At 68.0% G+C, this 55,405-nt stretch carries 57 protein-coding genes and 6 pseudogenes; 37 read left to right on the forward strand and 26 right to left on the reverse strand.

Features of this window, described 5'->3' with window-relative positions:
- Window positions 1-183 precede the first annotated feature (183 nt).
- The gene (locus ACIRR9_RS50540) at window positions 184-1,602 is read right to left on the reverse strand and encodes a hypothetical protein (RefSeq protein WP_403767152.1); all 1,419 of its coding nucleotides are present in this window, start codon (window positions 1,600-1,602) and stop codon (window positions 184-186) included.
- Window positions 1,603-1,940: 338 nt separating this feature from the next.
- Between ACIRR9_RS50540 and ACIRR9_RS50545 the strand changes: the two genes are divergently transcribed.
- From ACIRR9_RS50545 to ACIRR9_RS50555, 3 genes are all read left to right on the forward strand, one after another.
- Complete coding sequence (locus ACIRR9_RS50545; protein ID WP_403767155.1) at window positions 1,941-2,135, forward strand: hypothetical protein; 195 nt, start codon at window positions 1,941-1,943, stop codon at window positions 2,133-2,135.
- A gap of 53 nt (window positions 2,136-2,188) precedes the next feature.
- On the forward strand, window positions 2,189-2,515 hold the full coding sequence (locus tag ACIRR9_RS50550) for a hypothetical protein (protein ID WP_403767158.1): 327 nt from the start codon (window positions 2,189-2,191) through the stop codon (window positions 2,513-2,515).
- A gap of 76 nt (window positions 2,516-2,591) precedes the next feature.
- A complete protein-coding gene (locus ACIRR9_RS50555) occupies window positions 2,592-3,569 on the forward strand; it encodes a transposase family protein (protein WP_403767161.1) in 978 nt (325 codons plus the stop codon).
- Window positions 3,570-3,767: 198 nt separating this feature from the next.
- On the opposite strand, the gene ACIRR9_RS50560 is transcribed toward ACIRR9_RS50555, so the two are convergent.
- A complete protein-coding gene (locus ACIRR9_RS50560) occupies window positions 3,768-4,598 on the reverse strand; it encodes a class I SAM-dependent methyltransferase (RefSeq protein WP_403767164.1) in 831 nt (276 codons plus the stop codon).
- A 61-nt stretch (window positions 4,599-4,659) separates the two neighbouring features.
- Here ACIRR9_RS50560 and ACIRR9_RS50565 point away from each other — a divergent pair, with 61 nt between their 5' ends.
- Window positions 4,660-5,259 carry a TetR/AcrR family transcriptional regulator gene (locus ACIRR9_RS50565; RefSeq protein WP_403767167.1) on the forward strand — a complete coding sequence of 200 codons (600 nt, stop codon included), beginning with the start codon at window positions 4,660-4,662 and terminating at the stop codon, window positions 5,257-5,259.
- A gap of 120 nt (window positions 5,260-5,379) precedes the next feature.
- Here ACIRR9_RS50565 and ACIRR9_RS50570 read toward each other — a convergent pair.
- Window positions 5,380-6,188 (reverse strand): IS5 family transposase gene (locus ACIRR9_RS50570; protein ID WP_403767170.1). Its coding sequence is split into 2 segments (ribosomal slippage): window positions 5,380-5,838 and window positions 5,841-6,188, totalling 807 coding nucleotides; the frame shifts between segments, so codons are not numbered across the junction.
- A gap of 48 nt (window positions 6,189-6,236) precedes the next feature.
- On the opposite strand from ACIRR9_RS50570, the gene ACIRR9_RS50575 reads away from it, so the two are divergent.
- The 8 genes and pseudogenes from ACIRR9_RS50575 to ACIRR9_RS50610 all read left to right on the forward strand — a co-directional run.
- A complete protein-coding gene (locus ACIRR9_RS50575; RefSeq protein ID WP_403767173.1) occupies window positions 6,237-6,926 on the forward strand; it encodes a site-specific integrase in 690 nt (229 codons plus the stop codon).
- A gap of 50 nt (window positions 6,927-6,976) precedes the next feature.
- Window positions 6,977-7,366 (forward strand): hypothetical protein, encoded by a 390-nt coding sequence (locus ACIRR9_RS50580; protein WP_403767175.1) that lies wholly within the window; start codon window positions 6,977-6,979, stop codon window positions 7,364-7,366.
- Window positions 7,359-9,317, forward strand: a complete 1,959-nt coding sequence (locus ACIRR9_RS50585) for an NACHT domain-containing protein (RefSeq protein WP_403767178.1) — start codon at window positions 7,359-7,361, stop codon at window positions 9,315-9,317. Before ACIRR9_RS50580 ends, ACIRR9_RS50585 begins: the two co-directional genes overlap by 8 nt.
- Before the next feature lie 70 nt (window positions 9,318-9,387).
- Complete coding sequence (locus ACIRR9_RS50590; RefSeq protein WP_403767181.1) at window positions 9,388-9,759, forward strand: tyrosine-type recombinase/integrase; 372 nt, start codon at window positions 9,388-9,390, stop codon at window positions 9,757-9,759.
- Window positions 9,760-9,763: 4 nt separating this feature from the next.
- Entirely contained in the window at window positions 9,764-10,099 is a 336-nt protein-coding gene (locus ACIRR9_RS50595) for a helix-turn-helix domain-containing protein (protein ID WP_403767184.1), read from the forward strand.
- Between the two features lie 176 nt (window positions 10,100-10,275).
- Window positions 10,276-12,687 (forward strand): tyrosine recombinase XerC, encoded by a 2,412-nt coding sequence (gene xerC / locus ACIRR9_RS50600; protein ID WP_403767187.1) that lies wholly within the window; start codon window positions 10,276-10,278, stop codon window positions 12,685-12,687.
- Window positions 12,688-12,797: 110 nt separating this feature from the next.
- Window positions 12,798-12,947: a hypothetical protein gene (locus ACIRR9_RS50605; protein ID WP_403767295.1), complete on the forward strand. Its 150-nt coding sequence runs from the start codon at window positions 12,798-12,800 to the stop codon at window positions 12,945-12,947.
- Window positions 12,896-13,087: pseudogene (locus ACIRR9_RS50610) on the forward strand (IS630 family transposase); the annotation flags it as partial. The gene ACIRR9_RS50605 and the pseudogene ACIRR9_RS50610, both read left to right, overlap by 52 nt.
- Window positions 13,088-13,302: 215 nt before the next feature.
- Here ACIRR9_RS50610 and ACIRR9_RS50615 read toward each other — a convergent pair.
- Window positions 13,303-13,566 (reverse strand): annotated as a pseudogene (locus tag ACIRR9_RS50615) (transposase); the annotation flags it as partial.
- Between the two features lie 62 nt (window positions 13,567-13,628).
- On the reverse strand, window positions 13,629-14,612 hold the full coding sequence (locus tag ACIRR9_RS50620) for an ArsR/SmtB family transcription factor (protein ID WP_403767189.1): 984 nt from the start codon (window positions 14,610-14,612) through the stop codon (window positions 13,629-13,631).
- A 141-nt stretch (window positions 14,613-14,753) separates the two neighbouring features.
- Here ACIRR9_RS50620 and ACIRR9_RS50625 point away from each other — a divergent pair, with 141 nt between their 5' ends.
- Window positions 14,754-15,203: a peptidase inhibitor family I36 protein gene (locus ACIRR9_RS50625; RefSeq protein ID WP_403767192.1), complete on the forward strand. Its 450-nt coding sequence runs from the start codon at window positions 14,754-14,756 to the stop codon at window positions 15,201-15,203.
- A gap of 162 nt (window positions 15,204-15,365) precedes the next feature.
- Here the strand turns inward: ACIRR9_RS50625 and ACIRR9_RS50630 are convergent, their stop codons facing one another.
- Together ACIRR9_RS50630 and ACIRR9_RS50635 are read right to left on the reverse strand one after the other, a co-directional pair.
- Window positions 15,366-16,262, reverse strand: a complete 897-nt coding sequence (locus ACIRR9_RS50630; RefSeq protein WP_403767193.1) for an IS982 family transposase — start codon at window positions 16,260-16,262, stop codon at window positions 15,366-15,368.
- 71 nt (window positions 16,263-16,333) lie between these two features.
- Window positions 16,334-16,852, reverse strand: coding sequence for a hypothetical protein (locus ACIRR9_RS50635; protein WP_403767196.1), 519 nt, complete (start codon window positions 16,850-16,852; stop codon window positions 16,334-16,336).
- 485 nt (window positions 16,853-17,337) lie between these two features.
- Between ACIRR9_RS50635 and ACIRR9_RS50640 the strand changes: the two genes are divergently transcribed.
- Window positions 17,338-17,541 (forward strand): hypothetical protein, encoded by a 204-nt coding sequence (locus ACIRR9_RS50640; protein WP_403767198.1) that lies wholly within the window; start codon window positions 17,338-17,340, stop codon window positions 17,539-17,541.
- Window positions 17,542-17,672: 131 nt separating this feature from the next.
- Here the strand turns inward: ACIRR9_RS50640 and ACIRR9_RS50645 are convergent, their stop codons facing one another.
- Both ACIRR9_RS50645 and ACIRR9_RS50650 read right to left on the reverse strand, forming a co-directional pair.
- On the reverse strand, window positions 17,673-18,065 hold the full coding sequence (locus tag ACIRR9_RS50645) for a hypothetical protein (protein ID WP_403767201.1): 393 nt from the start codon (window positions 18,063-18,065) through the stop codon (window positions 17,673-17,675).
- 525 nt (window positions 18,066-18,590) lie between these two features.
- Window positions 18,591-18,875, reverse strand: a complete 285-nt coding sequence (locus ACIRR9_RS50650; RefSeq protein WP_403767203.1) for a hypothetical protein — start codon at window positions 18,873-18,875, stop codon at window positions 18,591-18,593.
- A 330-nt stretch (window positions 18,876-19,205) separates the two neighbouring features.
- Between ACIRR9_RS50650 and ACIRR9_RS50655 the strand changes: the two genes are divergently transcribed.
- Window positions 19,206-20,291 (forward strand): endonuclease/exonuclease/phosphatase family protein, encoded by a 1,086-nt coding sequence (locus ACIRR9_RS50655; RefSeq protein WP_403767206.1) that lies wholly within the window; start codon window positions 19,206-19,208, stop codon window positions 20,289-20,291.
- A gap of 142 nt (window positions 20,292-20,433) precedes the next feature.
- Here ACIRR9_RS50655 and ACIRR9_RS50660 read toward each other — a convergent pair.
- A pseudogene (locus ACIRR9_RS50660) lies at window positions 20,434-20,598 on the reverse strand (transposase); the annotation flags it as partial.
- Window positions 20,599-20,719: 121 nt separating this feature from the next.
- Here ACIRR9_RS50660 and ACIRR9_RS50665 point away from each other — a divergent pair.
- Both ACIRR9_RS50665 and ACIRR9_RS50670 read left to right on the forward strand, forming a co-directional pair.
- Window positions 20,720-22,213 carry a transposase gene (locus ACIRR9_RS50665; RefSeq protein ID WP_403767209.1) on the forward strand — a complete coding sequence of 498 codons (1,494 nt, stop codon included), beginning with the start codon at window positions 20,720-20,722 and terminating at the stop codon, window positions 22,211-22,213.
- Between the two features lie 19 nt (window positions 22,214-22,232).
- Window positions 22,233-22,391, forward strand: a pseudogene (locus ACIRR9_RS50670) (transposase); the annotation flags it as partial.
- A 14-nt stretch (window positions 22,392-22,405) separates the two neighbouring features.
- On the opposite strand, the gene ACIRR9_RS50675 reads toward ACIRR9_RS50670, so the two are convergent.
- The gene (locus tag ACIRR9_RS50675; RefSeq protein ID WP_403767212.1) at window positions 22,406-22,681 is read right to left on the reverse strand and encodes a hypothetical protein; all 276 of its coding nucleotides are present in this window, start codon (window positions 22,679-22,681) and stop codon (window positions 22,406-22,408) included.
- A gap of 496 nt (window positions 22,682-23,177) precedes the next feature.
- On the opposite strand from ACIRR9_RS50675, the gene ACIRR9_RS50680 reads away from it, so the two are divergent.
- Window positions 23,178-23,516, forward strand: coding sequence for a resolvase (locus ACIRR9_RS50680; protein ID WP_403767216.1), 339 nt, complete (start codon window positions 23,178-23,180; stop codon window positions 23,514-23,516).
- Between the two features lie 126 nt (window positions 23,517-23,642).
- Here the strand turns inward: ACIRR9_RS50680 and ACIRR9_RS50685 are convergent, their stop codons facing one another.
- Window positions 23,643-24,632 (reverse strand): tetratricopeptide repeat protein, encoded by a 990-nt coding sequence (locus tag ACIRR9_RS50685; protein ID WP_403767218.1) that lies wholly within the window; start codon window positions 24,630-24,632, stop codon window positions 23,643-23,645.
- 495 nt (window positions 24,633-25,127) lie between these two features.
- Between ACIRR9_RS50685 and ACIRR9_RS50690 the strand changes: the two genes are divergently transcribed.
- The 3 genes from ACIRR9_RS50690 to ACIRR9_RS50700 all read left to right on the forward strand — a co-directional run bounded on the left by ACIRR9_RS50690 (window position 25,128) and on the right by ACIRR9_RS50700 (window position 27,520).
- Entirely contained in the window at window positions 25,128-26,240 is a 1,113-nt protein-coding gene (locus ACIRR9_RS50690) for an RICIN domain-containing protein (protein WP_403767221.1), read from the forward strand.
- A 322-nt stretch (window positions 26,241-26,562) separates the two neighbouring features.
- Window positions 26,563-27,036 carry an integrase gene (locus tag ACIRR9_RS50695; RefSeq protein WP_403767224.1) on the forward strand — a complete coding sequence of 158 codons (474 nt, stop codon included), beginning with the start codon at window positions 26,563-26,565 and terminating at the stop codon, window positions 27,034-27,036.
- Window positions 27,037-27,040: 4 nt separating this feature from the next.
- Window positions 27,041-27,520, forward strand: coding sequence for a hypothetical protein (locus ACIRR9_RS50700; RefSeq protein WP_403767226.1), 480 nt, complete (start codon window positions 27,041-27,043; stop codon window positions 27,518-27,520).
- A 51-nt stretch (window positions 27,521-27,571) separates the two neighbouring features.
- Here ACIRR9_RS50700 and ACIRR9_RS50705 read toward each other — a convergent pair whose 3' ends face one another.
- Window positions 27,572-28,540: a hypothetical protein gene (locus ACIRR9_RS50705; protein ID WP_403767298.1), complete on the reverse strand. Its 969-nt coding sequence runs from the start codon at window positions 28,538-28,540 to the stop codon at window positions 27,572-27,574.
- A 507-nt stretch (window positions 28,541-29,047) separates the two neighbouring features.
- Between ACIRR9_RS50705 and ACIRR9_RS50710 the strand changes: the two genes are divergently transcribed.
- From ACIRR9_RS50710 to ACIRR9_RS50720, 3 genes are all read left to right on the forward strand, one after another.
- Window positions 29,048-30,091, forward strand: coding sequence for a tyrosine-type recombinase/integrase (locus ACIRR9_RS50710; protein ID WP_403767229.1), 1,044 nt, complete (start codon window positions 29,048-29,050; stop codon window positions 30,089-30,091).
- A gap of 139 nt (window positions 30,092-30,230) precedes the next feature.
- Window positions 30,231-30,815: a hypothetical protein gene (locus ACIRR9_RS50715; protein ID WP_403767232.1), complete on the forward strand. Its 585-nt coding sequence runs from the start codon at window positions 30,231-30,233 to the stop codon at window positions 30,813-30,815.
- Window positions 30,746-31,009: a hypothetical protein gene (locus ACIRR9_RS50720; protein ID WP_403767300.1), complete on the forward strand. Its 264-nt coding sequence runs from the start codon at window positions 30,746-30,748 to the stop codon at window positions 31,007-31,009. The genes ACIRR9_RS50715 and ACIRR9_RS50720 overlap by 70 nt, the downstream gene beginning before the upstream one ends.
- On the opposite strand, the gene ACIRR9_RS50725 is transcribed toward ACIRR9_RS50720, so the two are convergent.
- The 4 genes from ACIRR9_RS50725 to ACIRR9_RS50740 form a co-directional block, all read right to left on the reverse strand.
- A complete protein-coding gene (locus ACIRR9_RS50725; protein ID WP_403767235.1) occupies window positions 31,004-31,474 on the reverse strand; it encodes a hypothetical protein in 471 nt (156 codons plus the stop codon). The two genes, ACIRR9_RS50720 and ACIRR9_RS50725, sit on opposite strands and share 6 nt — an antisense overlap.
- 154 nt (window positions 31,475-31,628) lie before the next feature.
- Window positions 31,629-31,775 (reverse strand): hypothetical protein, encoded by a 147-nt coding sequence (locus ACIRR9_RS50730; protein WP_403767302.1) that lies wholly within the window; start codon window positions 31,773-31,775, stop codon window positions 31,629-31,631.
- Window positions 31,715-33,112, reverse strand: a complete 1,398-nt coding sequence (locus ACIRR9_RS50735) for a hypothetical protein (RefSeq protein WP_403767310.1) — start codon at window positions 33,110-33,112, stop codon at window positions 31,715-31,717. The genes ACIRR9_RS50730 and ACIRR9_RS50735 overlap by 61 nt, the downstream gene beginning before the upstream one ends.
- Window positions 33,046-33,327, reverse strand: coding sequence for a hypothetical protein (locus ACIRR9_RS50740; RefSeq protein WP_403767238.1), 282 nt, complete (start codon window positions 33,325-33,327; stop codon window positions 33,046-33,048). Before ACIRR9_RS50740 ends, ACIRR9_RS50735 begins: the two co-directional genes overlap by 67 nt.
- Window positions 33,328-33,464: 137 nt before the next feature.
- Between ACIRR9_RS50740 and ACIRR9_RS50745 the strand changes: the two genes are divergently transcribed.
- Window positions 33,465-33,722 (forward strand): transposase, encoded by a 258-nt coding sequence (locus ACIRR9_RS50745; RefSeq protein WP_403767241.1) that lies wholly within the window; start codon window positions 33,465-33,467, stop codon window positions 33,720-33,722.
- Window positions 33,723-33,777: 55 nt separating this feature from the next.
- Window positions 33,778-35,076 (forward strand): transposase, encoded by a 1,299-nt coding sequence (locus ACIRR9_RS50750; protein ID WP_403767244.1) that lies wholly within the window; start codon window positions 33,778-33,780, stop codon window positions 35,074-35,076.
- A gap of 88 nt (window positions 35,077-35,164) precedes the next feature.
- Here ACIRR9_RS50750 and ACIRR9_RS50755 read toward each other — a convergent pair whose 3' ends face one another.
- A complete protein-coding gene (locus ACIRR9_RS50755; protein ID WP_403767247.1) occupies window positions 35,165-35,647 on the reverse strand; it encodes a hypothetical protein in 483 nt (160 codons plus the stop codon).
- 149 nt (window positions 35,648-35,796) lie between these two features.
- Here ACIRR9_RS50755 and ACIRR9_RS50760 point away from each other — a divergent pair, with 149 nt between their 5' ends.
- Genes ACIRR9_RS50760 through ACIRR9_RS50770 form a run of 3 tightly spaced genes read left to right on the forward strand, consistent with a single transcriptional unit; the run spans window position 35,797 to window position 39,568 of the window.
- Window positions 35,797-37,464, forward strand: coding sequence for a Mu transposase C-terminal domain-containing protein (locus ACIRR9_RS50760; RefSeq protein WP_403767250.1), 1,668 nt, complete (start codon window positions 35,797-35,799; stop codon window positions 37,462-37,464).
- Window positions 37,461-38,375 (forward strand): TniB family NTP-binding protein, encoded by a 915-nt coding sequence (locus tag ACIRR9_RS50765; RefSeq protein WP_403767253.1) that lies wholly within the window; start codon window positions 37,461-37,463, stop codon window positions 38,373-38,375. Before ACIRR9_RS50760 ends, ACIRR9_RS50765 begins: the two co-directional genes overlap by 4 nt.
- A complete protein-coding gene (locus ACIRR9_RS50770; protein WP_403767256.1) occupies window positions 38,372-39,568 on the forward strand; it encodes a TniQ family protein in 1,197 nt (398 codons plus the stop codon). Before ACIRR9_RS50765 ends, ACIRR9_RS50770 begins: the two co-directional genes overlap by 4 nt.
- Window positions 39,569-39,622: 54 nt before the next feature.
- Here ACIRR9_RS50770 and ACIRR9_RS50775 read toward each other — a convergent pair whose 3' ends face one another.
- The 3 genes from ACIRR9_RS50775 to ACIRR9_RS50785 are packed head-to-tail and all read right to left on the reverse strand — an operon-like array spanning window position 39,623 to window position 41,572.
- Complete coding sequence (locus ACIRR9_RS50775; protein ID WP_403767259.1) at window positions 39,623-40,255, reverse strand: ABC-2 transporter permease; 633 nt, start codon at window positions 40,253-40,255, stop codon at window positions 39,623-39,625.
- Window positions 40,252-41,136 (reverse strand): ABC transporter ATP-binding protein, encoded by an 885-nt coding sequence (locus ACIRR9_RS50780; RefSeq protein ID WP_403767262.1) that lies wholly within the window; start codon window positions 41,134-41,136, stop codon window positions 40,252-40,254. Before ACIRR9_RS50780 ends, ACIRR9_RS50775 begins: the two co-directional genes overlap by 4 nt.
- A 43-nt stretch (window positions 41,137-41,179) precedes the next feature.
- Window positions 41,180-41,572, reverse strand: coding sequence for a GntR family transcriptional regulator (locus ACIRR9_RS50785; protein WP_403767264.1), 393 nt, complete (start codon window positions 41,570-41,572; stop codon window positions 41,180-41,182).
- Window positions 41,573-41,822: 250 nt separating this feature from the next.
- On the opposite strand from ACIRR9_RS50785, the gene ACIRR9_RS50790 reads away from it, so the two are divergent.
- Window positions 41,823-42,488, forward strand: a complete 666-nt coding sequence (locus ACIRR9_RS50790; protein WP_403767267.1) for a recombinase family protein — start codon at window positions 41,823-41,825, stop codon at window positions 42,486-42,488.
- A gap of 597 nt (window positions 42,489-43,085) precedes the next feature.
- Here the strand turns inward: ACIRR9_RS50790 and ACIRR9_RS50795 are convergent.
- Window positions 43,086-43,673 (reverse strand): TetR/AcrR family transcriptional regulator, encoded by a 588-nt coding sequence (locus ACIRR9_RS50795; RefSeq protein ID WP_403767269.1) that lies wholly within the window; start codon window positions 43,671-43,673, stop codon window positions 43,086-43,088.
- A gap of 82 nt (window positions 43,674-43,755) precedes the next feature.
- Here ACIRR9_RS50795 and ACIRR9_RS50800 point away from each other — a divergent pair, with 82 nt between their 5' ends.
- Window positions 43,756-44,694, forward strand: a complete 939-nt coding sequence (locus tag ACIRR9_RS50800) for an NADP-dependent oxidoreductase (RefSeq protein ID WP_403767305.1) — start codon at window positions 43,756-43,758, stop codon at window positions 44,692-44,694.
- Between the two features lie 70 nt (window positions 44,695-44,764).
- Window positions 44,765-44,872, forward strand: a pseudogene (locus tag ACIRR9_RS50805) (cupin); the annotation flags it as partial.
- Window positions 44,873-45,127: 255 nt separating this feature from the next.
- Here ACIRR9_RS50805 and ACIRR9_RS50810 read toward each other — a convergent pair.
- Complete coding sequence (locus ACIRR9_RS50810; protein WP_403767272.1) at window positions 45,128-45,823, reverse strand: TetR/AcrR family transcriptional regulator; 696 nt, start codon at window positions 45,821-45,823, stop codon at window positions 45,128-45,130.
- 138 nt (window positions 45,824-45,961) lie between these two features.
- Here ACIRR9_RS50810 and ACIRR9_RS50815 point away from each other — a divergent pair, with 138 nt between their 5' ends.
- Window positions 45,962-47,344 (forward strand): serine hydrolase domain-containing protein, encoded by a 1,383-nt coding sequence (locus tag ACIRR9_RS50815; protein WP_403767275.1) that lies wholly within the window; start codon window positions 45,962-45,964, stop codon window positions 47,342-47,344.
- A gap of 54 nt (window positions 47,345-47,398) precedes the next feature.
- Here the strand turns inward: ACIRR9_RS50815 and ACIRR9_RS50820 are convergent.
- The 3 genes and pseudogenes from ACIRR9_RS50820 to ACIRR9_RS50830 form a co-directional block, all read right to left on the reverse strand.
- Window positions 47,399-48,263: pseudogene (locus ACIRR9_RS50820) on the reverse strand (transposase family protein).
- 128 nt (window positions 48,264-48,391) lie between these two features.
- A complete protein-coding gene (locus tag ACIRR9_RS50825) occupies window positions 48,392-48,751 on the reverse strand; it encodes a hypothetical protein (protein WP_403767278.1) in 360 nt (119 codons plus the stop codon).
- Between the two features lie 1,061 nt (window positions 48,752-49,812).
- A complete protein-coding gene (locus ACIRR9_RS50830; protein ID WP_403767280.1) occupies window positions 49,813-51,261 on the reverse strand; it encodes an amidohydrolase family protein in 1,449 nt (482 codons plus the stop codon).
- 273 nt (window positions 51,262-51,534) lie between these two features.
- On the opposite strand from ACIRR9_RS50830, the gene ACIRR9_RS50835 reads away from it, so the two are divergent.
- From ACIRR9_RS50835 to ACIRR9_RS50850, 4 genes are all read left to right on the forward strand, one after another.
- Window positions 51,535-52,362: an IclR family transcriptional regulator C-terminal domain-containing protein gene (locus ACIRR9_RS50835; RefSeq protein WP_403767283.1), complete on the forward strand. Its 828-nt coding sequence runs from the start codon at window positions 51,535-51,537 to the stop codon at window positions 52,360-52,362.
- A 72-nt stretch (window positions 52,363-52,434) separates the two neighbouring features.
- Window positions 52,435-53,625, forward strand: coding sequence for a CaiB/BaiF CoA transferase family protein (locus tag ACIRR9_RS50840; protein WP_403767307.1), 1,191 nt, complete (start codon window positions 52,435-52,437; stop codon window positions 53,623-53,625).
- The gene (locus ACIRR9_RS50845) at window positions 53,618-54,460 is read left to right on the forward strand and encodes a citryl-CoA lyase (protein ID WP_403767286.1); all 843 of its coding nucleotides are present in this window, start codon (window positions 53,618-53,620) and stop codon (window positions 54,458-54,460) included. Before ACIRR9_RS50840 ends, ACIRR9_RS50845 begins: the two co-directional genes overlap by 8 nt.
- 58 nt (window positions 54,461-54,518) lie before the next feature.
- Window positions 54,519-55,376, forward strand: a complete 858-nt coding sequence (locus ACIRR9_RS50850; RefSeq protein WP_403767289.1) for a dioxygenase — start codon at window positions 54,519-54,521, stop codon at window positions 55,374-55,376.
- The last annotated feature ends 29 nt before the right edge of the window (window positions 55,377-55,405 follow it).

Below are 55,405 nucleotides of genomic sequence, written 5' to 3' on the forward strand. Positions count from 1 at the left end.
GACCGCCCATACCCGACCCGATCACCACCACGTCGGCTTCCTCGTCCGACACCATCCGCAACCCCCAGTCATCCGTCCTCCGCGGGCTCAGATTGACCGAACGGGCTTGACGACGACTGGATGATCTGTGAAGGCCACCCGGAACCAGGTCCCGGACTCGTTCAATTCCCGTCCACTGCGACGTCATAGCTTTGCGCCGAGCGTGAGGGGGCGGAGCCGTGTCGTTCTCGCTGAATTCGTCCGCAAACCCTCCACGGTCCCCGCGGTGGCACCTCCGGTTCGTCGACCGACGTGTCCGGACACTTCCGTCGGTCGACGTCGCGCCGACGGACCTGTCCCGCAAGCGCGGTTCGAAGAAGTGGTCGTCTGCCGGACCAGCCGCTCCAAGACGATCCTGGTGTCTGCGGGGTCGCCGAAGCCGAACTCCTCGCGCTGGACGGGGCGGCGGGTGTCCGGGATTCCCTCGCCCGGCGTGATCAGCCGCAACAGGATGCCGCGGGCAAGCTCTGCCTGCGCTGGGTTCAGGCTGGCGTGGACGTCCTCGGCTGTACGGGCGATGGCGCCGTGGAGGCCGCCGGCCCCCTCATACGCGGCCTTGGAGAGGGCGCGGCCTTTGCGGCGGTGCCAGGTCTCCAGCAGGGCGTGGGACATCAACGGCAGCGCGCCGGGCTCGCCTTCCACCTCATCGAGAATGGACGCCGTCAGCGCCCGTTCCACGATCACGCCGACGCTCTGGGCGGGTTTGATGATGGCTTCGCGTAATTCGTTGCGGGTCATCGGCCCGACCAGCACGGTGCTGTTCTGCAGTGCCTTGGTCAAGGCGGGGTGTTCGGCGCAGCGGCCGAGGACGTCGGCGCGCACGGCGATGACGACGCGTAGCTGGCTGGCGGGGTCGGTGGCGGCCAGGAGGCGGTCGATGAACTGGTCGCGTTCGGCCGGGTCGTGGCAGAGGGTGTAGAGCTCTTCGAACTGGTCGACGATCAGCCAGGTGTCGCCCTCGGCGTCCTTCGGTTCGAAGCGCTGCTCGTGAGTGCGCAGGGGATGCGCACCGGGGGTCAGGACGCGCAGGGCCGCGGGAGGAGGCGTGGTCATTGCCGGAGTACGCAGTCGGGGGATGAGGCCGGCGCGTAGCAGCGAGGACTTGCCGCTGCCCGACGGACCGAACACGGCTGTGAACCGGCGGGAGCGGGTCAGTTCGAGCATGCGGTCGGTGAGCTGGTCGCGGCCGAAGAACAGATCGGCGTCGGCGGGTTCGAAGCGGGCCAGTCCCCGGTACGGCGGCTCGGCATCCTTGTCCTGCGGGCGAAGTTCGGCCGCGGTCTCATAGGCCGCCTCGCGCCAGCGTTCCTCCCACTGGGTCGCATCACCGTCGCAGGCACGCACGTACGCCAGGGCGACCGGCAGAGTCGGCAGCCGCTCACCCCCAGCCGCTTGCGACAGGGTGCTTGCCCCCTGCCCGGTGCGCTGCGCCATCACCCGGTACGGCGGCCTGCCGGCCTCCGCGCGCAGCTTCCGTAACTCGGCAGCGAACCGCTGCACCGGTCCCTGACTCGGATCGAGTGAGCTCTCCGGACGCCCCGGCATCGACAGCACCCCCACCACTCGCCCGCCTCCCCCGTGGACGCGGCGCGACGGCCCGTCACGCTACGCACGCCCGTGACTGGAGGGCAACCAAAGGCGCCTTCTTTGGTCAGCGCCGCAATGCCATACCCGTGACCTGCGGTGCAGCCATTGATCAGGGTGGCAAGACCGGCTGCCCATCCAATTCCGGAACCGTTGAACTCGGTGATGTGCCGCCCTGCAGCGGCGCCGGTGCGGGGAGCAGCCGTCGCCTCACGGGGGTGGGCGACGGCGCCCCGCACTGGAAAGAACGCCGAGCCGGCCAGTCGTTCTCCGTGCTCGGTGTCCAGGCATCTCATCAGCAATGAGAGGGACGAAACATGAACACACACAAGCGGGCCACTCTGTACGCGGCGGCTGCCGCACTGGCTGGAGGCCTCGCAGTGGCGGCGCCCGCCCAGGCGGCAACCGTCGCCCACCCCGCGGCCGGCACGACGGTCCAGCAGCGCACCGCCGTTCACCCCGACGGCTTCGAGCCGGGCTCCGTCGTCACCCGCGGCAACTGTAACGAGTAGCCGCACGATAGGTCTTCGGCCGCTCTTGCCCTTTCGGTAGTGGCGGCTTGATCATGGCGGACATGTTCGCTACGGGTTCGGCCTGGTTCGGCCTCGCTGTGGGGGTCGGGCTTCTTCTCGAGGCCACAGCGTTCTTCGCGCTGCGCCACCGGCCGGGCCGCGTGAAGCGGCGGGCGGGCGACCGGCAGTTGCCGATGCTGCTGTGTATGGGAGTCATGCTCACCACCAACAGCGCAGCACGGCTGCGTGGGTGGACCGGGAACGGGATGACCGTGGCGTTCCTGATCGGAATGGCTGCCGCAGCCGCGACCATTGTTTTCGCAGTACGGTCGCTCGCGGCCCGCGCTTCGCGGAGGGGGACCACACCGCCGCCGCGGTGAGTCCCGACGGCTGGTTGCACCCGGCAGACCCGCCCCGGTATCCGGACACGAAGAACCGCGCGGGATCATTCGGTTTGTGAAGACCGGATGGGCCCGCGCGGCCTGCTCTGATTCTGCCCTGTGCGGGATCTCGAAGGGACACCTGGGTGCCCTTGTCGCCGAGCTGGCCGAGCCGTGGCAGGCCCGACGCGAGTCCGAGCTGGGCGAGCGGCGCGGTCACGGTCGGCTGCGGGCGGCCGGTGCGGGACCGGACCACCAACTGGCGTTCGTCGACCGGGTGCTGGTCACGCTGGTGGCGTTGCGTTGGGCGCTGTCGCACCGGGTGCCGGCGGTGCTGTTCGCGACCTCGGCCTCCACGATCGGCCGGGCGGTCGGCGAGATCCGTCCGCTGCTGGCCGCGCGCGGGTTCGCCGTCCCGAACCGGCCCGCCGTGCGGTTGCGGACTCTGGCCGACGTGTTCGCCTACGCCAAGGCCGAAGGCGTCACGCTGCGGATCGACGGCACCGAGGTGCAGGTCAGACGGCCGAAGGCAAACCGTCCCGGCCGTAAGGCGTTCGTGTCCGGCAAGAAGCGGCAGAACACCGGGAAGGCCACAATGATCAGCGACGGGCAGGGGCGGGAGCTGTGGCTCGGTGCGATCCGCCCGGGGCGGATGCACGACGTGACCCAGATACGCACCGAGGGCACCGAAGAACAACTCCGGCTGCACCCGACGGTGAAAGTCGAGGTTGACTCCGGCTACCTCGGACTGGTCCGAGATTTCCCCGGCCAGGTCAGCGGCTCGCCGAAGAAGCCCAGTCAGGACGCCGGACCTTCGCAGCGCAACGCCTACGACCACGCCCGCCGCCGCCAATCCTCCGACCGGATCATGGTCGAGCACGCCATCGCCGAGCCGAAGCGGTGGCGGCCACTGCAACGCTGGATCGGCCGCCGCGACGACCTGCCCGAAGTCATAGCCGCCATCGGATCCCTGGTCTCCGACCGGTCCGCCACACGACCAAGCGCTCGCAAGCCGAGCACCGAGCTTGTCCTCGTCCGCCGACCGGCCTGCTGAAATCCCGAGCCGAAACGCCAGGCAGGCACGCTCCAATCCCCATCGTGCGGCTACTCGTTGGCAATCGTCCCGTCCGCTGGGACCGACCCTTGGACTGAGGTCCGATACAAGGAGCCGGAGAACCTGCCACGTCTCCCAGGGGGCGTCGCCGAGCGCATCAGTCTGCTCCTGCCCGGCGACGCCCGACGTTTGCGGCGGTCAGGACGTAGGGGAGCGGGTCGCGGTGATCACGACGGATGTGTAGGGCATGGTGGCGTGGCCGCCGAGCTTGTCGATCGCGGTTCCCACGCTGTCCAGGACCTGCGCCATTTTGTCCGCGCGGAGATGGGTGAGGCCGCCGAAGGTGGGGAGCTGGTCGAGCCACTCCTCCCGGGAGTAGGTGCGCTCCCAGGCGAAGCGCCACTGTTCCGGCTCGCTGAAGCTGCCGGTCTGCCGGATCCCGTCGGCGATTTTCGCGAACAGCGGCTGGTATGCGTCCACGGCCGAGCCTCTGAGCAGGCCGGGGTTGAACGGGGAATCGGGGGCGATTTGTTGGAGTGCTTCGGCGAGGGCGTCGATCACCTCGGCCGGGAGCTGGGGGACGTGGTGGAAGGGGGCGAGTCGGCCGCCGGGCCTGAGCACCTGGGTCGCCTTGGCCGCGCCGGCGACGGGGTCCACCCAGTGCCAGGCGGTGCCGGCGATGACCGCGTCGAACTGCCGCCCGGCCGGCTGCCAGTCCTCGAACCTGGCGACCTCGACCTCGATGCGGCTGCGTCGCGCGAAGGCGGCCATCCGCTCGTCGGGCTCGACACCGAGCACCGTGCAGCCGGCCGCCTGGAACTGCCGGGCCTCGATGCCGGTCCCGGCTCCGACGTCGAGGACGTGCCGGCCGGGGCTTGCCGCGACGATCCTGTCCACCAGGGCCTGGGGATACGGCGGTCGGGCGCGGTCGTAGCGTTCGGCGTCCACGCCGAACGACTCGGCCGTCTGTCGGTGGCGGTGGGGCTCGGGGCCGGATGTGTCCGGCTGTCCCTGCGATAAAGTGGGCATGCGCCCACACTAATGGGCGGTTGCCCACTTGTTAAGGCGGGGCAGCGCGGAAAGGGAGACAATGCCGTCAGGGGTGCACATCCACAACGTGCGCGGCCAGTTGTTCGAAGCCGCCGAGCGCGTTCTGCTTCGGGACGGGCCCGACGCGTTGACCAGCCGGGCGGTCACGGAGGAGGCGAACTGCGCCAAGGGTGTGCTGCACCGGCACTTCGCCGACTTCGACGCCTTCCTGGCGGAACTCGTCCTCGACCGCGTCCGCGGCATCGAGGACCGAACCACGACTCTGCGCGCGGCCGCCGGCACCGGGAGCGTGGTGAACAACCTCACAGACGCACTGCAGGACCTGTTCGGGCCGGTCACGGTGGCGATCGTCGCGCTCATCACCTTCCGCGACGGCCTCCGTGTTCGGCTGCGCGAGGCCGGTCTGACCGGCATCCCACTGGCCATGCAGGGCACCGCCATGATCGCCGCATACCTCACCGCCGAGCGGGAGCTGGGACGCCTGGCCGGTGGCGCCGACATCGACACACTCGCCCCCACTCTCGTCGGGGCCGGACACCTGCTGTTCGCCGACCGGACAAGCGCCCCGCCGCAGACCACCGCCATCCGCAAGATGGTGACCACCGTCATCGCCGGCGCCTTGCCACCACCACACTTGTAGGTCGGGCCACCGGTCAGGTGACTGGAGGATCGCGCTGCCTCCAAGAGGCGAAGAGGCCGGATGACCGAGAAGTTCCCGGGACTCACCACCACCGACCACAGGTGCTGCTAAGACGTCATTTCAGTTGGTGAGTCGGCGGTGGCATATGAGGGTCGCGGCGATGGCGGTGAAGGCGAGGAAGTGTTCGGGCTTGCGCTCGTAGCGGCGGTGGAGGCGTCGGCAGCCGGACAGCCAGGACACGGTTCGCTCCACGACCCAGCGGTGCCGGCCCAGGCGTCGGGACGACTCGATGCCCTTACGAGCGAGGCGGTGCCGGATGCCGCGGGAGGACAACCAGAGCCGCAGGTACCGGGAGTCGTAGCCCTTGTCCCCATGCAGCTTGCCAGGCCGTCGGCGTCGGGGTCCGCGACGTGAGCGGATGGGTGGGATGCCGCGGACCAGCGGGATCAGGGCCTGGCTGTCGTGGAGGTTCGCGGCGGAGATCCCGAGGGACAGAGGCAGGCCGCCGCGGTCGACGAGGAGATGGATTTTCGAACCCTTCTTGCCTCGATCGGTCGGATTCGGTCCCGTCAGCTGCCCCCTTTGAGGGCCCGGACGCTGACGGAGTCGATCGCGCAGCGCGACCAGTCCAGCCCGCCGCGGGAACCGAGTTCGTCGAGGACCAGGCGGTGGAGCTTGGCCCACACCCTGGCCTCTGTCCACTCGGTGAACCGGCGGAAGGCAGTGACGCCCGACAGGCCGAAGCCCGGGGGCAGTTGGTTCCAGGTGCAGCCCGAAGTGGCCACGAAGATGATCGCGGCCAGCACCTCACGATCCCCTCGACGACGATGCCCACCACCCTGCGGATGTTGCGGGGCCGGCGGCACCACCCGCTGGAACAACTCCCACAAGTCTTCCGGCGCCAACCGTTCGACAAGCACAGCAGTCATCACCCCAGACCGCCGCAAGATCACGCCAACTGAAATGGCGTCTACGTGATGTCGAAGCTGGCGTACATCTCCGGCGTCCGGGCGGCGGAGCTGTGCCCGGTCCAGCTGGGGGAGGTGCACTGGGAGAACGGGCAGTGGGGCCGGTTCCTGGTCCACGGCAAGGGCGCCGGCGGCTCCGGCCCCCGTGACCGCGAAGCCTTCCTCTTCCAGGAGGGGCGTGAGCTGTTGTGGTGGTACGTCGAGGAAGTACGCGGCGAGTTCCCCGACGACCCCTCCGATCCACGGGCACCGCTGTTCCCTTCGGAGCGGCTGGCGAAGTCCCTGGCCGGCATGGACGGCCTGCTCGCGCCGCCGGTGGTGCCCGACACGTTCCGGCGCGCACTGAAGATGGCCTCGCGAGAGCATCTGCGGGGGCCGGTCAGCGAGCTTTTCCCGCATCTCCTGCGACACGTTGTCTCTGCTTGGTTTCCGTGTGGCGATTGGCTCCAACGGGGCTGGTGGCTTGAGGAGGTGCTTTGCGCTCAGACGTGTAGTGCTTCTATTGGTAGCGATCATGATTCTGAACGACGCCTCCGGCAGAGCTGGCTCCGGGAAGTGGTAGTTTCGCGGCAGGTGGCCGACGTAGACACGCGGCAGCCGGTCGGTCAGGCCACGCTGAGCTCGGTCCCCGCCTCGAGCGCCTTGCGTTGCGTACGCCGACACGGCACGATCTCATTCGTGAACGAGCAGAGGCGGTAGGGCACATGGATGCCGAATTAACGGCGCTCGCTTCCTCAGGTGCGACGACCTTGATCGGACTGATGGTCACAGACGGCTGGCAACAGGTACGCGGCCGCTTCGCAGCCCTCTTCGGACATCAGAGCACGGACGTGGACGAGGAACTGGAGCGCTCCAGAACCACTCTGGTAGCAGCTCGTCAGGCGATGGACCCAGCGACCGCCGACAACCTGGAGGCCGCGTGGCGCTCCCGGCTTGGCCAGCTGCTCGCCGACGACCCCGATGCCGCCCGTCGACTCCGCATCGTTCTGGACGAGTTGGCCAGCCCGGCGGAAGAGGTTCACACCGAGACCCACTTCCGGGGCACCACCATCAACGGCCCGGTCAACACCGGTTCGGGGGCTCAGATCACGTACGGCCTCACCTACGGAACGAGAAGCGACCCGAGCGTTCATGAGTGACGACCGGAATCACGGCCGTTCTGCGCAATTCCGCACCAGCTTCGACCGAACCACCATCAACGGTGCGGTGAATACCGGGTCAGGCCCGCAGACCAATATCTTCAACATCTTCAACAACATCGTTTCGCCCACCCGGCTGGAACGGCTGGCGGACTCTCTTGCCGACAGAGTCCGGGCCGCCGAGCGGTCGACGAGGCTGGGGCTGCTGGGTGTGGAAGGGGCGGCGGCGGATCTTTCCTTCGACGGGAAGCTGGTCTCGTTTCGCAGCTCGACCGGTGAACTGCGCGGCACGTTGGACACCATCGCCGACGTGTACCGGGCTGCTCCGCATCAGCGTCTTGTGATCACCGGTGCGGCCGGAGCCGGGAAGACCGTACTCACGGTGGAACTGACCCTCCGGCTCTTGGACCGCCGGCCCTCGGGGGCTGCTGTGCCGGTCCGGGTCGGTCTGTCCGGGTGGGATCCTGACGTCCCCTTCGAGCAGTGGCTCGCCCGTCGGATCACCGAGAACTACCGGGTGCGCCGCCGGGTCGCCAGAGCGCTGGTGACCAGCCGTCTGATCACACCTGTCCTGGACGGACTCGACGAACTGGACATCAACCCTGAGCACGGCACACGGGCGGCGGCCGCGGTGGAGCAACTCAATCGCTACCACGACGGTCAGGGACCCGCCCCCATGGTCCTTACCTGCCGCAGCCGCCACTACGACAGGGTCGTGGAACACAGCGGCGGCCTGGTCAACGCCACCACGGTGCTGATCGACACGCTTGAGCCGCAACGTGTCCGTGAGTATCTCGAAGCGAAACTGGCCTACCGGCCGCCGGCGGAGAAGGCGGCATGGGCGCGGGTCATCGACGCCGACTCGCACCGGCTGATGCACATCCTGTCGACTCCCTGGCGACTGTCTCTGGCCACCACGGTCTATCGAGGCGGGGTAGACCCGGCTGAGCTGCTCACCTGCCGGGACGAGGCGGACGCCGACCGTCTGCTGTTGACCCGCTTCATCCCCGCTTCCGTAGACGCCATGCCGCGCCGGGGCCACGACGCACACCGTACGTCCCTGTGGCTGACCAGGCTGGCAGAGCACTTACAGCAGCAGTTCAGACAGGGCGGGTCCGCCACGGACATCAATCTCCATCAACTGTCATCGATGGCCGGGACCCGTCTGGTGAACTCCCTGCACTATGTCCTGGGAGTGTCCCTGGCCGAATCAGTGTTCCTTCTCACCTGTCTGCGGGCGAGAAGTTGGGGCGCCCGTGACCTGGTCCTTGCCGCCGGGGCCCAGCTTTTTATCCTTCTCCTGTTCGGTGGCCGGTGCATGGTCGATGAGCGGCCGATGGAGCTGACTCTGGGACGGCTGTGGACGAAGACAGCTTCGACTGAGCCACGCGACACGTTCAGAAAGAACTTCGTGTACGGACTGGCCTTCGGAGGGCTCATGGGCCTGCCCCTGCTCCTCGTTCTGCTGACCGCCAATCTCCTGCTCGGCCCACCACCGGCATGGTGGTTCGCACCGGCCCTCTACGGCGGCGGCGTTCTGGCAAGTGGCGTGTTCTTCGCTGTGGCCATCTCCCTGGGTACCGCTGCCGCGAGGAGCGTAGGCTTCGCCGACACCGCGGACGCCGTCCGGCCTCGCGACCCGCTCCGCCGGGATGCCGTTCTCACCTTTACCTCCCTCGTGACCTGTCTCGCCTTGGTGGTCTTGTTGCCCTACCCCGCGACGGCGTTCGCGGTCTCCTTGGCCACCGTCTTCATCGCCTCGCAGGCGACGGTGCGCTACCTGCTCGTCCTGGGTGTCTGTGCGGCACGTAAGCGCCTGCCGTTCCGGTTGGCCCGCTTCCTGGACTGGGCTCATCACGCCGGACTCCTGCGCGTCGCCGGTAGGTCGTACCAGTTCCGGCACATCGAGTTCCAAAGGTGGTTGGTGAGGGACATCAGCGAGCAGAACTGAGTTCAGGCTCACGCAACCCGCGTCTCGCTCAAGAACCCTTTCAACACGCCCGACCCCGGCGCGCTCACGCATGCCCCCACCGGCGGTGCCATCGCCTAGCCGTCCGCTCCGTCGAGGACGAGGACGAGGACGAGGACGAGGTTATGCAACTTGGCCAGACCAGCTACCGGCGGACTCGACGAAGCGCCGGTGGGGCCTCGCCCTGGCAGCCTGCTCAATCGGCACACGAGGTTGTCCGCACACGGCCTCTGCGGACACAAGGCACTCGTGCGCGACCCACAACTATGAGCAGGGTATGCCGTTGTGGGATGTGCAGGTTTTGCTCGGTCATGTCTGGGCCTCCACCACGGTCGGGTATCTCGCGACCGCGAAGGGCGATCCGGAGCGGGCCAGTCTGGAGTCTTCCCGGCGAGCAGTTCGCCGGCTGAGCGCGGAGGCGTGATCCGTTGAAGTGGAACCTGCGCTGGGCCGCGGCCAAGCGCGACATCTGGCGGCCGACCCAGGTGCAGGCAGCCTTCCGGGAGGTCAGGTTCACCCCGTCCCTGAGCAAGGTGGCCGCCCTGTGGTCCGGCAAGCCGGTCACCGTCCGGCTGGAGGACCTCGACATGATCTGCGCCGCACTCCAGTGCACGGTCGCGGACCTGATGGAAGCCGAGCCGGTGGCGGCCGCCGAAGGACGTTTCGAGAGCGAGCAGCGGGCCGTTGGCGAGAGCGGCCCGGCGCGCCCGATTCCACGGCCCGGCGGTGGCAGCGGGTCCCGACGCCCACTGCCCCCGAACTGAAACGGGACCTGACGATGATCAGGGGCTTCGGACTGCTCGGCTCGTGCGGGACACGCGCGGGCTGGGGCGGAGTGAACGGGAAGACCATGTGTCTGCGGTGCGCGCGGGCCTGGTACCGCGTGACGTTGGGCCGGAGCGGCTGGAGCGTGGCGCCATGCCGACGGTGCGCCTGGAGCATGCCAGTGACACGGGCGGGCGTGTGCGGGCCCTGCCTCCTGGCGGCCCGCCTCGGCGAGGACGACCCCTGGGTCTGGGCCGAGCTCCACGACGAAGCGCTCGCCCCGGGCCGGCCCCGACAGCTCACCCTGGAGATCGAGGGGATCACCCTGCCCGAGGCGCGTGCGGTGCGGATGCCTCAGGCCAAAGCCGGACGGCGCTACAACGTCCCCTCGTGGTTGCGGGCCCGGTTCCCCGAGCCGGTCCAGGACGATCCCCGGATCTGCCCGCCCCAGGTCCCCGGGCAACTGGGGCTCTTCCCCACCCCGGCACGCCAGTTCTCCCGCACCCACGCGGCCCGCATCACCGACCGTTCCATCTCCGGCTTCGAGGCCGTAGCCGAGCAGCTGCGGCTGATGGCGGACGAGCGCCGGGTACGGGCCCGGACGGTGTGGATCTGGCGCCTGGAAGGCTTCGCCCGCCTGGCGCTGGCGGCCCGGGACCCCGACCAGCAGCAGGTCGCCGCCCAGGCCCTGGACGACCTCCTCTACAGCGGCCCGGTCCTCGGGCAGGCCCTGGACCGGGCTGGCCTCCTCGCCCCGGCACCCTCCCGTCGCCTCGTTGCTCCCCGGCGCACCGGGCCCACCCGCCGCTTCGCCCACAAGCGCCGCCGCGCCCGCGCCCAGGCCGAGGTCCAACGCCGCCTGTCCGAGCACCTCCTGGACCCCGCCCAGTTGGAACTGTTCCCGGCACCGCCGCGAGACTGGACCCTCCTGGACACCACACGGCCGCCCGCCCTCACGGCGGCGGCCGCCGACCTGGTCGCCGACTTCATCACCTACATGCGCGGCCGCGGATGGAACACCGACTCCTTCAGCGGCAGCGTCCGCACCCTGCGCATCGTCACTGGACACCTCGGCGCCGAGGTCCCCATCCAGGAGACGGACATCCGGGCCCTGGCCTCCATGCGCACCACCCTCCACGGCCCCCGCGTCGTCAACTACCTCCGCCTGCGCGGCCTGCTCGAAGCCCAACCACCCAGCGATCCCTGCATCGCACGCGCCCGGCAACACGCCTCCACGGTCAGCCACCCGGCCTTCGCCGCCGCGCTGCACGCGTTCATCGACGTGCTCCTCGGTCAGGGCAGCACGTCCAGCCGGCCCCGCAGCCCCAAGACGGTCGAGAACTACGTGGTCGCCGTCCTGCCCACCCTCGAAGCATGGACGGCTGACGGCCTCACTGACCCCCGCCAGATCACCAAGAAACACATCGAGGCCGCCCTCGACCCGCTCACCGGAGACCAGACCCGCCGCCTGGACACCTCACGGCGCTCCCTGTTCAGGGCCCTCAAACGCGAACGCCTCATCTTCCGCGACCCCGCCCGCGGCGTCTCCCTCACCGTCAGCCGGCCTTTGCCCGCCGCGCTGCCCTCCGACCGCCTCGCCGGACTCCTCGACAAAGTCGACGACCCCCGCGACCGGCTCATGGCCGCCCTCGTCGCCGTCTACGCCCTCCTCCCCGGACAACTCGTCCGCCTCCTGCGGACCGACCTCGACCGGAGCAAGGGCCGCCTGCGATTGCGACGGCCAGGGCGCATGGACCACCTCGTCTACCTCGATGCCTTCACCCTGCGACTCGCCACGGCATGGGAACTGCAACGCCACCGGCGCTGGCCCGACAGCTCCAACCCCCACTTCTTCGTCACCCGCAACACCGCTGTCGATGACTCCGGCCCGCCCATCAGCGCTGGCGTGGTCCGGAAGACCTTCGAACGGCTCGGCTTGCGGGCCGGCGCCTTGCGCGTGGACCGGATCTACGACGAAGCCCGACACAGCGCTGACCCCGTCCGCCTCATGGAGCTCTTCGGCCTTCCAACCTCGCCGCCACCCGCTACGTCCTGTCCGCACACCCGGAGAAGAAGAACGGCCCCATCGCCCCGTAGAGCTACGACCTTGGGGACCGACAGGGCAGCGAGGCGGCGGCGGACCGTGAGCGTGAGCAGCAGCCACTACGTCGAGTGGCACCTGCCTGGCTATGGCCCGATCCTGGAGCTGGGCGTGGCGCTCGCGTGGCTCCAGGTCAGCGAGCAGATTCCGACCACAGGACGGAGAGCGATCATGGCCAACGTCACATGCTTTTCGGTCCGCCCAGAACCACAGTCCATCCCGCCCGACGGGACGGTCTTTTTCATGGTAGGCCCGGATGATCGTCTCGGCGGCGCCGCGATCACGGCCACTGTCCAGGCAGGCTCAGGCTCGGGAAGGCCCGTGTTTGCCGAGGTGACACAGATGGCCACGCGGAGTCAGAGCGACTCTCCTGAACCTACGACGAGCCACTTCCTCGACATCGTCGTCAGGAACAACGGTCACGTCAGCGACGACGCCGCGACCATCGACTTCTACGACGTTTTCATCACCTCTATCACTCCGTAGCTCGCTCCGGCGGTGGCTTCAGATAGTGCTGCGAGGGGTGTGCGCGCCCCGCGGCGCCTCCCACACACCGGTCCGGCCAGACCTGGACGCTGTCGAGAATCAGGACGCTGATCGGCCGTCGGTTCCACAAGACCATGTCCCTCTTGGCCATCGCGCAGATGCTCCACCGGCACGGCTGGACCCGGGTAGGGGACGTTCCCGGGGACGGATCTCGGTGGCTGCCTTGTGCTGCTACTGGCCCGGCGAGCGGTCCCGCCTGATTTGCCGGCCTCTCTTTCACGACCCGCACGGCGGTGTGACCAAGGCCGGGCGCCGCAGTTTCGCCTGGACGGATTTTCGGGACCTGCTGGTCGCGGCCCACCAGCAGCTCGGTGCCCCGCTGGTGCTGGTATGGGACAACTGTGAAAATCGGGGTGCGTCGTCCGGGGCCAGGGATCTGACCCGTGGGACAACTGGCCCAGTTGGCTTGTTCAGGATCTGTCGGCCTGTGGTCCCGGGCGGTGCTCGCTGCCACCGGATCGGCGGGTGTGTCCCAATAGGGGCCTTGCCCCACCCGGCACCGTCACAGTTCTGACCGCCCACCGGCCCGGCGTCGGCCACAGCCCCATGCCGATCGAGGAGCCGCGTGACCATCACCAACCTGCCCCAGCCGACCCTGCCCGCGCGCCCCCAGACCTCGGCCCGGGACCAGATGGCGAAGCGGCGGTGCACGGTCGACTTCGACGCCCCGAAGCACGGCGGCAACGCCCGCCATGCACGGCCGCTGACCAGGACGTAGACGATCGCGGCGAAGAGCGCCTCGTCATCGATGTTCGCGACCCCGCCGCCCTGCGGACGAACCCGCGCCGGCGGCAGCAAGGGCCCTGCCAACTCCCACAAGCCGTCCCCTCACTCCCGCGGGGGAGAATTCCCGCTGCCGGCAAGCGTGTCGGGAGCCGGCATCAGTGGCTGCCCCGCCCCGCGCGCAGCAGGGCGGCGCCGAGCGGGGTCAGGGTGTGCAGGACCGTGTTGGCGTGGCGGTGGCTGGTGATCAGGCCCGCGTCGCGCAGGACGGCCGTGTGATGGCTGGCCGTCGTGGGTGTCACACCGGCCAGGCGGGCGGCCTCGGTGGTGGTGGAGCCGGTCGCGCTGGCTCTCAGGATCGCGGCGCGGGTGGGGCCGAGGAGCACGCTCAGGGGCGGGGAGCCGGTGTGCGATTCCGTCTCCGGCCGGTGGTGGAGGGGGTAGAGCAGAACGGGCGGGAGCCCGGGGTCGGCCAGGGCGACGGGAGTGTGCCAGCAGAAGTGGGAGGGGATCAGGAGGAGCCCCTGCCCGTCGAGGTGAACGTCGCGGTGGTCCGGATACGGATCGATCTCCAGGACCGGCGGCCGCCAGCGGATCGTGGGGCTCAGTCCGTTGAGCATGCCCTCGGTCCCGGCGCGGAACAGGGTGTGGGCGTGCCGGGACCGCTCGGCGTGCAGACGTTCCTGGATGGCCTCCTCGTGAGGGGCGATCACGGCGCGGTGGTAGGCGCGCAGGGCGTCCACGAGCTGTTCGCGCATGTCCCGCTCGGTGAGCCGGCCCGCCCAGGCCGGGGCACCGACGGTCCGGGTGAGCACGCCGACCTCGCTCGCGACCCGCTCGTACGGTGTCGCCAGAACGGCCTCAAGACCGGCGTCCAGCCCGTGGGTGCCCTCCGGTGGCGTCAGGAAGTCGGGGAAGTAGCTGGCGCGCGGGAAGAGCGGCAACAGGAAGGACTTCACCGTCCGTTCGAGCCCGGCCCGCCGCAACGAGTCGCACGCGGTGCGGAACCAGGGCGCGTAGGCCCAGCGGCCTTCACGGGTCTGGAGACGGTGCAGACTGACCGCGATCTCCCAGAGCGCGTGCGGCTCGGTCGCCACTCTGACCTTGGTGAGGTCCTCCTGCGTGAAATGAAAGCGGAGCATCCGTTTCCCCGTCGGCCCCCATTGTCGACCTGCGAAGTGTCATCGCACTCGCATGAGGATGACAGGGACATAACCAGCCCAGGAACATGAATTCCCGCCAGCGGTTGGCCAGTTGGCACCCTCCACGAGAAAGGCCACGGGATGTCCTCGTACGCGAAGGAGCACGACTGGAAGTCCGGCCGCACACCCCGGCGGGGCCGCAGAGCCCTCTTCGCCGCGGCGATCACCTTCGCCCTGGCGGCCCTGGGCCTGATCGCACCGAGTTCGGCGAGTGCCTCGGCGCAGGCGGCGTGGGACTGTCCGAGCGGCGATCTGTGCATCTGGACCGGTACCGCCGGCACGGGCAGCCGGTGCACGTGGAGCAACGCCGACACGGACTGGTACAACGCTCCCGTCGTGTGTTCCTGGGCCGACAACCAGGTCGTCGGGTCGGCCAAGAACAACGGCACGTCGTCCTCGTACGACTGGGTCGTTCTCTACGACGGTGCGAACTACGGCGGTACCACCTGCTACTTCATCGCGCAGCACGGCGGTACCTGGTCGAACCTCAACTACAAGCTCCGCTCGCACCGCTGGTCGTCCATCTGCTGACCGGCGGATGACGGAACGGCGGGCCTCGGAACGCCGGGATCTGCCGACCCGCGCCGCTCGCGGCGGGCATGTCACGGCCCCGGTGTCACGAGCCCCGCCTCGCACGCGCAGATCACCGCCTGCACCCAGTTCCGCAGCCCTAGACGAATGAGTCCGATGTATTCAGTGATCGAATGCGACCAGCGACCGCGTGGTCGGGGCGCCAGTCTTGTGGTTGCGCCAGATCGCGGCCGCCATGGCGAGGACGCGCTGGGCAACACGGACGGCGACGCCCTCGAAGGTCCGTCCGCCGTGCTGCTCCAGGTCCAACTGCCCCTTGAGGGTGTCGTTCACGGACTCGATCAGCTGCCGCACCGACTTGAGCAAGCCCTCGCCCTTGCGCTTCTTCTCCCGCTTGAACGAGGGCCGGAGCAGTTCAGCGCCTCGCATCGCAAGGTCGTTCTCGAACTCCTTGGAGGCGAAGCCCTTGTCCGCGATGATCAGCAGTCCCGGGCGGCCGGTGGCCAGATGAGGCTCGCGGTCCAGCATCGAGGCCAGCACTTCCCGCTCGTCGATCTTCGGGTTCGCGAGTGCCCAGGTGATGGGCATGCCGGTCGGCGTGCACACCAGGTACAGGCGCAGACCCCAGAAGAACCGCAAGTGGGAGGCGCAGTACCCGTATCCGGCCCAGCCGGCAATCTCCGAGCGTTTCACCGTCGGCCGGGAGCGGCCACACTCCACCGGTGTGGAGTCCACGATCCAGTGGTTGTCGAACCAGAAGTCCGTGTCCGTTGCGAGCAGCCGTATCACCTTCTTGACCAGCGGCAACCCGGCCTTGAGCCGCTTGTTGTACCCGGACTGCTGTGGCAGGTACGGGAACATCGCGGCGAGGTTCTTGCGGGCGAACCGCAGCCACCGGGCCTCGGAGCGGAAGCCGAGCAGCGCCTGCGCGACCGCGAGCGTGATCAGCTCGGCATCGCTCAACTGCGGCGGGCAGCCCATCCATCGCTCCGCCTCCAGCTCGTCGTCGATCTTTACGTACAGTGCGGTCAGCAGGGCGTCCAGGTCCTCGTTCTTCACGCAACGATCTTGGACGCCCTCTTCACGTTCCCAGACACACCGTCGAGCAGGGAACCCACTCCTTTGACGAGCTACGCGGCGGGAGTTGTGCTCCAGCCGCAGGGGCGCAGAGAGGCGGCGCGGGCACGTACCAAGAGGTTCTGCGTTCCCAGGCCGAAGGCCAGATAGGCGTAAAGCGACGCGGTTCCCAGCATTCCGGCTCCGGCCGCGTGGTCGATCCACAGGGCCAGACCGATGTGTACGCCCACAGAGGCGAGCCACAGTCCGGTCGTCGCCGCCGAACCCTTGCGCAGCGCCTCTCCCTCGGGCCCACACCAGACCTGTACGGTCCGGGCTCTGACCGCTCCGAGCGCCGCCGCAACGCCCAGACTCGCCACCAAGAGGACGAGGGACGGTACGGGGAGCGCACGGTACTTGACGACCGAGGCGATACCGAAGGCGATCCCCACGGCGCCGAGGAGACCGAGGATCGCGGGTCCGATCAGCGAGCCGTATCGCCGCACCGGACGGGTGCGCAGCTGCCGACGCACCACCAGGCCGACAACCACCACGGCTATGACAAGGGTGGCTAAACCATTCGTGCTCTGCATATCAACTCCCCGTTGCGGCACCGGCGTTCCTCGACAGCGCCCTGCTGATCATTATGCCGTGGCGCCAACAGCACACCGTCAGACATCGGACTTATTCGTCTAGGACTTGTCCGGCCGATCATGGGCAGAAACGGGTGTCTCCATTCGGCTGTTCGGCCCTCGCATGATCGCCGGCGAGTGTTTCGCACGCCACGCCGACTGTGGTGACCTCGGTCCTGCAGGAGTCGATCACGTCCCATTCTTCCTTTGACGTTTCGAACGCCGAGGGAAGAAGGAACCGATGAGTGACCTGCCCCCGCTGGCCCACGCGCACGCCACGCAGAGAGCGGCCGAGGTCAGCGCGCACGATGAGTCGACAGACGGTCTTGGCCTACAACCGGGAACCCGAGCGTGGGCTGCGGTCCCCTTCAGCGAGTGGCGGTCGTGCCCGCCGCCTCTGAGCATAACGGCGGGCACGTATCCGCATCGCGCTCCCACAGCATCACGTGCCGCGTAGCCTGATCGCCGCGTGGCGACTTTCGCGAAAGCCACCAGTTGTCGACGAACTGGCCAGCCGGATCAGGCTGACCTTCGACAGGCAGCACGTGCCGGCCGTCTCCTCGGTCGACCACCTCACTGGAGAGACGCCCGGGCCGTCATGGTGGAAGAACTACGCGGCGTATCTCGCCGAGTGCGGCGAGCCCGCGTAGGCGCTGGCGCGTGGGCCCGACCTCCGTGCCGGGCCCGCCACGTACTTCGCGGGGCCCAGAGAACTACTCGGGGGTCGGGGTGATGGGGATATTTGAATGTGGCTCTGGCCGTATTTCCGTGAAACCCGAGGTCACGGGCGGGGCGCACTCCCACCGATATCCAGATGCCGCTGCGCCGTCGTGATGAATGCGTTCTCTGCGGCTTCAAGCGTGCGGCAGGCCGCTCGGTAGGCAGCGACGAGTTCTTGCTCGCCGATTGCACCGCCCTCGCGCCACGGATACGCGGACTTGAACACTGCAAAGAGGGCCTCGGCGAGATCAGTTGCCGGTGCGGCAACCTCGTCAGGTCCTTCGAGTCGGACCGCCACGGAGGCAGTCTCGACCGAACTCAGGAGTCTCCATGCCTCGGTCATGCTCTGCTGACCGCCCTCGGGACTGACCCGCAAGGCGTCCAGAGAGGCTGCCAGCGCGCCGCGCGCGGCGCGCACGGAGTTGAGCAAGCCCAAGTAGGTGTCGCGGCGCACCCCCCCGCGTCCACCGATGAAGGTCAGCCTGTAGTTGGGTTCTGAGCTGCGCACGCGTGGCGGCCCACGCGAGAACGCCCGTCAGCGCCGAACCTATGACACCGACTGTTGCGCCGAACACTGCCGCCAGCCCCTGGTCCACAGACGCCATCGTGCCCATGAGCCGACGGACTACTCCCTCGGCGTGGGGGCTGAGCCAACGTCCGTCACGTTCAGTGCCTGTGTCTGAACCCCTGATCTGGATCTTTGGGTGCGCCTAGCCTGGCGGTGTGTCCGGGTTCGTCGGGCCACCGTTTCAGCGGTGCTGTCCCGTGTGTGAGGCTCCGTTGAAATTGGGGGCCGCGCCGAGGGCGGTGTACTGCTCTGCGGCGTGTCGGGCCAGGCAGTGGCGGCGTGCGCGGCGGATTCGGCGGCGGGCCGCGGCCGAGCTGAGCGGTTCGGGACGGCGGGTGTGCCCGGTGTGCGAGGCGGTGTGGGTGGCCGGGGTCGATCACCGCAGCAACGCGGTGTACCGCTCGGCGTGGGTCAAGCGACGGCCAGGCGGTCGAAGATCCGCTGAGCGGTATGCCGTTGCTTCGCCGGCGCGTCCAGGTCCGCCCGGAGCATCGCGTCGATCAGCTGCTTGTACGGGTTCAGCCGGGACTCGCGCTGGCGTGGCTTCTTCCTCGGCTCAGGCCACTGCCCTTCCAGGGCCTGGCGCACGGCCCGCCAGGTGACGTTGTACTTGCGCTGCAGGGCTCGTTGGGACAGTCCGCTGCGGTCGTGGTCACGGCGAATCGCGGCGTACAGATCTACCTTCGACTCCGACATCGAGCCCCCTACGGGAGAAGCACACTCCACGCTCCCACCGCAAGACTCCTTCTGACGTCAAAACAAACCGACACAGCAAACTCGGTCAGAAGGTGACTCCCGCAGTCACCTCGGAACGACTCCCACCCTCACTCGCAGAGCCAACGATGCACGCACACCCAAGCTTCAACCATACCTGCGGCGGACAGTGTGGAGGCCCCTCAGCTACTTGAACGGGTGACGTACTGCAGCAAACAGGTGACCATAAGTTGCGGTCATCGCGCCCTCGACTCCTCGTACTGATATCTGCATGTTGATGTGATTTTGGGTCAGTACGAGAAGGAGAGCGCATTGGGACGCAGGAAGACGGCACTCTTCGCCGTCGCGGGACTGGTGGCTACGGTGCTTGGCCTGGCCGCCCCAGCTCAGGCTCAGGCCGATCCCACACGGCAGCTGAAGGTCACCACATACAACATCTATCAGGGCGCGGACCTCACGCCGCTGCTGACAGCCTCCACGCCTCAGGAGCTCGTCAGGCGAGCCGACATCGCCTACAACCAGATGGTCGCCACCGACTTCCCGTCCCGCGCCCGAGCGATCTCCCGGCTGATCCGGCGGGAACATCCCGAGGTCATCGGCCTGCAGGAAGTCGCCCTGTGGAAGAAGGGACCACTGAACGGCTCCCTCCAAACCACCTATGACTTCCTCACCATCCTGCTCAGGGAGCTGCGCGCGGCAGGTCTCCACTACCACGCCGCCGCGACCGACACGACCCTCAGCGCCACCCTGCCGATCAGCACCACCGAGAAGGCAAGCTTCACTGACCGTGACGTGATCCTGGTAGAGGACGGGCTGCCGGTGACGAATCCGCAGTCGCACCTCTATGCGGCGAAGCTGGTCGCCCCCACCCCGCTCGGTCCCATCACCATCCCGCGTGGCTGGTCGGCGGTAGACGTCAGCCTCGCCCCCAGCCGGTGCGGGTGCGCGGACGGGCCGCTCAGCGGTCAGTCGGAAACGGTACGGGTAGCCAACACCCATCTGGAGCCGGCGGTGCCATCCATCCGAAACGCCCAGGGCAACGAGCTGGACACTGCACTGGCTCAGTCGCCGTACCCGGTCACTGCTGTCGGGGACTTCAACTCCCGGCCCACCGATGCCACGGGCCCGTACGGCACGTTCACCTCCGGCGGCTACGACGATGCGTGGCGGGTTGTTCATGGTCCCGGGGGCGGATTCACCGCCCAGCAGGAACCCGATCTGCGCAACTTGCCGTCCAAGCTGGACCATCGCATCGATTACGTCTTCTACCAGCCCAAGCGGCTGTCGGCGGTCGTCGCCAAAGTGATCGGAGACCGCGTGAACGAACGGACGCCCAACGGACTGTGGCCGTCCGATCACGCCGGTGTGGCGGTATCGCTGCATCCCAAGGCGAGTTGACGCGGCCTTGACTGACATAGCGATCAGTGGCACGACTTTGAGAAAAAGCCAGGGGCCCTGTGGATCACTCCACAGGGCCCCTGGCATGCTGCGCACCTCGCTATGGCATGTCCGCATCAAGAACAGGCACGCACCTTGTCCTTTATGGTCTGAGCCGGTTTCGTTCGGTGATGCTCTCGGAGCGTTTCACGGTTTTGCCCACGTCGTAGTGGGTGGCGGGCCGCCGGTACTTCGAGCCAAGTGGCCTTCCAGGTCCGGGAGTTGAGGGTTTTGGTGCGCGGGCCGGACAGTGCAGAGGCTGTCGCACGGCTCCTGGGCGGTGAAGGTCAAGAGCGATTCGTTGTTCGGTTCCGTGGATCAGCGAGGCGTCGGAATCTTGGCTGGTGGGGCGGAACTTTTTGTCGTGCGACCGTGAACGTGATCTTGAGATGCCGCGGGATGTGCGGGAGTGGCTGCCGCCCGAGCACCTGTGCTGGAAGGTACTCGACGTCGTCGAGTTGCTTGACCTGTCGGCATTCAAGAACAGCTACCGAGACGACGGCCAGGGTGGCGTGGCTTACCCTCCCGCGACCCTGATCGCGTTGCTCCTGTACTGCTACAGCAAGGGAGTGCGCTCCTCCCGTCGCATCGAGCATGCTTGCTGGGACGACGTGGGCTGTCGAATCATCACCGCGAACCGTCGAGTGGACCACTCCACCGTCGCGCGGTTCGTACGACGCCACCGTGCCGCCTTGAACTCGCTGTTCGTGCAGGTGTTGTCGCTGTGCGGCCGACGTGGCCTGGTCGATCTTTCGGCGGTGGCCGTGGACGGCTCACCGATGGAGGCGAACGCTTCACGCGACGCCAACCAGCGGCTCCAGCGCCTGGAGGAGACCGTCTCCCGGTGCGAAAGAGAGATCCACGCGCTGATGGAGGATGCAGTCGACCACGCGCTGAGCGTCGAGGCCGAGGACTCGGCGGCACAAGGCGATGTCGAGGATGTGTGCGACGACTGGCCTCGCCTGTCCCGGCTGTGCGACCGGCTCACCCGGGCCCGCTTGGCCAGGGACAGACTGCATGAACGGGCCATGCCCTCACCCACCGAGATCCGGATCAAGGTCGAAGCCGCCGAGCGGATGGTGGCCCGCGCAGAGAAGCGCCTGGCCAGCGAGACCGAGGCTCACCAGAAGAAGCTGGAGAAGTACGAGCTCCGTGTCCGAGAGGACCGGGCGGCAGGACGTCGCGGAGCGAACGGACGGCCGCCGGTCCCGATGGAGCACAAGACCGTCCTCGTTCGCCAGCGAACGCGACTGCCGAAAATGCGGGCCTGGCTGGAGCGGGCCCGCACACTCCGGCCCGTCCCCTCCCCGGAGTCCCGTGCCTGCCTGAGTGATCCCGACTCCCGGCTGATTCCCGGCAAACGCGGCGGCTACCTGCAGGGATACAACATCCAGATCGTCTGCGCCCGCCGTCAATTCCTCCTGGCCATCGAAGCGCACGACAATCCCTCCGACAGGACGGCCCTCGTTCCGATGGTGAAGAAGACCCAGCACAATCACCAGGCCGCACAGCTCCCGGGCGATATCCAACTCTGGCTCGCCGACAGTGGGTACGCTTCCGCCGCGTCCTTCGAGACCCTCGCCGGCCTCCCGCTGCTGGTCTCGGTCACCAGTGATGCTGACCAGGCAGGCTTTCCCGCGAAACGCCAGCAGGCCCCTGCCGGCCAGCAGGACATGGCGGCCCGCCTCGCCACCCCCACAGGACGGGCCCAGTACCGTCAACGCAGTGCCCTGGTCGAGCCGGGATTCGCCCAGATCTTCCAACGCTTCGGACGACACCTCAACTACCGCGGCCGCCAGGCAGTGGACGCCGAGATCAAGCTCCTCGGCACGGTGCACAACCTCAACAAGCTCATCAATCACACGCCCAAGAACCGCTCTTGACCTTCACCGCCCAGGAGCCGTGCGACAGCCTCTGCACTGTCCGGCCCGTGCACCGAAGCCATCAACTCCCGGACCTGGAAGGCCACTTGGCTCGAAGAACCTCAGGCCCGCCACCCGCTACGACGTGGGCAAGACCACCAGGCGCCCCGAAAGCATCACCGAACGCGATCAGCTCAGAGGCGGAACACGACGTCAGAATGGAACAGCCAGCCCAGCCTCGCGCAATCGAAGCAGCGCCATGCCCATGCACTCGGCGACCGAGGCCCCGTCGGCCCTCATCCCACCGTCCAGCGGCCCACCAGAAGCGGCGAATGTCCACGCCGGCTGACCGTCACACATGCGCTCCGCATCGACCCGGATCATGGCACCGACCCCCTGCCCGCCAAGCCACTCCAGGATGGACAGCGTCACGTCCTCGACGCCGCTGTCCAGGTCCACCTTGGGCCGCCGCCCCATCCCCTTGGCCATGGCAACAATGCTACTCAGCCCCTGATCGGGTCGCGTCACGCACTCTCAAGGCGACTCGGACCATAAAGAACAAGCTCAGAAGCTGTGCCAGAACCGGTGATCTGTGACGTTCCGTGACAGGTGGGCTGTGTAGTGCGGTGTTGCCGCGCGATGGAGGCTGTGCGGGCGCTCACGGGCGGTGCGGGCGACTGCTGGGCGGTCAATCGGTAAATGGGCGGCAAAGGGTCCCGGGCGTGGCTCTGCCACAGGGCGAACACGGTGATCAGCGCGACGCCGGCGGCAGGGAATCCCCACGTCATGGGCGGTTCCCAGGAGTGGGACTCGGCGTTGGAGAACCCGTCACCACGATGATCCTGGCGATGATGACCGTCGCCCATGTCTCCACCACCAAGCTCCTGCCCGCGCTGGCGAGACGATCGCTGACGTCCGCTGCGCCTACCTGGAGGGCCATTTCATCGCTGCGCTGGCCCGCGAGCACAGCGTCAGCCGCGGCGCCGTGCGCACCGCCGTCGCCGACCTCCTGCCCGAACACGTCGCCGCCGACGAAGGCGCCCAGGCCCCGGAGCTGCCCATCACTCTCGACATGCCTGGCAAGTTCGCCGGCTTCCTCCGTACCGCAGGGCTGGACGACGCCGAGCGGGCCGCACTCGGCCACGGTCAGGCCCTGCGGCGCGGCACGGGCTACACCCTCCGCGTCACCGCCGTGCCCGCGGTCCGCCGCCAACTCCTCGACCGCTGCCAGGTCCTCGACGGCGTCGGGGCGATCCCTGCCCAGCGCAAGGCCCGCCGTGAGTACGAAAACCGTGTCAGTACGCTCGCACCGATCGGACCATGATCAATCTCAGCGCCAACCGCTGTACCGATGTACCTACCAACACCCCCTGGCCGTGAGGTCGGGGAGTCGGCCGGGCTCCGGTAACTCAGGGTATGTCGCACACACGGGCAGTACACACTACGACGCTCAAGTCCCTGTGATCTGACGGAACTCGGGGTCTCGGCGCAGCGTGCTGAAGTAGTCGTCCAAGTGCCCGTGAACGACATTGATGCCTCCGCGGTCGCGTAGCGTTCGTAGTTCAGTAAGTGCTTCGTCGCGGCGGCCAGCCATGGCATAGACTGAGGCCAGGTTGTAAGCAATATCGGTAATCTCGTAGTTGGCTGTAGCGTGCCGCCTGGCCAGTTGCAGATCCGCCTCCGCTTGGTCGTACTTGCCGAGGCGTTTTGCCATCGCCCCTCGATAGGTGAACAGCCGAGCAGTGCTATTCGGATCAGCATCATCTGGCAGCAGAGCAATCGCATCGTTGTACGCCCGCCACGCAGATAGGTCGGACGGCGGCCCTCCCCGGGTATTCGCATGCGCTACACCCCTTACGTAATGAACCTCCCAGTCCGCGTCGACTTGGCTTACGTACCTGTCGAAGTGCTCCGCCGCCTCTGCCCACCGCCGCTCAGCCATCAGCGCCCTGGCCAGGTTCAGTTCGACGTCAGGTGGCACAGCGCCTTCTGCAGCACGATCCCTCAGGATGCTCATCACAGCTTCCAGCTGTTCCAGGGCTGTGCGCACCTGCTGGTCCGCGGTGGCAGTTCCGGTCACCAGGCCCTCGGTGTCGACTCCCGCCTGAGTGAGTGACTCATCGAGGGCACGGCTTGCGTGAGGAACCTGCAATACCGCCCGCTCATAGACCGCGTCGCTGGTGATTTGCTGCCGGTGCTTGGTCAAGAGCCGGTAGACGAAGACCAAAGCTAGCGGGACGTCACGCACCGCAGCGACCGCGAACATCGCTGGCACCCAGCCAGGCGAGGTGGTCGTGGCTGCACCAGCAATGAACGCGGGAACTGAGACCACAAGCAGCACCAACACCGCCGCCAGTAACTGCGTGGGGGTGAGGACGTGGGCGGGGTCGATCGTCGATCTGGACTCGCGGGTGCGGTTCGTCTGCTGGTCGGCCACCATTCCATGATGCGCGTTGCTGGGCCCTCCACGAGGACAAAACACCGAACCAAGCTGCTGGTCCAGTACGGAGTGGCTGAGGGGGAGCGGACCGCCGGCAGACCCGCATCACTCGGGCTCCCGTCGGACAGATGGCGATCGACGCTCGTGGGGGCTCACTCAACGTTATGAGTTGCGGGCCTCGCCGGGAATACGCGACACCTCAACATGCGAGCTCACCAGTCAAGCCCGAATCAGCTGCATCGGGCCCTTCCCGGCAACCCGACGCTGACGCTGTTGACCGCTGCGGCTAACTGATTTCTCCGTCCACAGCCCGGCCACTACGCGGTGGATCGAGGCGCAGGTGGCTTAGTGCTTCCTAGACGTCACAAAGCTTTCATGATTGGCTTATATCCTCCTAAACCGCCGCATTCAGTGACGCAATAGCGCGTACACGACGATAAGTGCCGCCTAGTGCAGCGGCGGGTCTCATCCTCCGCGAGTGAAAGGGTGGCCGCGATGCCACAGATCCCGGCTGGCAGGTCGTACCGGCTCAAGAACAAGCGCAGCGGTCTGTACATGAACGTCGGGGCGTACAGCCATGACGCGTCCATGGAGCTTCAGCTGTGGCACCTCCAGCCCCAGTCCGACAACAATCGGGCCAGCCAGATCTGGCATGTCTTCCCGCTCGACTTCGGCATGTACCTGCTGGCCAACAAGGCCAGCGGCCTCGTGGCGAACGTCGCCCGCAACTCGGCAAGTCCGGGATGGCACCTGGAGCAGTTCCACCTTCAGCCGCTGAGCGACCAGCCCGCCCAGCGGTGGCTCCTGCACGACGTGACCGGCGGCGCCGTCGAGGTCATCAACGACAAGAGCCAGTTGCTGGTACAGCCCTTCTCCTACAGCACGGATCCGGGGACCCCCCTCCAGCAATGGACCCAGGCCGACAGCCCTAACGCCGACTCACAGCGTTGGCTCTTCGAGATCGAGGACGAGTACAAGCCCATCCTCGACCTGCCCGACGCCACCTACCCCGGCATCGGCGACATCCACCGGATGACCGACTACAGTCCAACCTCCTCCGAGAAGACGGAGTCGGTGGAGGTCGGGGCGATGGCCTATCCCTTCCCGCTGGTCAAGGACCCCGCCTACGACCTGCGGCGCCAGGCGAAGGAGAGCCCCTACTACATCCTGCGCCGGTACGGCTTCTGGGAGCGGGTCTTCTCCTACGAGCACGGCGGCGCCTCGGACTACACCCACACGGAGAAGACGACGGTGGGCCTGACGACCACTGATGCCAAGACCGTCGAGAACACCACCAGCATCTCGGTCACCGCTGAGGCCAGCTTCGGCTTCAAGGGATTCGGCGCCTCCTTGAGCACAACCGTCAGCCACGAACTGAAGGTGACCACCACCCACGAGGAGGTCAAGGAGCACAAGAGGGAAGTAACCATCGAACGGAAGTACTTCGCCGGGAAGCGGGTCACCGAGGGAATCTGGTACCGGAGTGACAAGTACGTCCTCGAACGTCTCAACGGCACCGTGGTCCTCGAATGGACCACGCGTGACCCCAACACCTCCATCGCCGACGCGTGGCCCCGACCGGCCGTGAAGGCCCCCGAACAGCACTGACCACACCGCCCGAGCCCCGGCGTTTCCCATGCGGCAGACCCGCCGCATGGGGGGGCGGCGTCAGGAATCGAGCCCGGCGACGACCTGATCGCCCGGATGCTCGACTACAACGACGACACCACAGCCCGCCTCGCCGAAGAGGCTGAAGGAACCTGGCGCCACTATGCCCCCGGCGACCACTCACAGTGACCCCGAGCCCTCAGTACGAGGAATACGTGACAGTCGATTACCCGAGGTCCCCAGTTCCGAGGCCGGGGCCGCCAGCGGCGTCGGCCTTCTATGTTCGGGATCAGCGCAAGGTGGAGCGGCCCTACTCGGACATTTGAATCTTGAAACGACTCGTGGTTACGTCGCCGTGTTCAGTGAGGATGTCGTCCGGCATTACCAGGGTTTTCTCGACCGGCGCCGTCAGGTCAGGCCGACCGACGAGTACCGGCCGGTCACCGAACCCGAATGGCTCGGCTTCGAGGAGCACTTCGACCAGCGCAAAGTCGAGCTGGGAGGGTGCGCCCGTCCCTACTCGACACCTTGCCAGCATGAGCACGCCTGTCTGAGATGTCCCATGATCAACATCAATCCGAAGATGCTGCCCCGCCTCGACGAGATCGAGGTCGACCTTCTGGCCCGCCGGGCCCGGGCCGAAGCAAAGGGGTGGCTCGGTGAGATTGAAGGGATCGACCTCACCTTGTCCTTCCTGCGCCAGAAGCGGGATCAGACCCGTCGGCTCGCCAGGGTCGCGCCGGTCGACCTCGGCATACCCGGCATCGCGCCGCGATCAGCGGCCAGGCGAGAATGAGGGGATGTATTGCCTTCAGGCGGTCATCGCCACCCAATCCGTGCTCCGCGAGTTGGCCGGCTCCACCACAGAGGCCCGCATCGTTCCTCTCAGCCAGCACCTCTGGCTCCTGCCGATGAGCAACGCGCTGTTCGATGCGGTCACGGTCGCCGGAGCGCCCGAACTCGACGGGTTCTGGAAGGCTCCAGCGGGCTTCGATCGCCTGCTCAGCGCGTGCTCGGAGACAGGACCGGTGGCCTACATCGAGGCCGATTACTTCGGCGGGGCAGGAACCCAGACCGCCCAGGTCTGGGATGCAGGCCAGGTAGTCCTTGGCCCATTGCGCCTGGCCGAAGGGGGGACGTCGCCGACGACCGGCACTCCTATCTCTCAGGCGCTGCGGTGGCTCGGCGCCGCAAAGGGCGATCATGTCGACGAGTTCGCCGCAGTCGGCCTCGGCCGTCATCGCGACACAGGCGACTGGCTCTCACCCAGAACCCAGTGAAGGCCCGTCGGGCCGACCACTTGACTTGGTGCAGAGAAGCCGTCAAACGCCTCAGGCGAGCACCCACTTGGGCGCGTGTCCGGGGTCGGCCGGGCAGGTGAAAACGTGCAGGTCCCGGTCCCGGCCGAAGCGGAGCCGAGTGGGTTGGGCAACGGATTGGCCACCCCGGATCGACGTCTTCCCGCTCAGGGTCGGGTCACGGTCCTCCAGTGGCATCCAGCTGTGCGAGCCGGCGTCCATCTCGTAGCCCTCGGCCGTCAGCAGCAGCCGCATGGGGGTTGCGCAGGACGCGCAGTCGATGGTCATCGGGCCCGTCGACGCCCAGCTGGGGAAGCCGCCGACGCGCCAGCCGGGCGGGATCGACAGGTCGTACTGGTAGCTGGGGGCGTTGGGGCCGTGTTCCGCTACCTGGGCGTCGTCCCACGCGTCGATGCGTGCGATCAGCGAGGCGGGCAGCGTGTCGTCCTCCGCCCAGGGGTAGGTGTCCACCTCTTCCGGGTGCAGGACGCAGGGCTCGGGGAGTTCGTGTTCCCATCGGAGCAGGGGCACGTGGGGCGGATCAGCAAGGAAGCGTTCCGCTTGCTCGGTCTGCCCGGCCTGTCGCCACCGCAGGTGGTAGCGGCGCTCCAGGTGCGGGCCGTGGGTGAAGGGGCAGCGGAAGAGTTGCACCAGGTCCGCGTTGTCGGGTCCGCAGGCAAGGCCCGGGATGTCACGGTGGAAGAACTGGGCCAGCCCCACGAAGGGCACCGGGTCGTCCAGTCCGGGAGTTGCTGCGGGGGGCCATGGTCGGCTCGGCGGCCAGACCCCTGCGGCCCGGGCGCTGCGGATCTCCTCCGGTGCGTAACCCTCGCTCTCGCGCTGGTTCGGCTCGTGGCAGAGCGGCCAGGGTTCGCTGTCCGGCCACAGCATCGGCCCGCCGACGTGACTGTCGTGCATGCCGGGCTGCCCCGGTCTGGGGTGCAACCGGGTTGTCCGAGCTCGGTAGTGGGCCAGCTCCGGGAACACTGCCTCCACGGACACCGGTCTGGCCGGCGTGGTCCTCGTCATGCGCAGACCGTACGCGGTCGGGCAAACGACGGGCGAGCGGATTGCCGCCGTCCCTAACCCTTGCCGCCTCTGGCCCGGCGGTCCAGGAGCTCGATCACTCGCGTTTCCGAACGTAGGAGCCGCTCGCGCTGGTCAGGAGGCAGAGAGGTGAGGAGGTCGACAAGGACTTGCTGCCGCGGAACGTGGACCATGTTGCCGGAGTAGACCCTGCAGTTGGAACACCAAGCGAGCCGGATGCAGCGCTCGAACATGGAGGACTCGGGCGGATGGAAGCGATACTGATACGAGCAGACGGGTGTCCTGCAAGTGGCACAGACCCGTCGATCACCGTCTGGAACCGTGTTCCAGTCCGCTACCTGTCGCCAACGCTCTCGCCCGGCCAGTGCTCTTCAAGTCGTCATGCCGAACATTCTCCCTCACGGAGTTCACGCAGTGCAGCCGTCCGAGGAAGACCCCTTCGCGATCGCCTCGCTTGACTTGGTGCAGAGAAGGTTCCTGTGGGCTGTCGACGTACCGTGGGACCGGGCCGGCCGGGCGGAGGCCCGAGACTTCGCACTGTGGCTGAAGATGGTCAAGAAGCCGCCGCGGCCCCGGCGGCCGGACGCCACGGCGCCCGGGTCGGTCAATCCGGTGACCGGCAAGCGGTACGCGGGCGAGAACTACGCGGCACGCACCCGGAGGCACGCGCGGGCAGTCGTCCGCAGCTTCTACGAGTACCACCGCGACATGCACGGACGGTCGCTGCTCAACCCGTTCCCGAAGACCAAGCGCGCCGAGGACGAGCACCTCAACGCCCACCACAACCCGATGCACGCCTTCAAACACCCTGCCCGCCGGGCCCCCTACCAGCCGAAGGAACCCCGGCGAACCCCGCGCGGCATCCCCGACCAGGCATTCAACGAACTGTTCGCGACCCTGCCCTCTCACCGCGACCGCGCGCTGGTCGCCTTCTACATCTCGGCCGGCCCGCGCGCCTCGGAACTCCTCGGCGTCAGCCGCGACCGGGTCAGCCCCGGTGACCAGACGATCGGCGTCATCCGCAAGGGCTCCCGGGCCCTGCAATGGATCCCCGCCTCCAGCGACGCGTTCGTATGGCTGCGGCTGTACCAGCAGCAGATCCGCCCGCAGGCCCTCGACGGGCGGGAGGAACCGCTGCGCTGGACCCTCCGGCGCCCGATCAGGCCGTTGAGCTACGACGCGGCCCGCATGGTGTTCACCCGGGCCAACGAGACCCTGGGAACGAACTGGACCCTGCATGACCTGCGGCACAGCGCGGCCAAACGCATGGTGCTCGACCCCAAGCTCTCGCTCACCGACGTCCAATGGGTCCTTGGCCATCTCCACATCAGCACCACGGAGCAGTACCTCGAACCCGCCGAGGACGAGGTCGTCGCGCACGTGCTGGCCCACCACGCCCGGCAGGCTGCGGAGCCCGTCAAACCGGTGATGCCCGCCCCAGGCTACCGTTCCGAGGTTCTCCAGACGCTGCTCGGCACGGCCGCCCTCGGTGGAGGCCCGGCATGACCACCGCGACCGTGACTTCCCGGCCCTCCGCCCCCGTCCGTCACGCCCCCTTGCCTCCCGGCCAGGAGAAACGCGAAGCGCCGGCGACCTGGTGGCAGACGGAGGAACGGCGCGAACAGGTGCTGGAGCGCACACTCGCGTGCCGTTCACCGCGGACAGCGACGCCAACCTGCGCACACGACAGCGCGGTCTGATCAAGCTGCTGGACTGGCTGGAGGACCAGCCCGGCCGCACCTGGCAGGAGCGCTGGATGGCCAGCGGAGCCGAGGAAGCCGGCCGGGAGTGGACGCGGCTGCCGCTGCAGTGGCTCGCCGAGCACCAGCGGGCGCGCAAGTATGACCGCGCCGATCTGTGCTGCGGCATGATTCTGCTGCTAGGCGGACAAGCCGTACGCCCCGCCTACCGGTGGCTACTGCGGCAGCGCCCTTCTCAACTGCTGGCGCACATCCGCAGCGTCACCAATCCCGACGGCTTCGTCGCGCTCAAGGACCAGTACACGGCTACCGGTCACGCGGGATCCAACGACTGCAACAACGCGCTCAACCGCGTCACCTGGATCGTGACCCGCAAGGGCGGGACCGTCCACGACGTCACCATCGGCGACTGCGTCGAGCCGGACGGCCAGGCCGACCACGACGGCGACCCGAGTCCGTCCTGGGCGACAAGGCGTACGACTCCAAGGCCGTACGCCAACAGCTGCGGCGCCGCAGGATCCTGCCGGTGATCTCCCGCAAGGGCACCCCGAACATCAAGGGCCTGGGCAAGCTCCGCTACGTCGTCGAGCAGACCTTCGCCCTGCTCCACCAGTTCAAACGCCTGGCTGTGCGCTGGGAACGACGCCTTGAACTCCACGATGCCTTCGTCTCGTTGGGCTGCAGCCTCATCTGCTGGAGGCGCCTCAAGAAGGCCGGATCATGATCGTGTCACGAGCTCTAAGCGCAGTTCCCTCTTTACCGCACGGAGCAGGTCTGCCTGAAGCGGTTCCAGGTGTACCCACCAGTCCGGGTACTGCGTCGGGTCGCGGGACACATCATGCAGTGCCCTGTTGTGTGCGATGAGGGGTAGTTGAAGTTCGTCTGAACTAATGATCTCGACCTGCTTCTCGGCCAGCCAAAGTCGTTCAACAAGGCCCTTGATAGCTGGTGCGGCTTCCCCGCGCTCCCGGGCATCCAGCTCACCTTGCAGTTTCTGTGCTGCCTCCAGATAGCTGGAGATCGCAGCCTTGACTTCGGCACGGTGTGCGGCGCGCCCCTCCTCGGCGATTCGTGCTCGCGACTCCCGGGCCGCGCTGCGCTGCACGAGCAATGTCGCTGCTGCACCAACACTCACACCGAGGAGGGGCACAAGGCCGACGACCAGGTCAGATGCTATTCCAGAACTCATCCGCTCAGTGTGGCTCTTGCAGGAGGCATCCGGGGGTTGACCGAACGAAGTGGCCGCCGCGCGGCCCGGATCAGGTCGGCTCCTCCAAGATCGGAGGCTTCCTCACGCCAGTCACGCCCGACCGGGGCACTTCAGCAAGATCCTGTTACGAGCTCTAAAGGTCTGCGGAGTCCTTCATCGCCAGCCACATGCTTTCCAGTTGGGGTAGCGCCCCGGCCCCCTCTGCCAACTTCGCGGCGTTCAGGCCGCCCACGGATGCCCCACACAGCAGGTCCGGTTGGTAGCCGAAGACGTCGTACAGACAGCGGACGGTGCCGACCTCGAAGGCGCCTTTCGAGCCGCCGCCAGCCAGGACGAGCGCCCTGCGTTCGCGCTGTCCACGTCGATGACGCGGCTCACAGTGCCGCATGGATTGGTGGCCCTGAGCGTGTACGTGCCGGTCCAGCTGCGGGTGGTGGCGACCGAGGGGAAGGTGTGGGATCCCGCTGTGGGCAGTCCTGTCGGCGGCACGGGGAGCTCGGGAGGGCCGGTCGGCCGGATCTCCACGGTATCGGCGTTGTCAGTCGTCCAAGAGAGGGTTAGCGGTCCGCGCGGACGCAGCATGGCCCGGGTGGCGCAGTTGCCAAGGAAACCGAAGATCTTCGGTGGTCCGCCCGCGAAGCGGGTTTCCGGTGTTGCCGAGATGTGCGGAGCGTCCAACCTGGGCCCGAGGTCACGTAACTTCTGAGCGAACCCGATGGCCGACCGCCCCAGACAGGCCAGGGCCTCGCCCGCGAGCTGTTCGGCAGCGCCAGCCACCGTCTGGCTGGATCCGCTGGGCCGATCCTGCAGGAAGCCCACCGGCCCGTTGCCGACGCCGGTGGGGGCCTGGACCCGGATGTGGGTGTCGCTCCAGTGGGTCGGGTCGACGATGGCGCTAACCCACCCGCCTGCATAGGCGGTGAAGACGAGTGTGAGGCCAGCCGCCTGCGTACTGCCGAAGCCGCTTCCGCGGATGTCGATCCAGTCCCCGGCGCAGCCCCGCGCCGGGAAGACCGACTGGATCGCCGCCGTCGACGACTGCCTGGGCACCCCGTCGGCCGCCCTGCCGAAGCTGCCCAGGGCATGGAGCACACCGCCCAGGCAAGTGCGGCGGAAGGCGTCGCCGAAGCCGATCTCGTGGTGCGGTAGATCCTCGATGAGCGAGAGGTTCATATGGCGGCCCAATGGGCCGAAGAGGCGATCACGTATCCGCGTGTTCTCGGTGTCCAGGCCAAAACCAACCCGCAGCGCCACGTCGCTTTCTCGGTCGCCGAGTGAGGGGGCGGCTAGCAGGATGACCGTGCTTACTACAATCGCCCTGCTCACGTAATTAGCACGCAAGGCTTCCCACTCAGGCGCCATGCCGTCGTTCTCATCAGCGAGGAACAACTCCTGCGCCGTGAGCGACTCGTCGTCTCCCGTGAGATACGAGTGAGAGACCAGCTCCCGGTTCACCCGTGGCCCGACTGCCCTGAGCTGCTCGACCGCATCCAGCCGCTCCTCGGGGGTCGCCGGCAGAGCAGCGAAGAGTATCCCTGCCGCGACGGACATCAACGGCGCTTGCTCGTCTGGCGTGTTGGGTTCACCAGCGGGCTGGTCATCGCCGGAAGAATGCACAGTCCCCCCTCGGTCAGAACCGGCCTGGAGGCCGGATCACCGGACAGATCAATCAAAGGCCCATCGATAGTGCAAAGCGCGTCAATCCACTTGACGTCGAGTATGGGCGTATCTCGCCCAGTAAGCACAGTGCCGGGCAGTCCAACAATTCCGGCTAGCTTGACTCTGTCGGTGATCTTGGAGATTTCCGGTGCGGCAGCGTGATCAACGGGCATGCTCGGGGCTGTTCCGAAGGATCCTGTGATCGTCGAGGTGCTCGTTGTCGCTCCGTCCTCGTTCCGGTGAGCAAATCCCGCCTCTGACCGCGCGGATCGCGCGGGCGAGCAACCCGGACGGTACGACAGCGATATGGGTGCGCGACCGACTGGATGGCCTGTGGTGCGACGAGGACTTCGTCGACTGGTACCCGCGGGACGGGCGTCCGGGTCTCTCGCCTGCGCAGCTGGCCACCGTCTGTGTGCTGCAGTTCGTGCTCGGTCTGTCGGACCGGCAGGCCGCCGAGGCGGTGCGCTGCCGCATCGATTTCAAATACGCCATGGCCATGGAGCTGGACGATCCAGGCTTCCACCACAGTCCTGACGGACTTCCGCGGCCGTCTTGCCGAGGGTGACCGGGCCGACCGCCTCCTCGACCTCGCGCTGGCCCGCCTGAAGGAAGCCGGGCTGGTGCGCGAGCGCACCACGCAGCGTACCGACTCCACCCATGTCCTGGCCGCGGTGCGGGACCTGACACGCCTGGAGCTGGTCACCGAGGCGGTCCGCGCCGCACTGGAAGAAGTCGCCGGCGTCTCTCCTCACCTGCTGGACGGGCTGGTCGATGAGGACTGGGGCCGCCGCTACGGCCGCCCGGTCCGCCTGGGCAAGAACCCCACCAAACCCAAGACCAGAATCCTCGCCACCGGCGACGACGCCGTCAGGCTCCTGGAACACCTCTACCGGCACGGAGCAGACCGCACGTCCGCCCCGCGTATCCAGGCCCTGCGCCAGATCATGGTGCAGAACTACCACCGCGACGACGCAGGACACCTGCTCCGGCGCACCGCCGAAACGGAAGGCGGGCCCGGGCTGCCGCCCTCGTCCCGGGCGATCGTCTCGCCCTACGACACCTCGGCACGCTACGCACGCCACGGACACATCATCAGCTGGAAGGGGTTCACCGCTCACCTGACCGAGACCTGTGCTCCCGACGGCCCCAACGTGATCACGGACGTGGCCACCACCGCAGCCACCACCCACGACAGCCAGGTCCTGCCCGGCATCCACACCCGCCTCGCCCGCCGTGGACTGCTCCCCGCCGAGCACCTGGTCGACACCGGCTACACATCCCTGCCCCACCTGGAACAAGCCGCACGTGAACACCAGGTCACCGTCTCCGGGCCACCGCGCAGCAACCCCACCCGCCAACACCGCCGAGGCGAGGGCTTCGCCCGGGACAACTTCCACATCGACTACGACAAGCAGGAGGTCACCTGTCCCCAGGGCCAGGTCAGCGCGGGCTGGCACGGCCCCTACCCGACCTCCTCACCCACCGCAGCCCCGCTGATCGTGGCGCGGTTCACCAAGAGTCAGTGCCGCCCCTGCCCGGTCCGCGCCCAGTGCACCAGCACCGCCGACAACGCCCGCACCGTGGGATTTCCCCCGCGAGAGCTCCGCGACCTGCAACTCCGCGTCCGCACGGAACAACAGACACCCGAGTGGAAGGCCCGCTACGCGGTCCGCTCCGGAGTGGAGAGCACGGTCAACGAATTCGCCCACGGACACGGCATGCGCCACTGCCGCTACCGAGGACAGCGGAAAGCCCACATCCAGCACGTCCTGACCGCCATCGCCGTCAACATCGAGCGCCTCAGCGGACTGACACCGACCGAGGAAGCACCCACACCCCGCCGGCCGACCGCCTTCCAGAACTACCTCGACCAGCGCGAACTACCCCGGCCAAAGTCCTGGCGAACCCTCGGCACCTGACCTCGACCATCCAAGATCACCGACAGAGTCAAGGCGCTGTCCCGTAAGTGGGCAGGGTGAGCAACAACCCCAGGGCGATGGCACCGTCTCACATTGCTGATCCCCGAAGAGCTTCTTGCCACACGTCCATCACATCGCGGGACTTGTCCAGGGCGGGATCGCGGGTTCCGCTGGGTGCGTAGGCAGGGGACCGGTCGGCACGGAGCGGCACGTGGGCGCAGTACCAGGCCCGCTTGGCGCCTGCTTGCTCCGCGTCCGTGCCGGTCCGTAGATAGTCAAGCAGTGCGGTCATGACTCGGCGGCGCCCGAAGGCGTAGACCGCGGGTTCGACGAACCAGCGGCAGAAGCTGGGGTCCGGGTCGTAGACGGCTGCCGCCAGCAGCGGGGCGAAGAACTCCTCGGGCAGGTGGGCGCGTTCAAGCAGCGACTTGCGCACCGCATGGGCCAGGTGCCGTGCGCGGCGGGCTTCCGGCACATCGGCCGCATCTTCGAGATCCATCAGCCGTGCCACCTCGGTGGCACATGACAGAAAGGAGGGCGCGGCGGGCTCAGTGTGCTCGTCGTCGGTCATGGCGGCATTGTCAGTTCCCGTAGTCGCGTGCACGAATGAGCTGGTGATTCGGCGTCGCGTGCACGGGAGCATGAACTCGCCGGACATGCCGAAGTCGCCTGCACTACGGTCGAGTTGTCCGTAGTTGTGTGCGTGACAGGGGCTTCCGGATGGCAGAGGGACCGGTGGCCGAGCGCGGGGTGCTGACCGCGCTGCCCCAGAAGTGGGAGACCGCGGTGCGGCAGGCCGAGGTGATCGGGCCGCTCGCGGCGAAGAACAGGGTGGGGTTGGCGGAGGCGGACGAGGCCGCCTCAAAGCTACGCATCTCCCGACGCCAGGTGTACGTACTGCTGGGGCGGTGGCGCGCGGGCGAGGGCGTGGTTTCGGATCTGCTCCCGGGCCGCTCCAGCGGGGGCCGGGGCGGCGGGCGTCTGTCTGGTGACGTCGAGACGGTCGTCCAGGAGGTGCTGCGCAGGCGGTACTTGACGCGGCAGCGCCGCTCGGTGGCGGCCATCTGCAAGGAGATCACGAGGCAATGCCGGACCCGTGGCCTGCGGTCCCCGTCGCGGGGGACAGTGGTCCGCCGGATTGCCGCGCTGGACCCGGTGGCATCGGTCGCGGCACGCGAGGGAAGCGACGCGGCGCGTCCTCTCCGGTCGGCTGGGGGTGTGCCGCCCGCGGCCACCGGGCTGTTGGAGCAGGTCCAGATCGATCACACGCCGGTGGATGTGATCGTGGTCGACGAGCGGCACCGGCTGCCGATCGGCCGGCCGTATCTGACGGCGGCGATCGACGTGGCCAGCCGGTGCGTAGTGGGCCTGGTGGTGACGTTGGAGGCGCCGTCGGCGACCTCGGTCGGGCTGTGCCTGGCGCACGCGGCGACGGACAAACGGCCGTGGCTGGAGCGCCTCGGTGTGGAGGCGGTGTGGCCGATGCGCGGCAAGCCGCACGCGCTGTATGTGGACAACGCCGCGGAGTTCAAGAGCGAGGCCCTGCGCCGTGGCTGTGACCAGCACGGCATCGCCCTGCGCTACCGGCCGCGTGGCCTGCCCCACTTCGGCGGAATCATCGAGCGGCTGATCGGCACCATGATGCATCTGGTGCACGAACTGCCGGGCACCACGTTCTCCAATACTGCCGAGCGCGGCGCCTACGACAGCGACGGCAAGGCCACGCTGACCCTGCGCGAGTTGCAGAAGTGGCTGGCGTTGGCGGTGGCCTGCTATCACCGTGAGGTCCACGAGCGGCTCGGCCGCACCCCGGCCGGAGTATGGGCCGACAAGGTCACCGAGGCGCCGCGGCCAGTGACCGTGACGAACGAGACGGCGTTCCTGATCGACTTCCTGCCGGTGATCCGCCGAACCTTGTCGCGGTCGGGGTTCGTGATCGACCACGTGCAGTACTTCAGCGACGCACTCAAGCCGTGGATCGCCCGCCGCGAGCGGCTGGGCCGATTCGTACTGCGCCGGGACCCGCGCGACATCAGCCGGATCTGGGTCCTGGACCCGGACGGTACCGCGTATGCAGAGGTGCCCTACCGAACACCGTCGCGGCCGCCGATCAGTACGTGGGAGCAGAAGGCCGCCGTGGCACGGCTGCGCGAGCTGGGCCGCGCCGAGGTCGACGAGAACGCGCTGTTCGCCATGGTGGCGCAGATGCGCGAGATCACCGACGCCGCTGCGGCCACCACCCGCAAGGCCCGCCGCGACCGGCAGCGCAGGGACGTCGCGGCAGCGTCCCGGCTGCACTCCGTGACGCCGGCCAAGCCGCCCGCCCCGATCGCGGGGCAGGACGAGAGGCCAGATGCCGCTCCGTTCAAGGAGATCGAACAGTGGTGAACGAGGACCAGGACGACACGGTTGACCTGGCACACCTGCGCCCGGCCGCGCAGCAGATCGCGCGGCTGCCAAACGCGGAGCGTCTGCGCTACGTGCGAGCGGACCGGTGGATCGGCTACCCGCGCGCCACCGAGGCCCTGGGGCGGCTGGAGACGCTGCTGGCCTGGCCGTCCAAGCAGCGGATGCCGAACCTGCTGCTAATCGGGCCGACCAACAACGGCAAGTCGATGATCGTGGAGAAGTTCCGCCGTTCCCACCCGCCGATCTCGCATCCGGACCACGAGCAGATCCCGGTCCTGACGGTGCAGATGCCCTCCGAGCCGACGGTCATCCGCTTCTACACCGCGCTGCTGGCCGCGCTCGGTGCACCGCTGCGCTCGCGCTACCGGCTGGCCGACCTGGAGCAGACGGTGCTGCGGCTGCTGCGGGTGGCCGAGGTGCGCATGCTGGTGATCGACGAGCTCCACAACGTCCTCGGCGGCAGCGGCGACAAGCGCCGGGAGTTCTTGAACCTGCTGCGCTACCTCGGCAACGAGCTGCGCATCCCGCTGATCGGCGTTGGCACCCGGGACGCCTATCTGGCCATCCGGGCGGACGACCAGCTCGAGAACCGGTTCGCGCCGCTCACCCTGCCCCGCTGGGAAGCGGACGAGGACGCCTACTCGCTGCTTGCCAGCTTCGCCGCCTCGTTCCCGCTGCGCAGGCCCTCGCCGATCGCGAGTGCCGAGATGGCCGGCTACCTGCTCACCCGGAGCGAGGGCACCATCGGCGAGCTGGCCCATCTGCTCACCGACGCCGCCGTTGTGGCGATCGAGTCCGGCGAGGAGGCCATCACTCAGCGCACCCTGCTGCTGGCGCCGTACGCCGGGCCGAGCGAACGGCGCCGCCTGTTCGAGCGCGAGTTGACGTGAGCGGGCCGCGGCGCTGGCCGCTGCACCCGCAGCCCGGCCCGCTGGAAGCACTCTCCTCATGGCTGGGCAGGATCGCCGAGGTGTACGAGATGCCGGTGCACGAACTGCTCCGGCACAATCTCGGCCTCGTCGGTCCGAGCCTGTCGGCCGATCTCGACATCGACCCGCCGATGACGATGCTCGCCGCGCTCGGGGAGAAGACCGGCGTGGACCTCGCCCGGTTACGGTCGATGACGCTGGCCGGCTGGGTGCCCTGGCTCTTCGACACGGTGCCCGTCGGCGCCCAGGACGCGCAGAGGGTCTTCGATGCCTATGTCCGTGACAACTCCGTCCTGTTCGCGTGCAAAGCCACGACACATCACGTGCTGCGCTTCAAGCCGGAATGGGCAGGCCCGTGGCTTCTTTCTCGCCCCGCCCTGCGCGCCTGCCCAGACTGCGTCGCCGACCCGGAGCGTGGCCTGTCGCTCATGTGGCGGTTGCCCTTGATGACCAGTTGCGTCGAGCACGACTGCCGACTTCTGGAGATCTCCGAGGTCCGGGCCGGGCTGGTCCTGGGCCGGGACATCCCCAGGGAGCCTCTGCCGACGCCCCGCGCCGCCCTGGACCGCCGCACCCATCAGGCCCTCACCACCGGCCGGGTCGCCCTGCCCGGCAGAAGCGTGCACGCCGGTGTGTGGTTCCGCCTCCTGCGCTCCCTCCTGGACGAGGTCAGCCTCGCCGCCAGCAGTCAAGGCACCTGCGGTAAAGCAGTGTTGCAGCAGATCTGGCAGACCACCGGACACCGGGAACGCGCCGGGCTGAACGTCTGGCGCCCCTTCGAGCAGCTGCGAGAAGACGTCCGGGAGACGATGTGGGACGCCGCCGCCACCGCGTTCCAACTGGCCGCCGACGGTTTGATCACCGTCCGCGGGCGACTCGGTTCCGCCCTCCAGTTACAGGTCCCCTACGTCTACGACGGCGACGAGCCCGCCCCGTTCCAACACGCTTGGCGGGACGCCATGGCCGCGTGGGAGGAGGCGCTCACCCAGGCCCGCACCGACCCGGACACCGCACGGCAGCTCCTCGGCATGCTCACCGGCGGCTGCCGCACCCTCAACGACTATGAGAAGCAACGTGCCTCCCTGTACGGGGAGGGCATCCCCGCCGCGTTTCTGCCAGGCGCCCGCGAACTGGGCCGCCTCGACCTCATCTGACGGCGTTCCACTTCCCCGCTTGGACCTGGAGTCACGTGTCTTGTTCCGAGTGGGCTAACTGGATGCCGGTGCACCCGTCCGGCGGGGATCGAGCGCTGTCGATGCGGCCGCGGACGCCGCGAGCAGCGCCGCACCGCTGGCCGTGAGCAACGCGAGGACCGTCGCATCCGGGGTGATGTGCATGTGGAGGCGGGTGGCGGCGACCGCGACGACGCTGATCGGAAGGGTGGTGGCCAGCAGACCGGCCCTGGTGAACCCGAACCTGATGAACAGCGGGAACTGGATTGAGACGGCCAGTGTGAACGCCGCCCAGGACACCGTCACGACCGTCGCGACCGTGTGTCCTGTAAACGCGATGTGCTGTTGCTGGGCGAGGATCAGGGCCGCTGGCGCCCCGAGGCCCGCCGTGACGGCGAAGATCGCCAGTGCCCAAAGGTAGTGGCCGAGCACAAGTGAGCGGCGGGTCAGGGGTAGGACCGCGTACAGCGTCTCGAGGTCCGCGCGCTCCGAGACCATGAACGGGTAGCTGGCGGTCGTCGAGGCGCACAGCATGGTCAACCCGGGGACGACGACCTCCGGCCGGTTGTACATGATCGCCACGACCAGCAGCGGCGTGAGGACGATCTGGCGGCGGTAGGGCGCCACGGTTCGGAGGTTCAGCACCGCGACGCGGACGGAGGCGGTCATGAATACTCCTTCACGGGAATTCGGGGGTGCTCGGACGCTCCGATGTGGACGGCGATCTCCTCAAGGCTGGGCGGATCGATTACGACTCGGTCGCCAAGCAGTTCGGCGTCCTCGGTGGCGACGAGGGCCTGGACTCCCACGCCGGTGCGCCGGACGCCGATCAGGGGTATGCCGACGACGTCTGCGAGGTCGTCCGGGCCGGCACGCACGATGCGGTAGCCGTCCAGGATCTCGTCCTTGGTCCCGGTGGCGACGATCCGGCCGTCGTGGATGAGCGTCAGGTAGTCGCCGATACGCTCCAGGTCGGAGGTGATGTGCGTGGAGAACAGGACGCTGTGCCGCTCGTCGGTGAGGAAGTCGCCGAGGATCGCCGAGAGTTCGTCCCGCGCTGCCGGGTCCAGGCCGCTGGTCGGCTCGTCGAACACGAGCAGCCGCGCGCGGTGGGACAGTGCGATCGTGATCATCAGCTTCACGGCCATGCCTCGGGACAGGTCCTTGACACGGGCCCGGGGGTCCAGGCCGAACTCGCCGAGCAGGTCGTGGTACCGCGCGGTGTCCCAGCGGTCGTAGAAGGGCCCGACCGCCCGCTCCACCTCGCTTAGCCGCCATTCCCCGACGAGGTAGGTGTGGTCGAGTACCACCCCGACATCCTGTCGGAGGGCGACCGGGGCCGGGACGCGGTGGCCGAGCACCTCGATCTCGCCCCGCTCGATCCGCTGTATCCCAAGCAGGCACCGGATGGATGTGGTCTTGCCGGCGCCGTTGGCTCCGACGAAGCCCATGACATAGCCCTGCGGAAGTGAAAAGCTGACGTTCCGCAGCCGGAACCGGCCCACCGTGGCATCCACCCCACGGAAGGCGAATGCGAACTCTGGATCCACCGGCGGATCCCCTCCCTCCATCGTGTCAACCGGGCTAGCAGCATCAGGAAGCTGCTTCCTGTTGCTCTGCCCGGATCAGTGCGTCGAGGATCTCCACCAGGTCGTCGCGGCCCAGCCCGGCCGGGCGGGCGGCGTCGAGCGCGGCCTGGAGCCCGGCCTCCACCTGCCGCACCCGTTGCTCGCGCACGAGCTCGCGGTCCAGCGACTGGACGAAGGCGCCCTTGCCGGGCACTGTCGTGATGAATCCCTCGGCCGCCAGTTCGGTGTAGGCACGCGTCGTGGTGATGACGCTGATCCGCAGGTCGCGCGCAAGCACCCGGACAGACGGCAGCGTGGCACCCTCGGCGAGGTCACCGGCGAGGATTGCCGCCCCGATCTGTTCCTTGATCTGCTCATAGAGCGGCACCTGGGAGCTGTTCGACAAGACGACCCGCATGACGCCCTCTCAACCTCACGGCCTCATCTGTACATGAGCAATATATACAGTCAGTACGGTAGGTGCACAAGGCTCGGTGGCAATGAGGGTCTTTGGGGTTGCGGGTGATGGAATTAAACGATTGTTAGATGCACGATCGGCCCGACCTCGACGGATGCCCGATTCGACCCATCCCGATCGTGCATCAACCCGTGCATCAAAGGTGATGGCGCCGTTGACTAGATGCACGGGTTTGATGCACGCTCGGCGCGTGACGAAGCGCCCTGCGAAGCCCGACGCCCGACCGATCGACTACGGCCGCTTCGGATACGCCCGGGTCTCCACCCGGGGCCAGACCCTGGAGGTCCAGCTGGCCGCGCTGGACGAGGCCGGCGTCACCGCGACCAACATCTTCGCCGAGAAGAAGTCCGGCAAAGCGGGCAGTCCCCGTCCGCAGTGGGAGGAGGTATGCTCCCGGCTACGCCCCGGCGACACCCTGGTGGTGAGCAAGCTGGACCGCATGGGCCGCGACATGCGGGAGATCATGGAGACCGCCTGGTCCCTGCAAGACCTCGAGGCCAAGCTGGAGATCCTGTCCGGGCCGCTCGCCGGCGTCTACGACCCCCGCGGCATGGGGCAGATCTTCTTCGCAGTACTGGCCGGTTTCGCCCAGATCGAACGCGAGATGATGATCGAGCGGACCCGCGATGGGCTCGCCCTGGCCGCCGCCGAAGGTCGGCACGGCGGCCGCCCCGTAGTGATCTCTAAGGACATGATGCGCGTCGCGCTTGGTCGCCGGGCTGACGGCGAGTCCGTCACCAGTATCGCCAAGGGGTTGACGTACAAGACCGCCAGCGGCGAGGAGCGGACCGTTTCTCTCCGCGCGCTCTACAACGCGTTCAAGGCTCACGACGCCGAACGAACCTCAACCGCGTAGGCGCCTGAGCAGCACCTTTGTCTGCAAAATCGGGTCACGGCCCCTTTCTCAGGTATTCAGTTCCCACCCCACTGTCAGCGGGAAGCGCGACGCCGATCCGGTCAACGGCCTTCAGCACCGCCTGAGCTGGACATCCCTCGTCCGCAACGGCCACGTACCCGACGGTGCGGTCGTTGAGCACCGAGGCCAACTCCTGCCAGCCCTACGAATAGCTCGGCAGCGACGCGATACCGAGATGGCTGCCCAACCGGCTCACGACCACGAGCAGGAGACTTCGGACATCAGCGCAGCCGACTCCGGAACCTGACAACCGGGCGTCAGATCCACGCGATCAGTGTGTCAGAAGTGCCTCGCAGAACATCTGAGTTTCGAGAGGACTTCTGCGAATGGTGACCTGCGGAAACGTGATCACCTTCAGGGCTCTCGCAGAACTCTCACAGATGGTCATTTATGAGAATGATCGTGCGTGACTCCCATGGCCCGAGGCTGCCGGTAGCGCCGGTTTTCGTTCCGATGTTCCTACTGAAGCCGACGTCTGCCCTCAACCGATGGCCTCTTACGGTAGGGGGCAGGGGCGCGGCCTGAGCCCTCGGCAGTTCAGTGATCGGGCGAGTGCAGTCCCGCCAGAAGCAGACCCAGCAAGGTACGGATCGCATCGGGCCGTCGATTGGCCTGCGTGGGGCGCAGCGAGGAGATCGCCATCAGGCCGACGCGGACGTCTGTGACGGAGGTCCCTCGCCGCAGGACCCGCTGCTGGTGTGCGCGGGCGATGAGTTGTTCCAGTGCTGCGGCGTGGGCCCGCCGGTCGTCGCGGAACGCGTCGCCTGCCGTGTGTGAGCCCAGCAGGGCCTCATTGAGGCCGGGGGCCCGGATCTGGTGTTCCGCGAACTGGCGGATGGTTCCGCTGAGTGCGGTCCAGGCGTCCGGCTCCGCCAGTGCGGCCTGCATGTCGGCTCTGCAGGCCGCCACATGCCCGGCAAGGGCCGCGCTGATCAAGTCCGTGCGGGTGGGGAAGTGTCGGTACAGCGTCGCGATGCCCAGACCGGCACGCCGCGCGATCTCGCGCATGGGAAGGTCCACGCCCTCCGCGGCGAAAGCCTCGCGGGCGGTCGCGATGATGTGTTCATGGTTGTCGGCCGCGTCGGCCCTGGCTTTCCGAGTCACTTTTCTCCCCGTCCCTCTCATCTTCCCCTGGAGTGGAACAGATGCTCCGGAACGATGTTCACCTTATTCAAGCGCCTGGAGACTCCGGGTGGGAGAGGTGATCATGTTTGCCGTGCAGTTCGAGCGGTTCGGCCCACCCGAGGTCCTGACCCTGGGTACCGCGCCCGAGCCTCATCCCGGCCCTCACCAGGTCCGCATCGCCGTCAAAGCCACGGCGGTGTCACCCGTCGATCTCGCACTGCGCGAAGGCTCGTCCCCTGCGAGCAAGAACCTCGCCCTGCCGCACATTCCCGGCGTCGATGCTGCCGGAGTGATCGACGAGATCGGCGCCGAGGTAACGGACTACGCCGTCGGCGACGAGGTCTTCGGCGCGGTCGACGTGGCACGGCTGGGCGGGGCGAGCGCGCAGTACGCGGTCCTGGACTTCTGGGCGCACAAACCACACGGCATGACGTGGGCCGAAGCCGGCGCGGCAGGCACCGGCATCGAGACCGCGACCCGCGCCCTCGACCTGCTCGATATCCAGGACGACACGACACTGCTGGTCGACGGTGCGGCCGGCGGCGTCGGCAGCATTGTCGTGCAGCTTGCGATGGCACGCGGCGCCCGCGTGATCGGCACCGCACGCCCCGACAGCCACCAGTTTCTCAGAGAGCTGGGGGTTGAACCCGTGGACTACGGGCGCGGTCTGCCCGTCCGGATCCGCGCGCTGACCACCGCTCCGGTCGACCGGGCACTCGACGTCGCGGGGGCCGGGTCGCTGAGTGAACTGATCGAACTGGTTGGCACCGCGGACAGCGTCGTCACTCTGGCTGACTTCGGGGCATCCACGTACGGAGTTCGGCTGTCCATGGGCCGCTTTGCCGGCCAGCCCGACGGCGTCCACGGACTCACGTCAGCCACAGCACTCGCCGACCGGGGCCGCTTCCGTGTTCCAGTCCGGGACACCTACCTGGCCCATCAGGCTGCACAGGCACACGAGACAGCCGCACGACCGCCCCGACGGGGAAAGATCGTCCTCGACATGACCCATACCAGTTAGACCACGACCGACACGACTGAGGGCTCTACTGGCAGCACCCTCCTATCTCCTCCGGCCGACACTGCCCCGGCCGCCGGGCAGGCCGGGGCACCGCCTGGAGCTGAACGCCCCCAGCGACCTGATGTCGATCACCCTTCGCCACGGCACTCGCCTCGAAAAGCGCATCCACACTCACTGACCGGAAGACGGCCCGACAGCTTCGCTGCCAGGCCGCCACAGGCCTCGCCCCGTCCTTGCGATGCGCACGCAGGCGGGTGCTCAGACCGTCGTTACGTGTTCTGGGCGGCGCGCACTGTTTGCCCGCCCCCTACATGAACAGGCTCGAGGACCACGTTGGCTCGCAGGCCAATGAGGTTTTCTCAGTGAAATGTTTCCGCGAACCGATGAAGCACAGGCGTCGGTTGCAGATCGACTGCGTGAGTCATGACTACGCCTACTCGCTGGGCGGGGTGCTCGCGCGTCGGCCGGCGAGTAGGGCGTCAAGGCCGTCGAGGAGGGCCTGGAGGCCGAGGGGGAAGGTGTCGTCCGGGGCCGCGGCGTAGCCTGCGGCGGGGGTTTCGAGGCGGGCGCGTAGCCGGGGGAATTGCGCTGCGATCTCGTGGGCTTCGGCCATGCTGTCGCGCATCAGCTGCTCGGCGTTGCCGTCGCCGCTGAGCTTCCTTGAGAGCGAGGCCGCCGCGGCCGGGCCGAGGGCGTTGCCGAGCACGAAGGTGAAGACGGTGGCGGCCGCTTGGTCGGCGAGCGCCCCGGTGAATCCGGCGGCCTCGTAGACGGCGAGGGCGTGGTCGTCGTAGCGGGCTTTGGCGGGGCCGAACATCAAGAAGGAGCCGAAGGCCTGCACCAGCCAGGGGTGGCGGGTGAGCATTGCATGCAGGCCATTGGCCGTCGCGGCGGCTGCGGTCCGCCAGCCGGTGGCGGTCAGGTCGGGCAGTGCGATCTCGCTCCATGCCTGGTCGGCGGCGAGGGCGATGAGGTTGTCTTTGCTGCCGACGTGCCAGTAGACCGCGGTGGCCGCGGAGCCCAGCCGCTTGCCCAGAGCGCGCATGTTGAGGCCTTCCAGGCCTTCGGCGTCCAGCAGCTCGACGGCGGTCTGGACGATCTGTTCGCGGGTCAGCGTGTCGCGGGGCATGTGGCCACGGTAGGGCATCGAGCCGCGACTTGCACAAAGTTCAAAAAGTCACTTGCACGCTGTTCAAGTCTTGCTCTACGTTCGACTTGAACGCAGTGCAAGTCATGCAACTGCGGGAGCGGAAGAGGGGGACAAGAAATGTCACAGGAGTCGCTGGCCGCCTTTGTCGATGCGAAGGCAACAGAGTTCGGCATCCCCGGCGTTGCCGTCGGGGTGTGGGTGGACGGCCGGGAGGTCTTCGCGTGCCACGGCGTGACGAACCTGGAGAACCCGCTGCCGGTCACGCAGGACACGCTGTTCCGGCTGGGCTCGGTCACCAAGACCTACACGGCGACCGCGCTGATGCGCCTGGTTGAGGCTGGCCGGATCGAGCTGGACGCGCCGGTGCGCCGGTACGTTCCGGAGTTGGCACTCCCAGATGAGGAGGCCGCGACCCGGATCACTGTGAGGAACCTGCTCAACCACACCGCGGGGCTCAACGTCCGGACGGCATCCGACACCGGCGACGGCGACGACGCGCTGGCCGCGCAGGTGGCGCAGCTCGCCGGGATTCCGCTGATCGCGCCGGTCGGCGCCCGCGCCTCCTATAGCCAGCTGGGTTACAACCTCGCCGGGCGGATCGTGGAAAAGGTCACTGGCCTGACCTATGAGCGCGCCGTCGCCTCGCTGCTCTTCGAACCGCTCGGGATGACCCACAGCTTCTTCGCCGGCGACGAGGTGATGACCCGGCGGTTCGCCGTCGGGCACAACCTCGGCGAGGACGGCGCCCTGGCCGTAGCGCGGCGGTGGAAGGACTCCCGTGGCAACAACCCCGGCGGGGGCATCGTCTCCTCGGTCGCGGACCAGCTTCGGTGGGCCCGGTTCCATCTCGGCGACGGCTGCTCGGAGAGTGGCACCCGGGTGATGTCCGCCGAGACACTGCACCGGATGGCCGAGCCGACGGTCGAGCTGCGCTCCAGCTCGATGGGCGACGCCGTCGGCATCGGCTGGTTCCTGCGCGACGTGGACGGCGTTCGCGTCGTCGGGCACGGTGGGTCGGCGAACGGTCAGTTCGCGGAGCTGCTCACGGTGCCCGAGCGGGGCTTCGCCGTCGCCGTGGCCTCCAACGCCGGCCCGGACAGCGGGCCGGCCTGCAACCAGACCATCGTTCGCTGGGCGCTCGAGCACTACCTGGGGGTTGCCGACCGGGACCCCGAGCCACTCCCCTACAACCCCGCGCGGATCCGCGAGTTCGCCGGCAGCTACGAGATCGACGCCATGATGCTCACCATCAGCGCGGACGAGACCGGACCGAAGCTCGCCGTGCAGATCAAGCCGGAGCTCCGGGCGTCCGCGGGCACCGAGCTGCCGCCGGACCTGCCGCCGGCCGACTTCGGGCTGCTGCCCAGCGGGGCTGACGACTACATCGTCACCGACGGCGGCCTGACGGGGCAACGCGGCTTCTTCACCCGCGACGAGACGGGCACGGTCGTGGGAATCGACCTCGCCGGGCGGCTGTTCCAGCGCGTCCACCCGGCCTGACCACTGCGCCGCACCCGCAGGGCCCTGTGTGACACGACTGGTCAGGCAGGGCCTTCACCTCAACCTAAGGATTGCTGGTCGGTCCACAGTGATGTTTTCCAGCGTTGATTCCTTCCAGACTCCGTTGAGGACCAGGGCGGCGCGGGCGATGTCGCCGATCCGACCGGGACTGAGTGTGACGTGCTGCAGGGTGCGCCACCGCTGCTTGAGCTCGGCGGCGGCGCGCTCTCCAAGGGCTCGCACATGCCGCAGCAACGTGTTGAACATGCGGGTGTCGACGTGAAGTGCCTTTTTGGACATGCCGTCTTGGACGGCGGACGGGGATGCGAATGCCGATGCCCGCATCGATGTAGCCCTTGTCCGCCAGGGTCGGCAGGCCCTCGGCCGCCGCCTTGTACAGCGCGGGCAGGGCATGGATACGCGCGGCGGTGATGTCGGGGGTGGAACCGGGCTCCACGTCGGAGACCCACAGCGGGGTGCCGTCCGGGGCGGACAGGAACTGGACGTTGCCGCCGAACGCCTTGTTTTTCTGGCTGAACCACAGGTCGCTGCCGTTCTCACGGACGCCGGCAAGGCGGTCGGGTTCGATCAGTGTGCCGTCGAGAATGACGTGCGTCACGCCTTCTCGCTGACATTGGGTCAGGACTTCGTGCAGGTCTGGGGCCTGGTCGGCGAGCACGTCGATGCCCTCGTGCAGGTAGCGGTAGCCGGTGGCCTGGGAGACGCCGGCGTCGCGGGCCAGGCAGTGCACGCACCCTCGCTCGCGGAACCAGCGCAGCACCAGCATTGCCTGCCGGAACGGCCCCAGTGCCCGGGATCGCTTCGGTGTGCCGATCCGCCGTCGGTGAGCGGCCAGGTGGTGGGCGAGGAACTCGACAACGTGGCGGGGGACAACGAGCGTGGCAACATAGGCGATCAACGTAGAGCCTCGGATAGCTGCGGACATGATCTGGTGGTGAGCCTCTCGGCAGAGCCCTGTCCTACCAGGGGCTCCACGTCTGTCCGCAGCCCGAGCATGCGCGTTCGACTCACGCGAGTACCGGCGGATCACCCCACCTTGTGGAGATCATTTCGCTGAGAAAACCTCAATGAGTGGAAGAACATCGACGTGCTGGCGCTCGCCGACAGCGACACCGACCGCTCCGCTGCAAACTGGGCGAGCTGACGCGGCGTGAGCGCTTCGACGCCGAGCACCACGCCACAACCCGCCGCCGCGTCGGCGAACGCGTCTGGGCCGCGCTCTACCAGCAGAAGCCGCGTCCGCCGGAGGGCAGCGTGTGGCAGCGGGACTGGATCACCGACCACCGAATCACCACCGTCGAGTTCGGCGGCCTCGACCTGGCCCGCGTCATCGTCGGCGCGCCCCGCCGGCGGAGAGTCCGCGATCGGCGACGAGACTGGCATCATCGGTGCCGCGCGCGGCTACGACGGCCACCTGTACGCCCTTGAGGATCGTTCCGGGAGCATGGCCGCGAACCACTGGGGCCGTACGGCCTACCTTCTCGCGCCTGCCCTCAAGGCCGACGCGATCGTGGTCGAGTCAAGTTACTGGCGGCGACATGGCTTGCCCGGTCCTCTCCCAGGCATGGGAGCAGCTGTGCCGCGAAGGCGGCACGAACGGGCAGCTCATGCCCCGGGTCCTCGAAGTCACCGCCAAGGTCGGCAAGCGCCTGCGCGCCGAACCGATCGCCCAGCTGTACGAGCAGGGCGTGGTCCACCACATCGGCACCCACGTGACCTGGGGGACTAGGCGTGGTCAAGCTGTCCTCCCGGATCCGTTCGTTTATGCAGATCACGAGCACATGCAGGTCACGCGGCGCCCTAATCCAAGGACTCGTTGGTCCGCCATCTCAGTAGCCGTTCGCGACACCAGCACACTCCAGGGGCTCGCGGATGAACGAGAGGCCGACCCTGGAGCAGGCTCGCGCCGTGACGATCAACGTCCGAGCAGACCACGCGAGTTTCGCGGTGACCACGCAGGCGCCGGGCCGCGCCGCTCTTGACAGAGGCCTCAGGGACCCGGGGAAACGGAGGCATCAGCCCGGCACCCGCGTCATCACCGCGGACCCCGCAACGGACAGCGATGCCGCCTTTTGAGGAGGATTTGACGGCCAGGGGGATCCAGGCATTCGCTGTCCTGTGCGAGCAGCTGCTCCGGGTCGTTGCATGGTCCCGGGCCGTCTGCTTACGCACTGGATTAGGATCACGTCGGCCCCTCACCCGTCGACCGTGCCGGCCCCGGACTCGAACGCCCGTCAAGGCATTTGGCTGCCGTTTGAGGCGAAAGCGGCCGCGTGCGGTGGTCCGGCCCCGATTCCGAAGGTTGTGTGCGTCGTAGCAGGCGTGATCGGGAGCTTGGCGCGCGTCGAGGACGACGGGAGAAGGGGCGGAGGCGCCGGAGTTGGCGTTGTGAACTGTGCCGCGGGAGGCGGCTGCGGCCGAGGTGGGGTCCCGTCGGCTGAGCCGGTTCAGTGGCTGTGCGTCGAGGCGCTGCGGTAGTCGGTGTACGTGTAGGGGTTGTCGAGCACCTTCGTCTCGGGGACGTCCGGGTTCATGCCCTTCGCCCATGATTCCTCGCCCATGGCCGACCGCAGGTGTTCCACGGTCTGCTCGACCGTGCGCCGCACCGCGGCCAGGTCGACGCCGAGCAGCCGGTGCTCGTGCTTGACCACCCGGCCGTCGACGACCACGGTGTGCACGTCGCCGCGCTGGGCCTGGAACGCCACATGGCCGTAGGGATTGAGGACCGGGAACGAGACCGGCGAGTGGTCGTTCTTCAACAGCACGAGGTCAGCCTTCTTGCCCGCCTCTATGCTGCCCAGCTCCTGCTCGCGGCCAAGTGCCCTGGCACCGCCGAGCGTCGCCCACTCCACCACCTGGTCGGCGCGCAGCGCGCAGTGGGTGACGGTCTCACCGCCGGCGTGGGCCTCCAGGTGCTCGCGCGCGCGGTCGGCGCCGAGTGTGGTGCGCATGGCGGAGAACAGGTCGCCGCTCCACCACACGCTTGTGTCCATCGACAGGGAGACGGGGATGTTGTGGGAGCGGATCGCCCAGGTCGTGGGATAGCCCTGGCCGGCGCTCTGCTCGCTCTCCGTGGAAACCGAGATGGAGCCGCCGGTGGCCGCGATGCGGTGGTAGGAGTCGGCCGACAGGGTGGAGGCGTGTACGTAGACCGTCTCGGGCGTCATGAATCCGTGCTCGTGCATCAGCCGGATGCCGTCGTCGTTGGTGGCGCCCCAGACGCCGGCGTGGGTGGTGACGGCGACGCCGAGGTCACGGGCCACCTCGAAGGCCGGCTTCTCGGGGAAGGCGGGGTCGCCGGTGACATCGAAGGCGAGTTGGAGGCCCAGCATGTCGTCGCCGGTGATGCGGCGGCGCACGAAGTCCCGGAACTCCGGTGCCGCAGTCCATTGCGCCGGAGCCTGCTGGATGTTGCCGTAGGCGAGGACGAACCGTCCGGGCACCGACTGGAGCGCGTCCACGGCCGCGTCCGCGTGGTCGACCGTCTGCAGCCCGTGTGACCAGTCGACGACCGTGGTCACCCCGGCGTCCAGCGCTTCGACGGCGGCCAGGAGGTTTCCGGCGTGCACGTCCTCGGGCCGGAAGGTCTTGCCGTGTTCGAGGTAGTACCAGACGAAATACTGGGTCAGGGTCCAGTCGGCGCCGTACCCCCGCATCGCCGTCTGCCACATGTGCCGATGCGTGTCGATCATGCCGGGCATCACAATGCCGCCGGACGCATCGATTTCCGTCGTGCCCTCCGGGACGGCGAGCCGCGGGCCGACCGCGGTGATCCGGTCGCCGGTCACGAGCACGTCGGTGTCGGTGAGCACCCGTCGCGCGCGGTCCATGGGCAGCACCGTGCCGCCGCGGAAGACGACGGGGCGTCCCGCCTGGAATGGGGTGGACTGGCTCATCACTACATCTCCCACTCTGGACCGGACGAGTGTCCGTATAGCGGCCCGTTGTTGCTGTCTGATGGTCATCAGGTCGCCGAGCGCTGTCAATACTGCGTGTACTCCGAACTTCACCCAGTTTTGACTGTCAATGTCCGCCCTGCGGTCGGATGAAAGCCATTGACGCCGGACCATGGACACTGGAGCCTGTTTTCCTGCGTAGAGTGCCTGCGATGAACTGTCCGCCAGGCGGACGCATGCACAGTGCATTCGAAGACATCCAGAGGAGCCACCATGCCGCGTGAAGGAACCGGGCCCGATTTCATCGAGGCGCTGGCCCGAGGCCTGGAGGTCATCACCGCGTTCCAGCCTCGGCAGCCCGTGATGTCGTTGACTGACGTGGCCACCGCGACAGGACTGGCCAGGCCCACCGCGCGCCGGATCCTGCTCACCCTGGCTGAGCTGGGATACGTACGCCCCCAGGCCGGCGGTTTCGCCCTGACCCCGCGCGTCCTGGACCTCGGCGTCGCCTACGTCCGCTCGATGGGACTGTGGGACGTGGCCCGTCCGCACCTGGAGTGGCTGGTCGAGCGCACGAACGAGTCCTGCTCGATCGCACAGCTCGACGGCTCGGACATCGTCTACGTCGCACGGGTCTCGGTGCCCAAGATCGTGACCCTCGCCGTGCAGATCGGCACCCGTTTCCCCGCGCTGCCCACCTCGCTGGGCAAGGTCCTGCTGGCCGCCCTGCCGCCCGACGACGTGGCGCGGATCCTCGCCGAACCCAGCCGCTCCGGCCTGGAGTCCGTGTGGCACCCGGACCGGGCCGAGTGGGAGGCCGAGCTGCGTGAGGTGCGCGCGCGGGGGTGGGCGATGACCGACGAGCAACTGGCCAGGGGCATCCGTTCGGTGGCCGCCCCCCTGCGGGACGGCTCGGGCCGGGTCGTCGCGAGCGTCAACGTCAACGCGCATGCCGCCGAGACCTCGGTGGAGGTGCTGCTCAACGATCACCTTCCGCTTCTCCTGCAGGCCGCCGGCGAGATCAGCGTGGACTTCGCCCGGCTGGAGTCCGCGCCGCACGCTGTCCGGCCGCCGGGCGCGGGCGTGGGTGTGAAGTCTTGACGCCTTCTCCGTCCAGGACACAGAATCGCTGTCCGGACGATCGTCCGCTGTGCGGACGCGGAGGCGAGAATGATGTCACAGAGCACCAAGCCCGCCCGGCAGGGCACCGCGGCGCCGCTTTCCGGGGTGTTGGTCGCGGACTTCTCGCGGATTCTTGCCGGGCCGTACGCCACGATGCTGCTCGCCGATCTGGGGGCCGACGTGGTCAAGGTCGAGGGACCGAACGGCGACGACACCCGGACGTGGATGCCCCCGACCCGCGGTGAGGTCTCGACCTACTACCTGGGGATCAACCGGGGGAAGCGTTCGATCGCCCTCGACCTGCGTGACGAGGCCGACGCCGAGGTCGCCCGGAAGCTCGCCCGCCGGGCGGACGTCCTGATCGAGAACCTCAAGCCCGGCGGCATGGCCAAGTACGGCCTGGACTTCGAGTCACTCCGGCGGGACAACCCTGGTCTGGTCTACACGTCGATCACGGGCTTCGGTGCCGGGCCCGGCCGCCACGTCCCCGGTTACGACCTCATGGTGCAGGCCATCTCCGGGCTCATGAGCCTGACGGGTGCCCCGGACGGGCCGCCCTACCGGGCCGGGATATCCGTGTTCGACGTCATGGCCGGCAACCACGCCGCGATCGGCGTTCTCGCCGCGCTGCGGCACAGGGACGCCACGGGCGCGGGCCAGCTCGTCGAGGTGAACCTGTTGTCCTCGGCCCTGACCGGACTGGTCAACCACAGCTCGGCCTACGTCGCCGGCGGCACTGTGCCGTACCGGATGGGCAACGCCCATCCCAGCGTCTTCCCCTACGAGCCTTTGCCCACCGCCGATAACGACCTGATCGTGACCGCCGCCAACGACGGCCAGTTCCGCAAGCTGTGCGAGGTACTCGGTATACCGGAGGTCGCCGCCGACCCGCGGTTCGCCCGCAACGCCGACCGCACCGCCCACCGCGAGCAGCTGCGGCCGTTGCTGGTCGAGAGGCTGGTGACGCGCGGCGCCACCGAATGGTTCGAGGCGCTGGTGGAGGCCGGCGTGCCGAGCGGACCGATCAACACCATCGACGGCGGGTTCGCCATGGCCGAGCGCTTCGGACTCGACCCGGTCGTCACCGTGGGGGAGGGGGATCGTGCGGTGCCCACCACCCGGCACCCGATCCGCTTCTCCGCGACTCCCGCCGCCTACCGGCTACCACCACCTGAACTCGACGAGCACGGCGAGGAGTTGCGCAAGTGGCTGTCCGGAGCCGAGGAGGCCGACCATGGCTGAAGCGATACCCCGCCCCGCCTACCCCACCGCACTGGGCGCTTCCGGCCTCAAGACCATCACCCTGCTCGGTCACGACCTGGCCGAGGACATCATGGGCTCGGTCGGCTTCGGCGAACTCTCGTTCTGGCTCGCCACCCAGCGGCGGCCCACCCCCGGCGAGACACGGGTCTTTGAGGCCGTGCTCGCCGCGCTGGCCGACCACGGCTTCACCCCCACGGCCATCGTCACCCGCCTGACCTACCTCTCCGCACCGGACTCGGTCCAGGGCGCCCTCGCCGCCGGCCTGCTCGGCGGCGGCTCCCGCTTCCTGGGCGTCACCGAGGACACGGGCCGCTTCCTGCACGACGTACTGGAGTCCCTCGACGGTGCCCTGCCCACCCACGAGGCGGGCTGGGACGAACTCGCCCTGCGCACGGTCCGGGAGCAGCGCGCGGCCGGGAAATTCGTCCCCGGCCTGGGGCACCACGTACACAAGGAGGGCGACCCCCGCACACCGCGGCTGATGCGCATCGCACAGGAAGAAGGCGTCTTCGGACCACACCTGCACCTGTTCGCTGCCATCGGCCGAGTCCACCCGACCGTGCTGAACAGAACACTTCCCCTCAACGGGGCGGGCGTCTGCGGCGCTGCCCTCGCGGACCTCGGCCTCCCGCTACCGCTGCTGCGCGGCTTCGCGCTGCTGGCCCGTACCGCCGGGCTGATCGGCCAACTCGCCGAGGAACTGCGCCACCCGGTCGCACAGGACGTCTTCCTGTCCGTCGACCTCAACAACACCCCCGTCCCACCGGACCCCTACGCCCCAGAGTCCCTCGTGGAGGGACGGCGCGAGGACTGACCCCGCGACCGCCGCACACCCTGCACCGCAACCGCCCGCAGACCAAGGAGCCGCAACCGTGTTCGTCGACGAGGACAACATCACCGAGCTGGCCGTCCAGCGCTGGGCCACTGCGCACTCCCTGCGGCTGGGCGAGCTCATGACCGCGCTGGTCCGTCATCTGCACGAGTTCGCGCGCGAGGTGCGGCTCACCGAGGACGAGTGGATGGCCGCGATCGAATGGCTGACCGCAGCTGGCCAGATCTGCGACGACAAGCGACAGGAACTGATCCTCACCTCCGACGTGCTCGGACTGAGCACCCTTGTCGTGCAGCTGAACAACAGGTTCGTGCCGCAGGCGACCCCCGCCACGGTGCTCGGCCCGTTCCACGTCGACGGCTCACCGGTCGCGCCCTACGGCTTCGACATGTCGGACGGCATCGAGGGCACACCGCTGTTCTTCACCGGCAAGGTGACAGACATCGAGGGCAGGCCCGTCCCGGGTGCCGTGCTCGACGTCTGGCAGGCTGACGCCGACGGCGCCTACGAAGCCCAGCTCCCCGAGATCGACGAGGCCCGTCTGCGGGCCAAGTACCGCACCCGAGAAGACGGAACCTACTGCATCCGCACCATCGCGCCGCGCGGTTACGCCATCCCCATGGACGGCCCCGTCGGCGACCTGATGCGCAAGACCGACATCAGCTACTTCCGGCCCGCACATGTCCACTTCCTCATCGACGAACCCGACTACCGCAAGCTGATCACCCACCTGTTCCAGGAGGACAGCGAGTACCTGGAATCCGACGTCGTCTTCGGCACCAAGGACGCATTGATCACCTCCTTCACCGAACGACCCGCAGGCGCCGCCCCCGACGGCAGCACACTCGAAGTGCCGTACCTGCAAGCCGAGTACGACTTCATCCTGCAGCCAGGCTGACCAGGAGACGGCCGACTGCGGAGGGGGGA

Source organism: Streptomyces sp. NPDC101234, from assembly GCF_044767525.1.
Taxonomy (GTDB): domain Bacteria; phylum Actinomycetota; class Actinomycetes; order Streptomycetales; family Streptomycetaceae; genus Streptomyces; species Streptomyces sasae.

Coding starts and splice junctions, on each gene's coding strand:
- ACIRR9_RS50545 (WP_403767155.1), top strand. CDS start 1,941: ATGAACACACACAAGCGGGCCACTCTGTACGCGGCGGCTGCCGCACTG.
- ACIRR9_RS50550 (WP_403767158.1), top strand. CDS start 2,189: ATGGCGGACATGTTCGCTACGGGTTCGGCCTGGTTCGGCCTCGCTGTG.
- ACIRR9_RS50560 (WP_403767164.1), bottom strand. CDS start 4,598: ATGCCCACTTTATCGCAGGGACAGCCGGACACATCCGGCCCCGAGCCC.
- ACIRR9_RS50565 (WP_403767167.1), top strand. CDS start 4,660: ATGCCGTCAGGGGTGCACATCCACAACGTGCGCGGCCAGTTGTTCGAA.
- ACIRR9_RS50575 (WP_403767173.1), top strand. CDS start 6,237: ATGTCGAAGCTGGCGTACATCTCCGGCGTCCGGGCGGCGGAGCTGTGC.
- ACIRR9_RS50585 (WP_403767178.1), top strand. CDS start 7,359: ATGAGTGACGACCGGAATCACGGCCGTTCTGCGCAATTCCGCACCAGC.
- ACIRR9_RS50590 (WP_403767181.1), top strand. CDS start 9,388: ATGCCCCCACCGGCGGTGCCATCGCCTAGCCGTCCGCTCCGTCGAGGA.
- xerC (WP_403767187.1), top strand. CDS start 10,276: ATGCCAGTGACACGGGCGGGCGTGTGCGGGCCCTGCCTCCTGGCGGCC.
- ACIRR9_RS50620 (WP_403767189.1), bottom strand. CDS start 14,612: ATGCTCCGCTTTCATTTCACGCAGGAGGACCTCACCAAGGTCAGAGTG.
- ACIRR9_RS50625 (WP_403767192.1), top strand. CDS start 14,754: ATGTCCTCGTACGCGAAGGAGCACGACTGGAAGTCCGGCCGCACACCC.
- ACIRR9_RS50635 (WP_403767196.1), bottom strand. CDS start 16,852: ATGCAGAGCACGAATGGTTTAGCCACCCTTGTCATAGCCGTGGTGGTT.
- ACIRR9_RS50650 (WP_403767203.1), bottom strand. CDS start 18,875: ATGTCGGAGTCGAAGGTAGATCTGTACGCCGCGATTCGCCGTGACCAC.
- ACIRR9_RS50665 (WP_403767209.1), top strand. CDS start 20,720: ATGCCGCGGGATGTGCGGGAGTGGCTGCCGCCCGAGCACCTGTGCTGG.
- ACIRR9_RS50675 (WP_403767212.1), bottom strand. CDS start 22,681: ATGGCCAAGGGGATGGGGCGGCGGCCCAAGGTGGACCTGGACAGCGGC.
- ACIRR9_RS50685 (WP_403767218.1), bottom strand. CDS start 24,632: ATGGTGGCCGACCAGCAGACGAACCGCACCCGCGAGTCCAGATCGACG.
- ACIRR9_RS50690 (WP_403767221.1), top strand. CDS start 25,128: ATGCCACAGATCCCGGCTGGCAGGTCGTACCGGCTCAAGAACAAGCGC.
- ACIRR9_RS50700 (WP_403767226.1), top strand. CDS start 27,041: ATGTATTGCCTTCAGGCGGTCATCGCCACCCAATCCGTGCTCCGCGAG.
- ACIRR9_RS50725 (WP_403767235.1), bottom strand. CDS start 31,474: ATGAGTTCTGGAATAGCATCTGACCTGGTCGTCGGCCTTGTGCCCCTC.
- ACIRR9_RS50740 (WP_403767238.1), bottom strand. CDS start 33,327: ATGCCCGTTGATCACGCTGCCGCACCGGAAATCTCCAAGATCACCGAC.
- ACIRR9_RS50755 (WP_403767247.1), bottom strand. CDS start 35,647: ATGACCGACGACGAGCACACTGAGCCCGCCGCGCCCTCCTTTCTGTCA.
- ACIRR9_RS50760 (WP_403767250.1), top strand. CDS start 35,797: ATGGCAGAGGGACCGGTGGCCGAGCGCGGGGTGCTGACCGCGCTGCCC.
- ACIRR9_RS50775 (WP_403767259.1), bottom strand. CDS start 40,255: ATGACCGCCTCCGTCCGCGTCGCGGTGCTGAACCTCCGAACCGTGGCG.
- ACIRR9_RS50785 (WP_403767264.1), bottom strand. CDS start 41,572: ATGCGGGTCGTCTTGTCGAACAGCTCCCAGGTGCCGCTCTATGAGCAG.
- ACIRR9_RS50795 (WP_403767269.1), bottom strand. CDS start 43,673: ATGAGAGGGACGGGGAGAAAAGTGACTCGGAAAGCCAGGGCCGACGCG.
- ACIRR9_RS50800 (WP_403767305.1), top strand. CDS start 43,756: ATGTTTGCCGTGCAGTTCGAGCGGTTCGGCCCACCCGAGGTCCTGACC.
- ACIRR9_RS50810 (WP_403767272.1), bottom strand. CDS start 45,823: ATGCCCCGCGACACGCTGACCCGCGAACAGATCGTCCAGACCGCCGTC.
- ACIRR9_RS50815 (WP_403767275.1), top strand. CDS start 45,962: ATGTCACAGGAGTCGCTGGCCGCCTTTGTCGATGCGAAGGCAACAGAG.
- ACIRR9_RS50825 (WP_403767278.1), bottom strand. CDS start 48,751: ATGATGCCAGTCTCGTCGCCGATCGCGGACTCTCCGCCGGCGGGGCGC.
- ACIRR9_RS50830 (WP_403767280.1), bottom strand. CDS start 51,261: ATGAGCCAGTCCACCCCATTCCAGGCGGGACGCCCCGTCGTCTTCCGC.
- ACIRR9_RS50835 (WP_403767283.1), top strand. CDS start 51,535: ATGCCGCGTGAAGGAACCGGGCCCGATTTCATCGAGGCGCTGGCCCGA.
- ACIRR9_RS50840 (WP_403767307.1), top strand. CDS start 52,435: ATGTCACAGAGCACCAAGCCCGCCCGGCAGGGCACCGCGGCGCCGCTT.
- ACIRR9_RS50845 (WP_403767286.1), top strand. CDS start 53,618: ATGGCTGAAGCGATACCCCGCCCCGCCTACCCCACCGCACTGGGCGCT.